At 68.6% G+C, this 56,706-nt stretch carries 54 protein-coding genes (1 of these 54 cut by a window edge); 31 read left to right on the top strand and 23 right to left on the bottom strand.

The window, feature by feature from the left end; all coding sequences use genetic code 11:
- Window positions 1–1,480 carry the 5' portion of an ATP-binding protein gene (locus KXD97_RS31630; protein ID WP_260754917.1) on the bottom strand. Its footprint begins 98 nt before the window's first position, so 1,480 of the gene's 1,578 nt are visible here — the first part of the coding sequence; the start codon lies at window positions 1,478–1,480; its stop codon lies beyond the left edge, outside the window.
- Between the two features lie 105 nt (window positions 1,481–1,585).
- On the opposite strand from KXD97_RS31630, the gene KXD97_RS31625 reads away from it, so the two are divergent.
- Window positions 1,586–2,971 (top strand): cation:dicarboxylate symporter family transporter, encoded by a 1,386-nt coding sequence (locus KXD97_RS31625; RefSeq protein ID WP_260754916.1) that lies wholly within the window; start codon window positions 1,586–1,588, stop codon window positions 2,969–2,971.
- A 132-nt stretch (window positions 2,972–3,103) separates the two neighbouring features.
- Here KXD97_RS31625 and KXD97_RS31620 read toward each other — a convergent pair whose 3' ends face one another.
- The 3 genes from KXD97_RS31620 to KXD97_RS31610 all read right to left on the bottom strand — a co-directional run bounded on the left by KXD97_RS31620 (window position 3,104) and on the right by KXD97_RS31610 (window position 6,465).
- Window positions 3,104–3,439 carry a hypothetical protein gene (locus KXD97_RS31620; RefSeq protein ID WP_260754915.1) on the bottom strand — a complete coding sequence of 112 codons (336 nt, stop codon included), beginning with the start codon at window positions 3,437–3,439 and terminating at the stop codon, window positions 3,104–3,106.
- Window positions 3,440–3,581: 142 nt separating this feature from the next.
- Window positions 3,582–4,769, bottom strand: a complete 1,188-nt coding sequence (locus tag KXD97_RS31615; protein ID WP_260754914.1) for a lipid-transfer protein — start codon at window positions 4,767–4,769, stop codon at window positions 3,582–3,584.
- A 49-nt stretch (window positions 4,770–4,818) separates the two neighbouring features.
- The gene (locus KXD97_RS31610) at window positions 4,819–6,465 is read right to left on the bottom strand and encodes a serine/threonine-protein kinase (RefSeq protein WP_260754913.1); all 1,647 of its coding nucleotides are present in this window, start codon (window positions 6,463–6,465) and stop codon (window positions 4,819–4,821) included.
- Window positions 6,466–6,635: 170 nt separating this feature from the next.
- On the opposite strand from KXD97_RS31610, the gene KXD97_RS31605 reads away from it, so the two are divergent.
- Both KXD97_RS31605 and KXD97_RS31600 read left to right on the top strand, forming a co-directional pair.
- A complete protein-coding gene (locus KXD97_RS31605) occupies window positions 6,636–7,685 on the top strand; it encodes a dihydrodipicolinate reductase (RefSeq protein WP_260754912.1) in 1,050 nt (349 codons plus the stop codon).
- Complete coding sequence (locus tag KXD97_RS31600; protein ID WP_260754911.1) at window positions 7,685–8,563, top strand: patatin-like phospholipase family protein; 879 nt, start codon at window positions 7,685–7,687, stop codon at window positions 8,561–8,563. Before KXD97_RS31605 ends, KXD97_RS31600 begins: the two co-directional genes overlap by 1 nt.
- Here KXD97_RS31600 and KXD97_RS31595 read toward each other — a convergent pair.
- Together KXD97_RS31595 and lpqV are read right to left on the bottom strand one after the other, a co-directional pair.
- Window positions 8,552–9,541 carry a patatin-like phospholipase family protein gene (locus KXD97_RS31595; RefSeq protein ID WP_260754910.1) on the bottom strand — a complete coding sequence of 330 codons (990 nt, stop codon included), beginning with the start codon at window positions 9,539–9,541 and terminating at the stop codon, window positions 8,552–8,554. The genes KXD97_RS31600 and KXD97_RS31595 overlap by 12 nt on opposite strands.
- 78 nt (window positions 9,542–9,619) lie before the next feature.
- A complete protein-coding gene (lpqV, locus tag KXD97_RS31590) occupies window positions 9,620–10,066 on the bottom strand; it encodes a lipoprotein LpqV (RefSeq protein ID WP_260754909.1) in 447 nt (148 codons plus the stop codon).
- Between the two features lie 263 nt (window positions 10,067–10,329).
- Here lpqV and KXD97_RS31585 point away from each other — a divergent pair, with 263 nt between their 5' ends.
- Together KXD97_RS31585 and KXD97_RS31580 are read left to right on the top strand one after the other, a co-directional pair.
- Window positions 10,330–10,851: a cysteine dioxygenase gene (locus KXD97_RS31585; RefSeq protein WP_260754908.1), complete on the top strand. Its 522-nt coding sequence runs from the start codon at window positions 10,330–10,332 to the stop codon at window positions 10,849–10,851.
- The gene (locus KXD97_RS31580; protein ID WP_260754907.1) at window positions 10,851–11,219 is read left to right on the top strand and encodes a rhodanese-like domain-containing protein; all 369 of its coding nucleotides are present in this window, start codon (window positions 10,851–10,853) and stop codon (window positions 11,217–11,219) included. The genes KXD97_RS31585 and KXD97_RS31580 overlap by 1 nt, the downstream gene beginning before the upstream one ends.
- Here the strand turns inward: KXD97_RS31580 and KXD97_RS31575 are convergent.
- From KXD97_RS31575 to KXD97_RS31565, 3 genes are read right to left on the bottom strand one after another with little or no spacing between them, the layout of a single operon-like run.
- Window positions 11,216–12,928, bottom strand: coding sequence for an alpha/beta-hydrolase family protein (locus tag KXD97_RS31575; protein ID WP_260754906.1), 1,713 nt, complete (start codon window positions 12,926–12,928; stop codon window positions 11,216–11,218). The genes KXD97_RS31580 and KXD97_RS31575 overlap by 4 nt on opposite strands.
- 9 nt (window positions 12,929–12,937) lie before the next feature.
- A complete protein-coding gene (locus tag KXD97_RS31570) occupies window positions 12,938–13,711 on the bottom strand; it encodes an enoyl-CoA hydratase (protein WP_260754905.1) in 774 nt (257 codons plus the stop codon).
- The gene (locus tag KXD97_RS31565; RefSeq protein WP_260754904.1) at window positions 13,708–14,751 is read right to left on the bottom strand and encodes an enoyl-CoA hydratase/isomerase family protein; all 1,044 of its coding nucleotides are present in this window, start codon (window positions 14,749–14,751) and stop codon (window positions 13,708–13,710) included. The genes KXD97_RS31570 and KXD97_RS31565 overlap by 4 nt, the downstream gene beginning before the upstream one ends.
- A 169-nt stretch (window positions 14,752–14,920) precedes the next feature.
- Between KXD97_RS31565 and KXD97_RS31560 the strand changes: the two genes are divergently transcribed.
- Entirely contained in the window at window positions 14,921–15,772 is an 852-nt protein-coding gene (locus KXD97_RS31560; protein ID WP_260754903.1) for a Bax inhibitor-1/YccA family protein, read from the top strand.
- 213 nt (window positions 15,773–15,985) lie between these two features.
- Entirely contained in the window at window positions 15,986–16,933 is a 948-nt protein-coding gene (locus KXD97_RS31555) for a hypothetical protein (protein ID WP_260754902.1), read from the top strand.
- Here the strand turns inward: KXD97_RS31555 and purT are convergent.
- From purT to KXD97_RS31540, 3 genes are read right to left on the bottom strand one after another with little or no spacing between them, the layout of a single operon-like run.
- On the bottom strand, window positions 16,914–18,116 hold the full coding sequence (gene purT / locus KXD97_RS31550; protein ID WP_260754901.1) for a formate-dependent phosphoribosylglycinamide formyltransferase: 1,203 nt from the start codon (window positions 18,114–18,116) through the stop codon (window positions 16,914–16,916). The two genes, KXD97_RS31555 and purT, sit on opposite strands and share 20 nt — an antisense overlap.
- Window positions 18,117–18,138: 22 nt before the next feature.
- Window positions 18,139–19,356, bottom strand: coding sequence for an acetyl-CoA C-acetyltransferase (locus KXD97_RS31545; protein ID WP_260754900.1), 1,218 nt, complete (start codon window positions 19,354–19,356; stop codon window positions 18,139–18,141).
- 46 nt (window positions 19,357–19,402) lie between these two features.
- Window positions 19,403–20,389: an SGNH/GDSL hydrolase family protein gene (locus KXD97_RS31540; RefSeq protein ID WP_260754899.1), complete on the bottom strand. Its 987-nt coding sequence runs from the start codon at window positions 20,387–20,389 to the stop codon at window positions 19,403–19,405.
- A 192-nt stretch (window positions 20,390–20,581) separates the two neighbouring features.
- On the opposite strand from KXD97_RS31540, the gene KXD97_RS31535 reads away from it, so the two are divergent.
- From KXD97_RS31535 to KXD97_RS31515, 5 genes are all read left to right on the top strand, one after another.
- Window positions 20,582–21,652: an alpha/beta hydrolase gene (locus KXD97_RS31535; protein ID WP_260754898.1), complete on the top strand. Its 1,071-nt coding sequence runs from the start codon at window positions 20,582–20,584 to the stop codon at window positions 21,650–21,652.
- A gap of 53 nt (window positions 21,653–21,705) precedes the next feature.
- Entirely contained in the window at window positions 21,706–23,100 is a 1,395-nt protein-coding gene (locus tag KXD97_RS31530; RefSeq protein ID WP_260754897.1) for a cystathionine beta-synthase, read from the top strand.
- Window positions 23,101–23,426: 326 nt separating this feature from the next.
- Window positions 23,427–24,371, top strand: a complete 945-nt coding sequence (locus tag KXD97_RS31525) for a hypothetical protein (protein WP_260754896.1) — start codon at window positions 23,427–23,429, stop codon at window positions 24,369–24,371.
- A gap of 90 nt (window positions 24,372–24,461) precedes the next feature.
- A complete protein-coding gene (locus KXD97_RS31520) occupies window positions 24,462–24,959 on the top strand; it encodes an RDD family protein (protein ID WP_260754895.1) in 498 nt (165 codons plus the stop codon).
- A gap of 268 nt (window positions 24,960–25,227) precedes the next feature.
- Window positions 25,228–26,409 carry a cystathionine gamma-synthase gene (locus tag KXD97_RS31515; RefSeq protein ID WP_260754894.1) on the top strand — a complete coding sequence of 394 codons (1,182 nt, stop codon included), beginning with the start codon at window positions 25,228–25,230 and terminating at the stop codon, window positions 26,407–26,409.
- Between the two features lie 27 nt (window positions 26,410–26,436).
- Here KXD97_RS31515 and KXD97_RS31510 read toward each other — a convergent pair whose 3' ends face one another.
- The 3 genes from KXD97_RS31510 to KXD97_RS31500 all read right to left on the bottom strand — a co-directional run bounded on the left by KXD97_RS31510 (window position 26,437) and on the right by KXD97_RS31500 (window position 28,310).
- Window positions 26,437–27,108 (bottom strand): GPP34 family phosphoprotein, encoded by a 672-nt coding sequence (locus tag KXD97_RS31510; RefSeq protein ID WP_260754893.1) that lies wholly within the window; start codon window positions 27,106–27,108, stop codon window positions 26,437–26,439.
- 61 nt (window positions 27,109–27,169) lie between these two features.
- A complete protein-coding gene (greA, locus tag KXD97_RS31505) occupies window positions 27,170–27,664 on the bottom strand; it encodes a transcription elongation factor GreA (protein ID WP_260754892.1) in 495 nt (164 codons plus the stop codon).
- Between the two features lie 223 nt (window positions 27,665–27,887).
- Window positions 27,888–28,310 carry a DUF4307 domain-containing protein gene (locus tag KXD97_RS31500; protein WP_260754891.1) on the bottom strand — a complete coding sequence of 141 codons (423 nt, stop codon included), beginning with the start codon at window positions 28,308–28,310 and terminating at the stop codon, window positions 27,888–27,890.
- 117 nt (window positions 28,311–28,427) lie between these two features.
- On the opposite strand from KXD97_RS31500, the gene mca reads away from it, so the two are divergent.
- The 5 genes from mca (at window position 28,428) to KXD97_RS31475 (ending at window position 33,596) form a co-directional block, all read left to right on the top strand.
- Window positions 28,428–29,297, top strand: coding sequence for a mycothiol conjugate amidase Mca (gene mca, locus KXD97_RS31495; protein ID WP_260754890.1), 870 nt, complete (start codon window positions 28,428–28,430; stop codon window positions 29,295–29,297).
- Window positions 29,297–29,602, top strand: a complete 306-nt coding sequence (locus KXD97_RS31490; protein ID WP_260754889.1) for a hypothetical protein — start codon at window positions 29,297–29,299, stop codon at window positions 29,600–29,602. The genes mca and KXD97_RS31490 overlap by 1 nt, the downstream gene beginning before the upstream one ends.
- Window positions 29,589–31,601: a thioredoxin domain-containing protein gene (locus tag KXD97_RS31485; protein WP_260754888.1), complete on the top strand. Its 2,013-nt coding sequence runs from the start codon at window positions 29,589–29,591 to the stop codon at window positions 31,599–31,601. The genes KXD97_RS31490 and KXD97_RS31485 overlap by 14 nt, the downstream gene beginning before the upstream one ends.
- Window positions 31,602–31,611: 10 nt before the next feature.
- A complete protein-coding gene (locus tag KXD97_RS31480) occupies window positions 31,612–31,983 on the top strand; it encodes a nuclear transport factor 2 family protein (protein ID WP_260754887.1) in 372 nt (123 codons plus the stop codon).
- Window positions 31,984–32,048: 65 nt separating this feature from the next.
- Window positions 32,049–33,596, top strand: a complete 1,548-nt coding sequence (locus KXD97_RS31475) for an IS1182 family transposase (RefSeq protein WP_260753369.1) — start codon at window positions 32,049–32,051, stop codon at window positions 33,594–33,596.
- A 562-nt stretch (window positions 33,597–34,158) separates the two neighbouring features.
- On the opposite strand, the gene KXD97_RS31470 is transcribed toward KXD97_RS31475, so the two are convergent.
- On the bottom strand, window positions 34,159–34,899 hold the full coding sequence (locus tag KXD97_RS31470) for a hemolysin III family protein (protein WP_260754886.1): 741 nt from the start codon (window positions 34,897–34,899) through the stop codon (window positions 34,159–34,161).
- Window positions 34,900–34,955: 56 nt separating this feature from the next.
- Here KXD97_RS31470 and KXD97_RS31465 point away from each other — a divergent pair, with 56 nt between their 5' ends.
- The 5 genes from KXD97_RS31465 (at window position 34,956) to KXD97_RS31445 (ending at window position 39,701) form a co-directional block, all read left to right on the top strand.
- The gene (locus KXD97_RS31465; RefSeq protein ID WP_260754885.1) at window positions 34,956–35,747 is read left to right on the top strand and encodes a (2Z,6E)-farnesyl diphosphate synthase; all 792 of its coding nucleotides are present in this window, start codon (window positions 34,956–34,958) and stop codon (window positions 35,745–35,747) included.
- A gap of 1 nt (window position 35,748) precedes the next feature.
- A complete protein-coding gene (locus KXD97_RS31460) occupies window positions 35,749–37,098 on the top strand; it encodes a hypothetical protein (protein ID WP_260754884.1) in 1,350 nt (449 codons plus the stop codon).
- A gap of 88 nt (window positions 37,099–37,186) precedes the next feature.
- Window positions 37,187–37,600: a hypothetical protein gene (locus KXD97_RS31455; RefSeq protein ID WP_260754883.1), complete on the top strand. Its 414-nt coding sequence runs from the start codon at window positions 37,187–37,189 to the stop codon at window positions 37,598–37,600.
- A gap of 110 nt (window positions 37,601–37,710) precedes the next feature.
- Window positions 37,711–38,121, top strand: a complete 411-nt coding sequence (locus KXD97_RS31450) for a hypothetical protein (RefSeq protein WP_260754882.1) — start codon at window positions 37,711–37,713, stop codon at window positions 38,119–38,121.
- 68 nt (window positions 38,122–38,189) lie between these two features.
- On the top strand, window positions 38,190–39,701 hold the full coding sequence (locus tag KXD97_RS31445) for an FAD-dependent oxidoreductase (protein WP_396884630.1): 1,512 nt from the start codon (window positions 38,190–38,192) through the stop codon (window positions 39,699–39,701).
- Here KXD97_RS31445 and coaA read toward each other — a convergent pair.
- The gene (coaA, locus tag KXD97_RS31440) at window positions 39,673–40,611 is read right to left on the bottom strand and encodes a type I pantothenate kinase (protein WP_260754881.1); all 939 of its coding nucleotides are present in this window, start codon (window positions 40,609–40,611) and stop codon (window positions 39,673–39,675) included. The two genes, KXD97_RS31445 and coaA, sit on opposite strands and share 29 nt — an antisense overlap.
- 31 nt (window positions 40,612–40,642) lie before the next feature.
- On the opposite strand from coaA, the gene KXD97_RS31435 reads away from it, so the two are divergent.
- The 6 genes from KXD97_RS31435 to KXD97_RS31410 all read left to right on the top strand — a co-directional run bounded on the left by KXD97_RS31435 (window position 40,643) and on the right by KXD97_RS31410 (window position 48,305).
- A complete protein-coding gene (locus KXD97_RS31435) occupies window positions 40,643–41,860 on the top strand; it encodes a DUF885 domain-containing protein (protein ID WP_260754880.1) in 1,218 nt (405 codons plus the stop codon).
- Between the two features lie 127 nt (window positions 41,861–41,987).
- Entirely contained in the window at window positions 41,988–43,391 is a 1,404-nt protein-coding gene (locus tag KXD97_RS31430; RefSeq protein WP_260752909.1) for an IS1380 family transposase, read from the top strand.
- Window positions 43,392–43,540: 149 nt separating this feature from the next.
- The gene (locus KXD97_RS31425) at window positions 43,541–45,004 is read left to right on the top strand and encodes a glycine hydroxymethyltransferase (RefSeq protein WP_260754879.1); all 1,464 of its coding nucleotides are present in this window, start codon (window positions 43,541–43,543) and stop codon (window positions 45,002–45,004) included.
- Between the two features lie 131 nt (window positions 45,005–45,135).
- A complete protein-coding gene (locus KXD97_RS31420) occupies window positions 45,136–45,963 on the top strand; it encodes an acyl-ACP desaturase (RefSeq protein ID WP_260754878.1) in 828 nt (275 codons plus the stop codon).
- Window positions 45,964–46,165: 202 nt separating this feature from the next.
- Window positions 46,166–47,503 (top strand): PhoH family protein, encoded by a 1,338-nt coding sequence (locus KXD97_RS31415; RefSeq protein WP_260754877.1) that lies wholly within the window; start codon window positions 46,166–46,168, stop codon window positions 47,501–47,503.
- A 16-nt stretch (window positions 47,504–47,519) separates the two neighbouring features.
- Window positions 47,520–48,305: a polysaccharide deacetylase family protein gene (locus KXD97_RS31410; protein WP_260754876.1), complete on the top strand. Its 786-nt coding sequence runs from the start codon at window positions 47,520–47,522 to the stop codon at window positions 48,303–48,305.
- A gap of 7 nt (window positions 48,306–48,312) precedes the next feature.
- Here KXD97_RS31410 and KXD97_RS31405 read toward each other — a convergent pair whose 3' ends face one another.
- The 3 genes from KXD97_RS31405 to glpX all read right to left on the bottom strand — a co-directional run bounded on the left by KXD97_RS31405 (window position 48,313) and on the right by glpX (window position 51,240).
- Window positions 48,313–48,537: a hypothetical protein gene (locus KXD97_RS31405; RefSeq protein ID WP_260754875.1), complete on the bottom strand. Its 225-nt coding sequence runs from the start codon at window positions 48,535–48,537 to the stop codon at window positions 48,313–48,315.
- A 171-nt stretch (window positions 48,538–48,708) separates the two neighbouring features.
- The gene (locus tag KXD97_RS31400; protein ID WP_260754874.1) at window positions 48,709–50,136 is read right to left on the bottom strand and encodes a class II fumarate hydratase; all 1,428 of its coding nucleotides are present in this window, start codon (window positions 50,134–50,136) and stop codon (window positions 48,709–48,711) included.
- 42 nt (window positions 50,137–50,178) lie between these two features.
- Window positions 50,179–51,240 carry a class II fructose-bisphosphatase gene (gene glpX / locus KXD97_RS31395; protein ID WP_260754873.1) on the bottom strand — a complete coding sequence of 354 codons (1,062 nt, stop codon included), beginning with the start codon at window positions 51,238–51,240 and terminating at the stop codon, window positions 50,179–50,181.
- A gap of 54 nt (window positions 51,241–51,294) precedes the next feature.
- Here glpX and KXD97_RS31390 point away from each other — a divergent pair, with 54 nt between their 5' ends.
- Together KXD97_RS31390 and KXD97_RS31385 are read left to right on the top strand one after the other, a co-directional pair.
- Window positions 51,295–52,008: a DUF4245 domain-containing protein gene (locus tag KXD97_RS31390; RefSeq protein WP_260754872.1), complete on the top strand. Its 714-nt coding sequence runs from the start codon at window positions 51,295–51,297 to the stop codon at window positions 52,006–52,008.
- Window positions 52,009–52,021: 13 nt separating this feature from the next.
- Entirely contained in the window at window positions 52,022–52,819 is a 798-nt protein-coding gene (locus KXD97_RS31385) for a dienelactone hydrolase family protein (protein ID WP_260754871.1), read from the top strand.
- On the opposite strand, the gene KXD97_RS31380 is transcribed toward KXD97_RS31385, so the two are convergent.
- The 3 genes from KXD97_RS31380 to KXD97_RS31370 are packed head-to-tail and all read right to left on the bottom strand — an operon-like array spanning window position 52,800 to window position 55,673.
- The gene (locus KXD97_RS31380) at window positions 52,800–53,984 is read right to left on the bottom strand and encodes an AI-2E family transporter (protein ID WP_260754870.1); all 1,185 of its coding nucleotides are present in this window, start codon (window positions 53,982–53,984) and stop codon (window positions 52,800–52,802) included. The genes KXD97_RS31385 and KXD97_RS31380 overlap by 20 nt on opposite strands.
- Before the next feature lie 43 nt (window positions 53,985–54,027).
- Window positions 54,028–54,870, bottom strand: coding sequence for an SDR family oxidoreductase (locus KXD97_RS31375; RefSeq protein ID WP_260758249.1), 843 nt, complete (start codon window positions 54,868–54,870; stop codon window positions 54,028–54,030).
- An 8-nt stretch (window positions 54,871–54,878) separates the two neighbouring features.
- On the bottom strand, window positions 54,879–55,673 hold the full coding sequence (locus KXD97_RS31370) for an SDR family NAD(P)-dependent oxidoreductase (protein ID WP_260754869.1): 795 nt from the start codon (window positions 55,671–55,673) through the stop codon (window positions 54,879–54,881).
- Window positions 55,674–55,769: 96 nt separating this feature from the next.
- Here KXD97_RS31370 and KXD97_RS31365 point away from each other — a divergent pair, with 96 nt between their 5' ends.
- Window positions 55,770–56,234 carry an SRPBCC family protein gene (locus KXD97_RS31365; protein WP_260754868.1) on the top strand — a complete coding sequence of 155 codons (465 nt, stop codon included), beginning with the start codon at window positions 55,770–55,772 and terminating at the stop codon, window positions 56,232–56,234.
- Window positions 56,235–56,706: the final 472 nt, after the last annotated feature.

Here is a 56,706-nt window from a genome sequence, read left to right as displayed (position 1 = left end):
GCCCCAGCCCGTGCCTGCCGTCGTCGTCACCGGACTTCGTCGAGTAACCCCTCTGCATCGCCTTCTCGAAGGTGCCGGCGTCCATGCCCTCCCCGCTGTCGGCCACCCGGATCAGCAGCCGTTCGTCGTTCTGCTGCACGGTGACCTCCACCCAAGGGTCGTCCGGATCGCAGGCATCCATCGCGTTGTCGATGAGGTTGCCCGCCACGGTCACCATCTCCTGGCCTGTCAAGAGCAGATCTTCGGTGTCCGAAGGCAATTCGGAATCCTCGGTCACGGTCAACTCGATACCGCGTTCGTCGGCCTGGGCTGTCTTGCCCAGCAACAGCGCCACCAGGGCCGGCTCGCCGACCGCATCCGAGAGCCTGTCGACGAGTTGCTGGGACAGCTCGAGTTCGGCGGTGGCGAACCGGACGGCTTCCTCGGTGCGTTCCATCTCCACCATGGTGACGACGGTGTGCAGTTTGTTGGCCGCCTCGTGGGCCTGAGACCGCAGCGAGTCGGTCAGCACCTTCAGCGAGTTGAGTTCGCCCAGCGCGCCCTGCAACTCGGTGCGGTCACGGATGGTGACCACTTCCGACGAACCGGCATCGGACCGCACCCGCGACCGATTGACCACCAGCACGCGGTCGTCGGTCACGTGAACCTCATCGCGGGCGCCGGGGTTGTAGGTGCGCAGGAACTCGGGCAGGTCGTCGGCGGCGACCTCCCCGGCCGGCAACGACAGCAGTCGGCGCGCCTCGTCGTTGACCACCGCCACGCCGGAGCGGTCGAGCACGATCAGTCCCTCGGACACCGAGTGCAGGATCGCGTCGTGGTGGTCGTACATGACGCGCAGTTCGTCGGGGCGCAGTCCGTGCGTCTGGCGCAGCAGCCGCCGGCGGATGCCCCACACGCCCAGCAGTGAAACCGCAAGCGCGGCAAGGCTGACGGCCGCGATGACGGGCAGCTGCGACTGCCAGCGCTCGGCGAGGCTCTGCTGCAGGATGCCTGCGGCGACCAGGCCGATGACGCGGCCGTCGCCGTCGTAGACCGGGGCCACCGCACGGATGGACGAACCCAGCGTGCCGGTGTACACCTCGGTGAACGTCTCGCCCTGCAGTGCGGGTTCGATGGTGCCCAGATAGGCGCCGCCGATCTGGGACGGATCGGTGTGGGTGAAGCGGGTGCGATCGGGCGCCATGATCGTGATGAACGCGATGTCGGTCTGTCTGCGCACCAGCTCGGTGACCGGTTGCAGCATCTCGGTGGCCCGCCCGGACTCGATGGCCTCGGCCGTCGACGGTGAGTCGGCCAGTGCGGTCGCGATCCCGACCACCTGCTCCTGCGCCGCGGCGTCGCCGTCGCGGCGGGCGTCCAGCGCGGCCAGTGCGCTGCCGGCCAGCACGATCACCGCGATGACCAGGATCTGCAACGCGATGGCCTGGCCCGCCAACGACCGCGGCCACGGGGGTCGGGATGGCGGCCGGATCCGTCCCATCGCCTGCCTCCCGTGAACGTAATGAACTAAAACGTGACCTGGCTCACGTCCTCGCAGAGCATCCTTGCAGACCTTTTGCACACAGCGACCCCGGAGGACAGTGCGATGACGACCACGATGGACCGGCCGACCCCACCCGACACCCCCCGACCCAGACGAGACCGCACGCACTGGCTCTACATCGCCGTGATCGTCGCGGTCCTCGCCGGTGTCGGGGTCGGCATCCTGGCCCCCGACGTCGGCAAGAGCGTCGGCGTCCTGGGCACCATGTTCGTGGCGCTGATCAAGATGATGATCGCGCCGGTCATCTTCTGCACGATCGTGCTGGGAATCGGGTCGGTCCGCAAGGCGGCCACCGTCGGCAAGGTCGGCGGCCTGGCGTTCGTCTACTTCCTGGCGATGTCGACGTTCGCACTGGCGATCGGCCTGGTGGTCGGCAACCTGCTGCACCCCGGCAGCGGATTGCATGTCACCGACACCACCGTGGGCAAGGGCGCCGAGCTGGCCGACAAGGCCCATGAGGCCGGTGGGCTGATGGACTTCGTTCAGGGCATCATCCCGACGTCGATGTTCTCGTCGCTGACCGAGGGCAGCGTGCTGCAGGCGTTGTTCGTCGCGCTGCTGGTGGGCTTCGCGCTGCAGGGCCTGGGGTCGGCCGGTGAGCCGATCCTGCGCGGCATCGAGCACCTGCAGAAGCTCGTATTCAAGGTGCTGGTGATGATCCTGTGGCTGGCGCCGATCGGCGCGTTCGGCGCCATCGCGAACGTGGTCGGTCAGACCGGCTGGGCGGCCGTCGGGCAGTTGATGGCGTTGATGCTCGGCTTCTATCTGACCTGCGCGATCTTCGTGTTCGGTGTGCTCGGGGCACTGCTGCGGGTGGTGTCCGGGGTGTCGATCTTCAAGCTGGTCCGCTACCTGGCCCGCGAGTACCTGCTGATCGTGTCGACGTCGTCGTCGGAGTCCGCGCTGCCGCGCCTGATCGCCAAGATGGAACACCTCGGTGTGGACCGCTCGACCGTGGGTGTGGTTGTGCCGACCGGCTATTCGTTCAACTTGGATGGCACCGCGATCTACCTGACGATGGCGTCGCTGTTCATCGCCGGGGCGCTGGGCGACCCGCTGTCTCTGCCGGAGCAGATCGGGCTGCTGGTCTTCATGATCGTCGCGTCCAAGGGGGCGGCCGGGGTGACCGGCGCCGGGCTGGCCACGCTGGCCGGTGGCCTGCAGGCGCACCGGCCGGACCTGCTCGACGGTGTCGGGCTCATCGTCGGCATCGACCGGTTCATGTCCGAGGCGCGGGCGCTGACCAACTTCTCCGGCAACGCGGTCGCCACCCTGCTGGTCGGTTCGTGGACGCACACGATCGACAAGGGCAAGGTGAATTCGGTATTGGCAGGCGAGGATCCGTTCGACGAGCTGACGATGCTGGATTCCGATCACGGCTCCCGTGTCGCGGAGCCGCCGCAGGAGAGAGTCCCTGCGACGGTGTAGGTCACGGGTAGGAAAGCCCGGTCGGTCCTGTTGCCGGCCGGGCTTTTCCGTGCACCCGGACCCGCGAGCAGACACAAACTCACACGAAATCACCGGAAATCGTGCGAGTTTGCGTCTGCTCGCCGACTGGCCTCAGCCCGTGCAGTCCAGGGACACCGAGATCGACCGGTGCACCACGACGTCGACCACATCGAGGCCGTCATCGTCGTCGCGGCCGCCGATGACGAGCACCGGTTGGGTGACCTGCTGAGGATTACGCACCCCGATCACCACGCAGTCGCCGATCGGCGCACTGCCGATCCGGTCGATGTTGACCTGGTAGCCCGCCGACTCCCACTGCTCGATCACGTCGAACGCGTTCTGTTGCTGCGCGGCCGCCGGCGCCACCGGCGCACCCAGCATCGCGGGCATTGCCGCCACGATCCACCACCAGCGCATGGCCGGACCTCCATCGGAGGCGCCCTGCATGGCCTCCCGATGGTGACACGAAGCGCGCACCCGAATGGTTCACCCCTGACCGCGACCAGACGCATACTCGCATGGACGCTGCCCGGAAGATGCGAGTTTGTGTCTTCTCGCCGTGGGGCCCCGCTCGCGGAAGGGGCCGGCCCTACCGCTCGGCCCGCTGGTAGGCCGTGACGACCGCTGCGCCGCCCAGCCCGATGTTGTGCTGCAGCGCGGCGGTGACGCCGTCGACCTGACGCTTGTCGGCGGTGCCGCGCAACTGCCAGGTCAGCTCGCTGCACTGGGCCAGGCCCGTCGCCCCGAGCGGGTGGCCCTTGGAGATCAACCCGCCCGACGGGTTGACCACCCAGCGGCCCCCGTAGGTGGTGTCCTCGTCGTCGATCAGCTTCGGCGCCTCACCGGGCCCGCACAGGCCCAGCGCCTCGTACAGCAGCAGTTCGTTGGCCGAGAAGCAGTCGTGCAACTCGATCACCTGGAAGTCCTCCGGCCCCAGTCCGGACTGCTGATAAACCTGTTGCGCGGCTTTGACATTCATGTCGTATCCGATGATGTTGGCCGCGCTGCCGTCGAACGTCGACGCGAAATCGGTGGTCATCGCCTGACCGACGATCTCGACGGCCTGCCCGGCCAGATCGTGCTCGGCGACATAGTCCTCGCCGGCAAGCACCACCGCCGCGGACCCGTCCGAGGTCGGTGAGCACTGCAGCTTGGTCAGCGGATCGGAGATCATCTTCGCGGCCAGGATGTCGTCGAGGGTGTACTCATCCTGGAACTGTGCGTACGGGTTGTTCACCGAATGCTTGTGGTTCTTGTAACCGATCTTGGCGAAATGCTCTGCGGTGGTGCCGTACTTCTTCATGTGCTCACGCCCCGCCGCACCGAACATCCACGGTGCGACGGGGAACTGCATGGCGTCGATCTCGTTGAGCGCCAGGATGTGTCGCTTCATCGGGGATTCCCGGTCCTCGGCACCGCCGCCCAGCGAGCCCGGCTGCATCTTCTCGAATCCGAGCGCCAGCACGCAGTCGGCCAGCCCGCCGCGGATCGCGGCGGCCGCCAGGTAGAGCGCGCTCGATCCGGTGGAGCAGTTGTTGTTGACGTTGACGATCGGGATGCCGGTCATCCCCAGCTCGTAGAGCGCCCGCTGGCCCGACGTGGAATCACCGGAGCAGTAGCCCACATAGCCCTGCTGGACTTCGCTGTACTCGATGCCGGCGTCCTGTAGCGCCTTGGTTCCGGACTCCCGCGCCATGTCGGGATAGTCCCAACCCTCGCGTCGCCCGGGTTTCTCGAACTTCGTCATTCCCACGCCGACGACAAAAACCCGGCTCATATCGATCCCTTCGCTGCGGTTGTGGTCTCCTGCAGCACGTTAGCCCGGGTTATCCGAACTCCAGCCACCAGTCGTGCAAATCCTCCAGATCCGGTCCCTGCGCATCGGCCAGCAGCAGATCCTCGTCCTTGGTCCACACGATGTCGGCGTTGTCGTTGTAGGTGCCGCAGGCGATCTGGCCCACCACCTGATCCGGGGTGTCGGTGTAGTGCCACGTGGTGGGGGACTCGACGCCGCTGCCCGGGCACTGCAGCAGCTCGGAGTTCACGTTGACCGCCTCCCGGAACGCGGCGTCGAGGGTGTTCTTGTCGCCGAACAGCGAATAGCGGGTGAACGCCGGACCGCCGGGAGTGATCGCCTGCGTGCAGTCCACCGTCGCCACCGTGCCCGCGGCGGGCGGAGTCACCGGTTGACAGTTGGAGCTGTCGTGGCCGCCGGAGAGCAGGCCCATCAACTGCTGGTCGTAGGAGGCCGACGCCGGGGGCGGGGTGGTGCTCGTCCTGGTCCGCCGGGTCGGTTCCCGCGACGACATCGTCGGTGCGGCCGACGAACTGGTCTGCGACGCCACCGAGTTCGTCGAATCGTTGGGCCGCACCGCCAGCCAGATGCCGAGTGCGGCCAGTGTCAGCAGGATCACCACTCCCGCGGCCACAAACGCGACCATCGGCCCCTTCGAACCGCCACCGGGCGACGACGGCGGCGACTGCTGTGCCCAACCGGGCGGCGGACCGGCAGGCGGCGGCGCAGTCGCGAAGCCGGACACCCCGGCCGGTGGCTGCGGGAGCGGTGGCGGGGGAGGCGTCGGCGCCCCGGGGTACGGCAGCGGCGCCATCATCGTCGCCGCCTGGTCCTCCGGCACACCGGCCGCCGCGTCGGCCGCGGCCCTGGCCATCTCGCCGGCCGAGGCGTAACGGTCCTCGGGCCGCTTGGCCATGCCGCGGGCGATGACGTGGTCCAGGCCGGCCGGAACCCCGGGCCGCAGCGCACTCGGCCGCGGCACCGGTTCGTTGAGGTGCGCGGCGATCACCACGCTGACGCTGTCCCCCTGGAACGGCTGTGCCCCCGTCAGGCATTCGTGCAGCACGCAGGTCAGCGCGTACACGTCGGCGCGGTGGTCGACGGCGCCGTTGGTGAATCGCTCGGGAGCCATGTAGGCGTACGTGCCCACCGCGGTACCCAGCTGGGTGAGCGCTTCGTCGGTGGCGGCGTTGGCGATGCCGAAATCGACCAGGTAGGCGAAATCGTCGCGGTTGAGCAGGATGTTCTCCGGCTTGACGTCGCGGTGCAGGATGCCGTTCTGGTGCGCCGCATCGAGCGCCGACGCGATCTGGCGCACGATCGCCGTGGCCCGCGCGGGCGCCATCGGCCCCTGCTCTTTGAGGATCTTGCGCAGATCGGTGCCATCGATCAGCCTCATGTCAACGAACAGCAGTCCGTCGATCTCGCCGTAATCGTGGATCGGCACCACGTGCGGTTCCTGCAACCGGCCCGCGGCGTGCGCCTCGCGCTGCAGCCGGGCCCGGAACACCGGATCGTGAGAGACCGCCTCCGGTAACAGCTTCAGCGCAACGACGCGGTCTCTGACCGTGTCCTCGGCCTCGTAGACCTCGCCCATGCCGCCCCTGCCCAGCAGCCGCCGCAACCGGTAGGGGCCAACCTGGGAGCCGACGCGGGAACCCTGCTGCGGATCGGTCATCACGGCTCCTTCGAGGTTGTTCGACCGGCGAACACAGATTAGTGCGGCCGGTCCCGCTGCACAGTGCCAACGGGGCGGGTTGCCGATTTCCAGCCACCTCCGTCGGCGATCTGGTGTAGTGGTGAATAGAACGCGTTCTAGTTTTTCCGAGGCTCCGGAGAGGAGACGAGATGGCGCTGCGGGTCGTGCAGTGGGCCACCGGCGGTGTCGGCGTCGCGGCAATCAGAGGCGTGCTGGAACATCCCGAGTTGGAGCTGGTCGGGTGCTGGGTGCACTCACCGGCGAAGGCGGGTCGCGACGCCGGCGAGATCGCCGGCGTCGACCCGATCGGGGTACTCGCGACCGACAGTGCCGAAGACATCCTGGCGGCGGAGGCCGACGCGGTCATCTACTCGCCGCTGATGGCCGACCCCGACGAGGTCGCCGCGCTGCTGCGGTCCGGCAAGAACGTCGTCACCCCGGTGGGCTGGCTGTATCCGAGCGCGCGCAGCGGCGCGGCGATACGGGAGGCCGCGCTGGCGGGTAACGCGACGCTGCACGGCACCGGGATCGCGCCCGGCGGCATCAGCGAGAAGTTCCCGTTGATGCTCTCGGCCATGTCCACCGGGGTGAGTTTCGTACGCGCGGAGGAGTTCTCGGATCTGCGCAGCTACGAGGCCCCGGATGTGCTGCGCCACGTGATGGGCTTCGGCGAGACCCCGGACAAGGCGCTGACCGGCCCGATGCAGAAGATGCTCGACACCGGGTTCATCCAGGCGGTGCGGATGTGCGTGGACCAACTGGGTTTCGCCGCCGATCCCAGAATCCGTGCGACGCAAGAGATCGCGGTCGCCACCGCGCCGATTGACTCGCCGATGGGTGCGATCGAGCCCGGCCAGGTGGCAGGCCGCCGATTTCACTGGGAGGCAGTCGTCGACGGCGAACCCGTGGTGCGTGTGACGGTCAACTGGCTGATGGGTGAGGAGAACCTGGATCCGGCATGGTTTTTCGGCCCCGAAGGGCAGCGCTACGAGATCGAGGTGCGGGGGAACCCGGATTTCACGGTGTCTGTCAAGGGCTTTCAGTCCGAGATCGGCGGTGAGGGGCCGGAATACGGCGTGGTCGGCACGGCCGCGCACTGCGTCAACTCGGTGCCGGCGGTGTGCGCGGCGCCGCCCGGGATCGCGACGTACCTGGATCTGCCGCTGGTCAGCGGGAAGGCGGCGAGAAACCTGCGATGATGAGTGACTCGGCGGCCGACTCCACACGTGCGCTGGTACTCGCCGGCGGCGGATTGGCCGGCATCGCCTGGGAAACCGGCGTGCTGCTCGGAATCTGCGAGGAGGCACCCGCCGCGGGCAAGAAGCTGCTCGACGCCGACGTCCTGGTCGGCACCTCGGCAGGCTCGACGGTCGTCGCCCAGCTCGGGAGCGGCCTGCCGCTGCAGGATCTGTTCGACCGTCAGCTCTCCGACGAGCACGGTGCCCGCGAGATCCACCCCGGCGTCTCGATCGACACGATCACCGACCTGTTCCTGACCGCGATGACGACCCCGGGTGCCACCAGAGAACAGAAACTGCGCAGGATCGGCGCCGTGGCCGCGGACACCGACACCGTCGCAGAAGCGGTGCGCCGCGCCGTGATCGAACACCGGCTGCCGACCCGGCGATGGCCGGCACGCGCGATGCGGGTCACCGCGATCGACATCGCCACCGGCGAGTTGGTGGTGTTCGACGCAGACTCCGGCGTCGGCCTGGTCGACGCCGTCGCGGCCAGTTGCGCGGTGCCGGGCGTCTGGCCACCGGTGACGATCGGGGACCGTCGCTACATGGACGGCGGGGTCGGAAGCACGGTCAACATGTCCGCCGCACAGGACTGCGGGGCCGCGGTGGTGTTGGTGCCCTCCCGCGCCGACAGTCCGTCGCCGTGGGGTACCGGCACCGTCGCCGAGATCGACGCGTTTCCCGGCGCGACACTGGCGGTGTTCGCCGACGAGCAGTCACTGGCCGCGTTCGGGGCCAACCCGCTTGACCCGGCCTGCCGTGCGCCCGCGGCGCGGGCCGGTCGCGCGCAGGGGCGGCGGGAAGCCGGCCGGGTTGCCGAATTCCTAGGTGCCTGAGCCTGAGGAACGCTGTTCGATCGTGTCGAGCGCCGTGGCCGCCAGCTCCTGCCCGATCTCGATGACCTCGGTGGCGCGGTGGAAATCCAGGCTGCGGCACACCGTGCGGGGCACCTCGATCAACAGGTCGGGCGGGTAGGCGGCCAGTGTGTGGCGGGCCAGGGCGGCCTGCGCGATGTCGATCACCCGGTTCATCACCTCGAAGCTGCCCAGCTTCGGGATCACCGGTGCGATCGGTTCGCCGAGGTCCTTCTCCCCGTCCACCGGTTCGTCGTCCCCGGCCACGAACCGGCCGAGCACCGCGCGCCCGGTCGGGGTCTCCAGCAGCGACCGCGCCGCCCTGGTGTCCAGCAGCGACGACGAGCTGCGCCACATCCGGTTCAACCAGTCACCCGACGGTGACCGGGCGTCGCGGTCGCGGCGACTGGCCTCGGGATCCTCGCCGGAGATGCTGACCGCGAGGGTGATGTCCGCGGCGATGGCGGCCACCGGCGCCATCGGGAGTGGGTCGAGGATGCCGCCGTCGGCCAGCAGCCGGCCGTCGAGCACGTGCGGGGTGATCAGGCCGGGGATGGCGATCGACGCGCGGATGGCGTCCTCGACCGAACCGCGCTGCATCCACACCGATTTCCCGGTGATCAGATCGGTGGCCACGGACGTGAACGGGATCGGCAGCTCCTCGATCGTGACGTCGCCGAGGATCTCGCGGACGGCGTCGAGGATCTTCTCCGCCCGCAGGACGCCCGCCGACGTGATCGACGGATCGAGCAGGCGCAGCACCGCGCGCTGGGTCAGCGAGCTCGCCCACGTCGTGAACTCGTCGAGCTTGCCCGCCGCCTGCAGACCACCGACCAGGGCGCCCATCGACGAGCCGGCGATGCCGACCACCTCGTGACCGCGTTCGTGCAACTCGTTGATGACGCCGATGTGGGCGTAGCCGCGTGCACCGCCGCTACCCAGAGCCAGTGCGACCCGCATCCGACAATTCTGCGCCGGATCGGGTCCGGCCGTGTCGCGGGGACTCGGTGACATCGCCGACCCGGATCGCGCCGGGCGTCAGCCGCAGAGCGCGTCGGCAGCCGCTTCGACCGCGACGATCACCGCCGACTGCTGGCCGGGTGTCAGTTCCGACCACTTCCGGTCGAACGTCCCGGGACCCACGGACTCCGCATCCTGCACGGTCTTCAGGTAGGGCTCGATCTGCGTGTGGGGGTCACCGCCCTGCCGATCCATCCACGTCCGGGCGGCCCGGCACGCCTGGAAGTAGTCGTCCTCGGTGGATTCCGCCGGGGCGGCGACAGCGGTCGTCACCCCGCCGGGGGACACACCGACTCCGCCGGCCGACGGCACAGGGGAGGCGGGAGGCCCCTCCGCGCGGGTCGACGAGGGCGGGGCCGAGGACAGCGCGGTGGTATCCGGTGGGGGTCCGGGTTCAGACGAGCAGCCGGACAGGATCACGGCCGCCGCGACGGCGCCTGTGCGCCACAGACGGTTCCTGCTCATCCCGCCAAATCTATGCAACGTGGCGCCCGGTGACAGCAAAGGGCCGAAAGCCGGCCGGAAGCCGCGCCGGGACAGCGGTTTCAGTCGGGGCGGTGACCTGCCGCTTCCTAGATTCACGGTGAAGTTAAACCCTGGCGCTGGCGGCCGGTGAGTGAGCTGTGCCAGACTGGCCGCCGTGATCGACGTGACGCGGATTCAGGAGTGTTGTCAGGCCTAGTCGCCGACCCCTCGCATCCGTCCGTCGTTCCTCCTGGAGTCCCCCCATGATCCTGGCCCCTACCCGTCTGCGTCCTGCCGACCTGCTGCACGTCACCGACCGCTTCGCCGACGACGTTCTCAGCGGCGACTACGATCGCCTGCTGCCCGAAGCCGGTCTGCCCGCCGGGGAGCGCTGGTTCACCCGGTTGCACGGCACCGACGAACTCGACGTGTGGCTGATCAGCTGGGTGCCGAACCGCTCCACCGAACTGCACGACCACGGCGGCTCGCTCGGCGCGCTGACCGTCGTGTCCGGCGTGCTGAGCGAAACCCGTTGGGACGGTGTGACTTTGCGTCAGCGACGGTTGCGGGCCGGTGATCAGGCGGCGTTCCCGCTGGGCTGGGTGCATGACGTGGTGTGGGCTCGCGAGACCGCGCCCGCCGGCGGTGCCGCGCCGGCCGGCCCGACGTTGAGCGTGCACGCGTACTCGCCGCCGTTGACCGCGATGTCCTACTACGAGGTCACTGAACAGAACACGTTGCGCCGCAACCGGACCGAGCTCACCGACCAGCCGGAGGGCGACTGATGGCCAGCCGAATCGATGCCGTCCTCGCCGACGCCAGGGCCAGACTCACCCGCATGCCGGCCGGTGAGGTGCCCACCGCTCTGGCCCGGGGCGCGGTCCTGGTCGACATCCGGCCGGCGGCCCAGCGTGCCGCCGAGGGTGAGGTGCCGCAGGCGCTGGTGATCGAACGCAACGTGCTGGAGTGGCGGTGTGACCCGACCAGTGACGCGCGGATTACCCAAGCCGTCGACGACGACGTCGAGTGGGTGGTGCTGTGCTCGGAGGGCTACACCTCCAGCCTGGCAGCAGCGTCGTTGCAGGAATTGGGACTGCATCGCGCCACCGACGTCATCGGCGGCTACCACGCACTCAAAAACGTTCTGCGCTAAGAATTCTCGTCGCTCCTGAGGAGTCCGCGCAGTTTCTCGGTCTTGGCCTGGGTCCATCCCGGCGGCAGCATGATCGACGCCCACGCGTCCGCGACATTGCGGACGTAGACGTGACCGTGCCCGTCCGGGACGTTCACCGCGACCGCCATGTCGGCGCTGACCTGGAGGAACGTCACGACCGGGATCCACTCCATCTCGGGGGAGACGTCGTAGCCGCGCCGCTCGTGCAACCAGTCCGGCCGGGCGAACAGCAGGTCGGGATTCCACCACGCGATCGGATCGGACGCATGCTGCAGATAGACCACTCTCGGCTGCTCCCACGGGTCGTGCGGTCGCTGCAGGTCCCGGGCCTCGGCGACGAACCGCACGTTGGCGCCCTTGTCGTACACGGGAAGCCACTGGGGTGAGCCGGGATCGCGATTGTGGGTCAGGTCGGTCCAGATGGTGTTGTTGAAGGTCGGCCCGCTGAACAGCGCCCCGTCGGTGCGGGCGATCAGGTTGTTCAACGCCAGGAACGGCGCTTCACCGCCGAACGAGCCCAGGCTCTCGCCGAACACCACCAGCTTCGGGCGCTGTGCCTCGGGCATCTCGCGGATCAGCGCGTCGACCGCCTCGAACAGAGCCTGACCGGCCTGGCGGGCGTTCTCCTTGTCCACCAGGAACGACAACCAACTGGGCAGAAACGAGTACTGCATCGACACGATCGCAGTGTCACCGTTGTACATGTACTCCAGCGCGGAGGCTTCGGCCTCGTTGATCCAGCCGGTGCCGGTCGTGGTGGCCACCGCGACCACCGCGCGGTCCAGGCCGCCGGTGCGCTGCAGTTCGCGGGCCGCCAGCGCCGCGGTCTCCTTGATGCCGTCGGCGGAGTTCAGTCCCGCGTAGGCGCGGATCGGTTCGGTCGCCGGGCTGCCGTTGAACTCGGTCAGCTCCTCGACCGACGGTCCGCCGGAGATGAAGATCCGGCCCTGATGTCCCAGCGACTCCCAACTCACCAGCGACTGCGGTCCGCCGGACCGCAGATCCGAGGTGGGCGCCGCGAAGTCGGGGTCGGTCTCGTCGTTGACCGCGGCGAAGGTTTTGTTGATCGTGCTCATCGCGAACCGGACCACCACCCCGTTGAGCAGCGCGACCGTCAATGCCAGCAGCAGCGCGACCGCGACGACGGCCGCCACCCGCGGCGGGGCGACGCGCGTGAGCTGACGGTACAGAAAGCGCACGAAACGGCCGATCAGCTGCCCGATCTCGACGAGTACGAACAGCGTCACGACCGAGATCACCGCGGCCAGAGGGTAATCCCAGAACGTCAGGCGCGGGACACCCATCAGGTCACGGACGTCGTCCTGCCAGTCGTGGAACTGGATGACCATGACGACCAAGCCGATCACGCCGATGACGACGAGCACCGGCCACGCCCGCCGGGGCGCCGGCGGGCTGGAGTCCTTGGAGCCCATGAACCGCACCAGCCACACCGCGAACACCCCGAGCCCGTAGCCGATCGCGCCCGCGCCGCCGCTGACCAGTCCCTGGAACAGCGGACCGCGCGGCAACAGCGACGGTGTCAGCGACAACCAGAGGAAGACGAAACCGACTGCGGTACCGGTCCAGGTGTAGCGGCGGACCCACCACCCGCGCCGTGTGGTCGACGGATGTTCGCGCGCCGGCGTCTCGTCGATCACCGCGGCGGCGGCTTCACCGGTATCGGTCACGCATGGACTTTACCGATGAGTGAAGTTCGGCGGCCGCTTCTCGGTGAACGCGTTCATGCCCTCGGTCTGATCCTCGGTGGCGAACGCCGAATGGAACAGCCTGCGCTCATAGAGCAGGCCCTCGCTCAGCGTGGTCTCGAACGCGCGGTTGACCGCCTCCTTGGCCATCCGCGACGCCGACAGCGACATGCCCGCGATGGTCTGGGCCACCGCCTTGGCCTCCTCGAGCAGCGTGTCGGCCGGAACCACCCGCGACACCAGCCCGGCGCGCTCGGCTTCTTCGGCGCCCATGTTGCGGCCGGTCAGGATCAGGTCCATCGCCTTGGCCTTGCCGATCGCCCGGGTCAGTCGCTGTGACCCGCCCATGCCGGGCAGCACGCCGAGCTTGATCTCGGGCTGCCCGAATTTCGCGGTGTCGGCGGCGATCAGGATGTCGCACATCATCGCCAGCTCGCAGCCGCCGCCGAGCGCGTATCCGGCCACCGCGGCGATGGTCGGGGTGCGCGTCGCGGCGAACCTGTCCCAGCCGGCGAAGAAGTCGGACGAGAAGACGTCGGCGAAGGACAGGCCGGCCATCTCCTTGATGTCCGCGCCGGCGGCGAAGGCCTTCTCGTTGCCGGTGAGGATGATGGCGCCGACACCCGGCTCCGCGTCGAGTTCGGCTGCGGCGGTGGTGACCTCGTACATCACCTGGGTGTTGAGGGCATTGAGTGCCTTGGGCCGGTTGAGCGTGATCGTCGCTACCCGGTCGTCACGGTCGACCAGGATGGTCTCAAAGGTCATGACTGCTCCTCGAAGTTGATGTCGGGATCGGCAGATGCGAAGTATGCCTCGATGTCGGCTGCCGTCACCTCGGACAGGGAGGCCGGCGACCACTTCGGGTTGCGGTCCTTGTCGATCAGCTGCGCGCGGATGCCCTCGACGAGGTCATGCGATCGCAAGGACGCCACCGAGGTCCGGAACTCCTGGCGCAGCACATCTTCGAGAGTGTCCAGCTTCGCGGCCCGACGGACCGCTTCCAGCGCGACCGACGCGGCGATCGGGGAGCGGGAGGCGATCAGGTCGGCGGCATCGGCCGCGGCACCGCCGTGCTCGCGCAGCGCGGCGACGATGTCGGCGACCGTCTCAGCGGCATAGCACCGGTCGATCCACTCGCGCTGGGTGAGCAGCTCGCTCGCGGGTGGCTCCTGGGCGAATGCGGCGACCGCCTCGTCGACACCGCCGGACGCGATCGCGTCGACGAACGCGGCGAGCCGGTCCTGCGGCACGAAGTGGTCGGCGAAACCCATTGCGATCGCGTCGGCGCCGGAGAACGACGCCCCGGTGAGCGCCGCATGGACGCCGAGCAGACCCGGGGTGCGGGACAGGATGTGGGTGCCGCCGACGTCAGGGATGAACCCGATGCCCACCTCGGGCATCGCCATCTTGGTGGTCTCGGTGACGACCCGGACGCTGCCGTGCGCGCTGATGCCGACTCCGCCGCCCATCGTGATGCCGTTCATGATCGCGACATAGGGCTTCGGGTAGCGCCCGATGTAGGCGTTGAGCAGGTATTCGTCCTGCCAGAACTCGCGCGACGCACGGCCGCCGGATCTGGCGTCGTGATAGATCGCCACGACGTCACCGCCGGCGCACAGGCCGCGGTCGCCGGCGCCGGTCACCACGACGGCGTCGATCGCGTCGTCGGTCTCCCAGCTCTTCAACGCCCGTGCGATGGCGCCGACCATCGGATGGGTCAGCGAGTTGATCGCCTTGGGCCGGTTGAGCGTGATTCGGCCGACCCCGCGGTCGGCAGTTACTAGGACATCCTCGTTTTCGTCCACGGAATGCAATCTAGATCGTCGCCCTGGTCACGCTCTGCCCGGGTAAGGTTCCTGTGAAGGCCCTGGGAAAAATCCGCCACCGCGGCGGGAACTGCCCGGGAACCTCACACGTTGAACCAGTGATCGTCACAGGTCTGATACACGACATCGAGACAGGAAGGACACGACGGTGCGCGAAAGCAGCAACCCGGTGTTCCGCACACTGCCCAAGGGGCAGCAGGGCGGCTATGCGCAATTCGGTACCGGAGCCGCCGGCTACGGTGCGCAGGCGGTACACGCCGATCCGTACGTCACGCAGTACCCGGAGCAGCAGCAGGCGGGTGTCTCGCGGGCGCTGACCATCGATGACGTCGTCATGAAGACCGGCATGACGCTGGGTGTGCTGACGGCCGTCGCGGTCGTGTCGTACTTCCTCGTCAGCGGCAACGTCGGCCTGGCCATGCCGTTCACCCTGGTGGGTGCGCTCGGTGGCCTCGCCCTCGTGCTGGTCGCGACCTTCGGCCGCAAGCAGGACAACCCGGCCATCGTGCTGAGCTACGCGGCGCTGGAGGGCCTGTTCCTCGGTGCGGTGTCCTTCGTCATCGCCAACATCGCCTCTGTCGGTGGCGCCGGAATGATCGCGCAGGCGATCGTCGGCACCCTCGGCGTGTTCTTCGGCATGCTTGTCGTCTACAAGACCGGCGCCATCCGCGTCACCCCGAAGTTCACCCGGATGATCGTGGCGGGTCTGTTCGGCGTCGTCGCGCTGATGCTGCTCAACCTGGTGCTGGCCGTGTTCGGCGTCGGTGGTGGCGCGGGCCTCGGCCTGCGCGACGGCGGCGCCCTGGCCATCGGCTTCTCGCTGCTGTGCATCGGCCTGGCCGCGTTCAGCTTCCTGATCGACTTCGACTCCGCCGACCAGATGGTTCGTGCCGGCGCGCCGGAGAAGGCGGCGTGGGGCATCGCCCTCGGCCTGACCGTCACCCTGGTCTGGCTGTACCTGGAGATCCTGCGTCTGCTCAGCTACTTCAATCAGGACTAGCAGTCCGACACGAGAAGGGCGTCCGCCGCGTGCGGGCGCCCTTTTTCGTGCCCGGGCCCCGCGGCACGGCTACCCGCCGCCAGAGTGCGCTCAGCGCGTCGAATCACCATATTTCGCGGTCTGAGCGCTCTCTCGCTGCCCGCAGGAGGCCGCCTTTCCACAGGACGCAGATTGGGGGTGTGCGACGCATCGCCGGTACGCGAGGCTCGACGCATGCAGGTGCCGTTCATCGGTAGCGAAGCGGTGGCCGCCGGGCTGGTCGGAAAGCATGTGCTGCGCAGCCGATACGTCGCGCTGTATCCCGACGTGTACACCCGGCCCGGTATCGAGTTGAGCGTCCACCACCGGGCGAAGGCTGCGTGGCTGTGGTCGCATCGCGGTGGCGTTCTCGCGGGTCTCACCGCCGCGGCATTACACGGGGCGCGCTACCTCGAGGACGGGCAGCCCATCGAGCTGGTCTGGTCGAACGGGCGGGCGCCGCGCGGCATCAGGACCCACAAGCACGACCTGCACCCTGACGAGAGCACCCGCCGTGGGGGACTGCCGGTGACGACGGTGCAGCGGACGGCATTCGACCTGGGCCGCCGGGGACCGCTCGATACTGCGGTGGCGAGGCTCGACGCATTGGGCAATGCAACCCCGTTCGACGCCGGTGAACTGTTGCGGTGGGCCAGGGAACGCCATGCCGGCAAGCGAGGCATGCGACAACTGGCGGCCGCGCTCGACCTCCACGATCCTGGGGCGCAGTCTCCCCGGGAGACCTGGTTACGTCTTCTGCTGATCCGCGGCGGATTCCCACGCCCGACCACGCAGATTCCGGTGATCAGCGCCGACGGCAGACGGCGCTACTACCTCGACATGGGTTGGGAGAACCTGAAGTTGGCTGTCGAGTACGACGGAGACCAACACCGCGTCGACCCGATGCAGTTCGCCCACGACATCCTGCGCGCCGAGGACCTCGACGAACTCGAGTGGACGCGGGTCCGGGTGGTCAAAGCCGCCCACGCAGACGACGTTCTTCGCCGGGTCCGGCGCGCCTACGACGCGAGAGTGCGCGCAGCGCGAGAACTTTCACGAGATTGCGATCTGAGCGCACTGTCGGGGCCGACGTGGGTGCGGGAGTCGGGGCAGAACTGGCGGTCTACGGGACCCGTGGCTTGACGCGGTCCGCCGCTTCGGCGGCGTTGCGCCGCGCGGTGTCGACGTCGTCGGCGTACGCCAAGGCGACACCCATCCGCCGGTTGGCGAAGCTCTCCGGCTTGCCGAACAGTCGAAGCTCGGTGTGCGGCACCTGCAGCGCCGCGTCCACGCCGTCGAAGACGACGCCCTCGGCGTCCACTCCGCCGTAAATGACCGCGCTGGCGCCCGCCGTCCTCAGCGCGGTGTCCACCGGCAGGCCCAGGATGGCCCGGGCGTGCAGCTCGAACTCGTTCTGCCACTGCGTCACCATCGTCACCATTCCGGTGTCGTGCGGGCGCGGGCTGACCTCGCTGAACCACACCTGGTCACCCTTGACGAACAACTCCACGCCGAAGATGCCCTGTCCGCCCAGATCCCCGGTCACCGCCCCGGCGATCTGCTGCGCGCGTTCCAGCGCGGTCGCCGACATCGGGTGCGGCTGCCAGCTCTCGACGTAGTCACCGCTGACCTGCCGGTGTCCGATCGGCTCGCAGAACCGGGTCTCGATCTCGCCGTCAGCACCGCGGGCGCGCACCGTCAACAGCGTGATCTCGTAGTCGAAATCGATGAAGCCCTCGACGATGATCCGGGTGTTGCTGACGCGGCTGCCGGACATCGCGTACTCCCAGGCCGCCGCGACGCCCTCGGGTCCGTCAATCTTGCTCTGCCCCTTGCCGGAACTGCTCATCACCGGCTTGACCACACATGGATACCCGATATGACCCTCGATGGCGGCGTGCAGTTCCTCCAGCGAATCGCAGAACCGATACGGGCTGGTCGGCACGCCGAGGGTTTCGGCGGCCAGCCGCCGGATTCCCTCGCGGTCCATGGTCAGCCGGGCCGCGCGCGCCGTCGGGATCACCGTCACCACGCCCTCGACCTCAAGCTCTTCGAGCACCGGCGTGGCAATCGCCTCGATCTCCGGCACCACCAGGTCGGGGCGCTCGTCCTCGATCAGCGCACGCAACTGACCAGGGTCGGTCATGGTGATGGTGCGGGCATGGTGAGCGACCTGGTGGCCGGGCGCGTTCGGGTAGCGGTCGACGGCGATGGTCTCGACGCCGAGCCGCTGCAACGCGATCAGGACCTCGCGGCCCAGCTCCCCCGAACCCAACAACATGACTCTGGTGGCGCGCGGTGACAGCGGCGTTCCGATGGTGGTCATCGGAACGGCATTCTATGGCGAGCTAGCTGAGCCGCTCCACGACCATCGCCATGCCCTGGCCGCCGCCGACGCACATCGTCTCGATGCCGAACGTCTTGTCGTGGGTGGCCAGGTTGTTCAGCAGCGTGGCGGTGATGCGGGCGCCGGTCATGCCGAACGGGTGGCCCAGCGCGATCGCACCGCCGGACACATTGAGCTTGTCCTCGTCCATGCCCAGTTCACGCGCCGACCCCAGCACCTGCACCGCGAACGCCTCGTTGATCTCGTACAGGTCGATGTCGGAGATGCTCATCTTCGCGTTGGCCAGCGCCTTCTTGACGGCCTCGATCGGACCCAGGCCCATGATCTCCGGCGACAGCCCCGACACGCCCGTCGACACGATCCGCGCCAGCGGGGTCAGGCCCAGCTCCTTGGCCTTGGTGTCGCTCATGATCACCACCGCCGCGGCGCCGTCGTTCAACGGACACGCGTTGCCCGCGGTGATCGTGCCGTTGGGCCGGAACACCGGCTTGAGCTGGCTGATCTTGTCGTAGGTGGTGCCGGCGCGGGGGCCGTCGTCCTTCGACACCACGGTGCCGTCGGGCAGCGTGACAGGCACGATCTCGCGCTCGAAGAAGCCGCTGTTGATGGCCTCCTCGGCGCGGTTCTGCGAACGCACGCCCCAGTGGTCCTGATCCTCGCGGCTGATGCCGGTGAACGCCGCGACGTTCTCGGCGGTCTGACCCATCGCGATGTAGACGTCGGGCAGCAGGCCGTCCTCGCGCGGGTCGCGCCACTCCGTCGCGCCGGCGGCCGCCTGCTCGGAGCGGGCCTGCGCATCGGCGAAGACCGGGTTCTTCGAATCCGGCGCACCGTCGGCGGCGCCCTTGCCGAACCGCGACACCGTCTCCACCCCGGCCGAGATGAACGCGTGCCCCTCGCCGGCCTTGATCGCGTGGAACGCCATGCGCGTGGTCTGCAGCGACGACGAGCAGTAGCGGTTGACGGTGGTGCCGGGCAGGAAGTCGTAGCCGAGTTCGACCGCCACCGCGCGGGCGATGTTGTAGCCGGCCTCACCGGCGGGCTGCGCGCAGCCCATCATCAGGTCGTCGATGTCGCGCGGGTCCAGCGCGGGCACCTTGTCGAGCACGGCCTTGACCATCTGCGCGGCGAGGTCGTCGGGCCGCATCGAGACCAGCGAACCCTTGTTGGCCCGGCCGATCGGGGAACGGGCGGTGGCGACGATGACGGCTTCGGGCATGACGGGCTCCTCAGGTTCGAACCGGGTGGAACGTGTTGCAAGAAACCTAGCCCGCGGGCGCGACGATCGGCGCGGGCACCCCGGTCGAGCGTCGCCACAGCCGGCTGAGCCCGCCGAGGCGCGCGAGCAGCGAGCCGTCGTCGCCCGCGCGCGATTCCAGCGCCGGCGCGGCGGGCATGCCGGTGACGAACTCTCCCAACGCGTTGCACAGCGCGGGCAGCAGTTGCATCGCGGCCAGCTCGTATCCCGCCGCGGACGGATGGAACATGTCCGGCGAGAACAGCAGCTCCGGAGTCCGGTAGAAGTCCGGGGCCAGCAGATCGCTGAACGGCACCGGCACCCCGCCGCAGGCACGTACCGCGGCCGCCTGGGCGCGCGCCAGACGCAACCCCTGGTTGCGGGCGACGAACCGCAACGGCTGCGGGATCGCGGTGATGACACCGAAGTCCGGGCAGGTGCCCACGACGACGACCGCGTCGCTGGCGCGCAGCCGCTGCACAGCCCGGCCCAGGCGGCGCGCCGACGGGCCGATGCCGTTGGGTTTGGTGATGTCGTTGGCGCCGATCATGATCACGGCCGCATCGGGTGGCGGCCCGGCGACGTACATCGCGTCGATTTGCCCCGACAGCCCTTTCGACGTCGCGCCGACGATGGCCTTGGTGCTCAGCCGGATGCGCTTGCCCGACTCGGCGGCCAGCCCCCGCGCCAGCAATACGCCCGGCACCTCGTCGGCGGCCTGGCAGCCGTACCCGGTGGCCGTCGAGTCGCCGAAGATCATCAGGTGCAGGTCGAACGGGACACCACGGTGCCAAGGTTCGACCGGGCCGCCGCCGGGGGAGTACACGCCGTCGGCGCGGGGCGGGATGTCCCACGCCTTCGGGATGACGCGGCGCGCCTGATCGGCCTGTCCGCTAAGGAGGTTGCGGGCCCCGACGTAGGCGGTGCCGGTGGACGCCAGCGTTGCTGCGGCCGCCAGCGCGACCGTGGAACGACGCGGTGTACGACCGCGCGGAGCACGACGGAGGATGCCCACTCCGCAAGTTTAGAGCGGAAATGCGCGGCTACCCGGCTCGTTAAGCGGAAGAGCCATCACAGTGCGGTATCGACTCCGACACCATCTGCGTTTAACCCATTGTGATAGTGGTTACAGGTGTCAAGCTAAGTTACGAGCTCGTCTGAATAACTTGGCTTATCCCGGACTACAACGTCGTAGGAAGTGGTGGCGATGACGGCACCGAGCAAGATTCCCAGCTCATCCCCGCTGGGCATCAGGGCAGCACGAGGGCAGAAGCCGCGCCGCTTCCCGGTCTCTGACGGAGCTCCCGTCGAGGTGGTCGAAGACGGTCCGAGCATCGCCGGACGGCTCATGGGGCTGGCCGCCATGGCCACCATCAGGCCGTTCCTGACGGTGGGCAGTTACGCGCCCAAGCTGCCGTGGCCCTGGGGCCTGGTCGATTTCGCCGCTCGCGTACTCAAGCCGGCGCCGGGCACCGTGCGCGCCACCATCGGCCTGCCGCACTGCAACGCCCAGCTGGTCCGCGCCGCCGGGGTGCTGCCCGCCGACGGTAATCGCTCGGTGATTCTCTACCTGCACGGCGGAGCGTTCCTGACCTGCGGGGTGAACACCCACGGGCGCCTGGTGACCGCGCTGTCGAGGTACGCCGATGCGCCCGTTCTGGTGGTCAACTACCGGATGATCCCGAAGCACTCGGTCGGCACGGCGCTCGACGACTGCTACGACGGTTACCGCTGGCTGCGCGACCTCGGCTACGAGCCCGACCAGATCGTGCTGGCCGGGGACTCGGCCGGGGGTTATCTCGCGCTGTCGCTGGCCGAGCGGCTGCAGGCCGAGGGCACCAACGGCTTCGTCGGCGAGACGCCGGCGGCCGTCGTGACGATGTCCCCGCTGTTCGAGATCGACAACGAGGCCCGCGCCGACCACCCGAACGCCCGCACGGACGCGATGTTCCCGCCGAAGGCGTTCCACGCGCTGGTCGAGCTCATCGAAGCGGCCGCCGAACGCCGGATCGTCGACGGCCGGCCGGAAGAGGTGTACGAGCCGCTCGACCACATCGAACCCGGCCTGCCGCGCACCTTGATCCACGTGTCGGGGTCCGAGGTCCTGCTCAGCGACGCGCGCAAGGCCGCCCGGCTGCTCGCCGCCTCCGGAGTGCCCGTCGAGGTACGCGTCTGGCCGGGGCAGATGCACGTGTTCCAGCTGGGCGCGCCCACGGTGCCCGAGGCCAAACGCTCGCTTCGGCAAATCGGTGAGTACATTCGCGAGGCCACCTGGTAGCACCGGCCGGAGGCCGCCTGGCTGCGCGGTGACGGGCCTGGGACGATGGACGCATGCGCATCGCCCGGCACATCAGTGACCTCGTCGGTAACACTCCTCTGGTAGAGCTAACCTCGGTCGTGCCGCCTGGCGCGGGCATGGTCGCGGCCAAGGTCGAGTACCTGAACCCGGGCGGCAGCTCCAAGGACCGCATCGCGGTCAAGATGATCGACGCCGCCGAGGCCAGCGGTGAGCTCAAACCGGGCGGCACCATCGTCGAACCGACCTCCGGCAACACCGGGGTGGGGCTGGCCCTGGTCGCCCAGCAGCGGGGGTACAAGTGCGTCTTCGTATGCCCCGACAAGGTCAGCGAGGACAAGCGCAACGTGTTGCGCGCCTACGGGGCGGAGGTCGTGGTGTGCCCGACCGCCGTCGCACCCGACGACCCGGCCAGCTACTACAGCGTCTCGGACCGGCTGGTCCGGGAGATCGACGGTGCGTGGAAGCCCGACCAGTACTCCAACCCGATGGGGCCGGAGAGCCACTACGAGACGACGGGCCCGGAGATCTGGGCCGACACCGAGGGCAAGATCACCCACTTCGTCGCCGGGGTCGGCACCGGAGGCACCATCACCGGAGCCGGCCGCTACCTCAAGGAGGTTTCCGGCGGACGGGTCAAGGTCGTCGGCGTGGACCCCGAGGGGTCGGTGTACTCCGGCGGCACCGGGCGGCCGTATCTGGTCGAGGGTGTCGGCGAGGATTTCTGGCCGTCGGCCTACGACCCGACGGTTCCCGACGAGATCATCGCCGTCTCCGATGCCGACTCGTTCGACATGACCAGGCGGCTGGCCCGCGAAGAGGCGCTGCTCGTCGGCGGGTCGTGCGGAATGGCGGCGGTGGCCGCGGTCAAGGTCGCCGAACGCGAGGGCCCTGACTCGCTCGTGGTGGTCCTGTTGCCCGACGGCGGCCGCGGCTACCTGTCCAAGATCTTCGACGACAACTGGATGTCCTCCTACGGATTCCTGCGCAGTCGGCTCGACGGGTCCGTCGAGGAGTCCACTGTCGGCGATGTCCTGCGCGGCAAGTCCGGGAACCTGCCCGATCTGGTGCACACCCACCCGTCCGAGACGGTGCGCGACGCCATCGGCATCCTGCGCGAGTATGGGGTGTCCCAGATGCCGGTGGTGGGCGCGGAACCTCCGGTGATGGCCGGCGAGGTCGCCGGCAGCGTGTCCGAACGCGAGTTGCTTTCCGCGGTGTTCGAGGGCCGCGCCAAACTCGCCGACGCGGTCGCCGAGCACATGAGCCCGCCGCTGCCGCTGATCGGCGCCGGCGAACTGGTCAGCACCGCGGCGAAGAACCTGCGCGAGTGCGACGCGGTGATGGTGGTGGAAGAGGGCAAGCCCGTCGGCGTGCTCACCCGTCACGACCTCCTCGGTTACCTGTCGGAGGGCAGCGCACGCGGCTGACGCACGGTCGCGCGAGAAACCGCTGTTCGGCCGCCCTGCTCAGGTAATGTGAGCACGCTTGTCCAGCCACGTGCGAGCGGAAGGGCGTCCATGATCGACCGACCATCGTTCGCCACGTGTTCACCGGGTCCGCCGCCGGTCCGCCTGGGGGACGCCCCCGGAGCAGGAAAGCTGTTGATCACGCCTGCCCCGTCGGCTACCTTCCAGCCGGAGTCGGCGAGAAGGCCTCAGGCTCATCGCGATTCGAACTTCGACAGTGATGTCGTGGCACACAAGATGAAGGGGACGGTTCGCGCTTCGTTCGCAACCGAGATCAGGAGAAATCGATGACAGAGAATCCGCCGCCCGGCGGCTATCCGCCACCGCCACCGGGCGGTTACCCGCCACCGCCGCCGCCCGGGGGCTACCAGTCGCCACCTCCGCCGCCGCCCGGCAGCGGTTTCGGGCCGCCGCCCGGCGGCGGTTTCCCGCCCCCGACGCACGCCCAGGGCAGCTACCCACCCCCTCCGCCACCGGGGATGCCCAGCGGCGGCTTCGGACCGGAGGGCGGATTCCCGCCGGCGGCTCGGCCGTCACTCACCGTCGGTGAGGCGTTCAACTGGGCGTGGAACAAGTTCAGCAAGAACGCCATCCCGCTGATCGTCGCGACGCTGGTCTTCGCCGTCGTGATCATCGCGCTGCAGAGCATCATCAGCATCGTGCAGATGCTGGTGTCGCCCGGAGACACCAGCTATGTCGCCGACGACAGCGGCCTGTCGTTCTCGTATGCCACCACCGGTGTCGCCGGCATCCTGGTGTCGATCGTCGGTTGGTTCCTGTCGTTGATCGTCGGAGCCGCCATCCAATCGGCGTTCCTGGGCGGTATCTTCGACATCGCCAACGGTCAGCAGGTCACGGTGGGGTCGTTCTTCCGGCCGCGCAATATCGGCAACGTGATCATCGCCGGACTGATCGTCGGCGTCATCACCACCATCGGGTTCTTCCTGTGCATCGTGCCGGGCGTGATCGCCAGCTTCCTGCTGATGTTCACCACCATCGCGGTGCTCGACCGCAACCTGTCACCGATGGACGCGATCAAGTCGAGCTTCGAGACCGCCAAGAACAACGTCGGTCCGGTGTTCTTGATCTGGCTCACCAGCATCGCGGTGGTCCTGGTCGGCGCGCTGCTGTGCGGTGTGGGCCTGCTCGTGGCGGCACCGCTGGCCGCCCTGCTGCTGGTGTACACCTACCGCACCCTCAACGGTGGCTACGTCGCGCCCGCCATCCCGTAACTCCTGACCTGGCCGATGTCGGCGTGTCCGCCTGACGCGGACACGCCGACATCTCGTTGTGCCGCAGTGCGGCCCGGGGATGATGGGGTCGTGAACCGAACTGCGCCGGGCCTTGGGCGCCGGGCCTACGCGACGTGGACGGCGCGGGTGGCGGCCACGGTCATCGACGTGATCCCGCTCTGCCTCGGGTGGGGAATCTGGGAGGCCGTCGCAATCAGCAGCACCGCGATGGACTGTGTCACCTTCGACAACGGTGGCGTCGCGTGCGCGTCGGTCACCACGACGGCGACCGGCGTACTGGCAGCGCTGATGTTCGTGCTGTCGGCGGCCTACCTGCTGTGGAACTACGGTGTCCGCCAGGGCTCCACCGGCACCAGCCTGGGCAAGTCGGTGCTGCGCTTCCGCGTGGTCGACGAGAAGACTTGGCAGCCAATCGGATTCAGCGCCTCGCTGTTACGGCAGCTGGTGCATGTGGTCGACGCGGCCGCCTGCTTTCTCGGCTTTCTGTTCCCGCTGTGGGATGCCAGGAGGCAGACCCTGGCCGACAAACTCGTCGGGACCGTATGCGTGGCCACCGGAAGGCGCTGACGCCGGTGAGGGGCTCCCGTTGGCCCCCAAAAGGGTTCGGCATTCGCGGGCGATCTTTGCCTGGCTCGGTTGATCACTCGAGTGCGGCCCGTCGAATACCGCGCGGGTGCCGACGTAGTCCAGTGTCGTCTGCAGACAGTGCCGTGCCGCGCCGACTGCGCCGGGCGAAGCATACCCCCGGGATTGGAGCCGAAATCCGGCGTGGCGGTCGTCGGCGATGACTGGTGGGCAGACATGCCCACGTTGTACACAGCTAGCCTTGGCAGTCATGAGTGAGCAGCGCAGCGCGGCCGATCATTACCGGGCTTACGGGCCGGCCACCAAGGCCATTCACGCCGGTTACCGGCCCGACCCGGCCACCGGCGTGGTCAACCCGCCGATCTACGCCAGCTCGACCTTCGCCCAGGATGGGGTCGGCGGGCTGCGCGGCGGCTTCGAATACGCCCGCACCGGCAACCCGACCCGCTCGGTGCTGGAAGGGGCGCTCGCGGCGATGGAGGGCGCGTCCTACGGACGCGCGTTCAGCTCTGGCATGGCCGCCACCGACTGCGTACTGCGCGCGGTGCTGCGTCCCGGCGACCACCTGGTGATCCCCGACGACGCCTACGGCGGCACCTTCCGGCTGATCGACAAGGTGTTCAGCCTGTGGGGCATCAGCTACACCGCGGTGGCTTTGTCGGATCTCGACCGGGTGCGCGCGGCCGTCACCGACCGCACCAAGCTGATCTGGGTCGAGACGCCGACCAACCCGCTGCTGTCGATCGCCGACATCGCCGGCATCGCCGAGGTGGGCGCGGCGACGGGGGCGAAGGTGCTGGTCGACAACACGTTCGCGTCGCCGGCGCTGCAGCAGCCGCTGTCGCTCGGCGCCGACATCGTGCTGCACTCGACGACCAAGTACATCGGCGGGCACTCCGACGTCGTCGGGGGAGCGCTGCTGACCAACGACGAGGCACTCGACGACGCGTTCGCGTTCCTGCAGAACGGCGCGGGTGCGGTGCCCGGACCGTTCGATGCCTACCTGACCATCCGCGGGCTCAAGACACTCCCGCTGCGGATGCAGAAGCACAGCGCGAACGCCGCCGCGATCGCCGAATTCCTCGACGGGCACCCCGCCATCACGACGGTGCTCTACCCGGGCCTGCCCAGCCACCACAATCACGATGTCGCCGCCCGCCAGATGAGCGGATTCGGCGGGATGGTGTCGGTGCGGCTGCGCGGCGGCCCCCAGGCCGCCCGTGACTTCTGCGCCCGCACCGAGATCTTCATCCTCGCCGAGTCGCTCGGCGGGGTGGAGTCGCTGATCGAGTATCCGGGCGCGATGACCCACGCGTCGACCGCCGGTTCTCAGCTGGAGGTGCCCGACGACCTGGTGCGCCTGTCCGTCGGAATTGAAGACACCGCCGACCTGCTCGGTGACGTCGAGCAGGCGCTCGGCTCCCTCGGTTAGCTTCCGCTACAGCTGGACGTCGTACGACTAGACGAGTTGGGTCAGCGCTTGGCGGACCGCGGACGCCGTGACGGCGAGGTTCACCTCGGGCAGCCCGGTCGGTGACTCGTCGACCCAGCTGCCAAGCGCGATCTCCCCGGCGCGGGCATGCACCCAGCGCCAACCGCGGTCGTTGAGGCTCAGCAGCGCGCCGAGCCCGTCGACGGTGTGCAGCACGGTGATGACCGCGGCCGTCGCCGGTGCCGGCGGCCGCCGTTCGAACAGCGCGGCCATCAGCGCCGCGCGGGCTGCGTCCGCGCGGCCGCGATGGGTCAGCGGGTACGCGTAGGTACGACCGAACAGCTTGCCCGAGTGAGGGATTCGACGGATCTGCCCGCCGCGTTCCAGCTGCCCGGCGACGAGGTTCTCGCTGTCTCTGCTCAGCTTCTTGACGGCCTGGCCCGGCGTCAGGGGTTTGGCGCGCAGCAGCTCGAACGCCGCGGCCGTCAGCGGGTCCAGCGGACCGGCGGCGTCGAGCGCCACCAGTCGGCCCGCCGGAACCGGTTCGCCGGCCACCGCCGGACGCGCCCGGCATGCGTGTGCCAGGTCGAGCAGCATCGCGGCCGCGAGCGCACGCTCACGGCGCGGGCTGTCCAGAGCCGGTTGCGCGGACGCGTTGTCGACAAGCAGCAGGAACAGGTCCTCTGCGATCTGCGCCATGCGTCGGAGACTAACGCGGCGCGGCGAGGCCGCGGATCAGCCGCAGGCCGCCCCGCTCCGGTCAGCCGTGATACGGCTCGGCGCTGACCAGCGTCACCTTGACGGTGTTGCCGCTGGGCACGGTGTAGGTGCGCGACTCGCCGACCTTGGCGTCGATCAGCGCGCCGCCGAGCGGGGAGTTGGGGGAGTACACCTCGAGCTTGCCGTCGCTGACGCCCTGCTCCCGGGTACCGATCAGGAACGTCTCGGTGTCGTTCTCGTCGTCGTCGTAGTACACCTTGACCACCGAGCCGGGCAGTGCGATGCCGGACTGCTTCGGGGCCTCGCCGACCTTGGCGTTGTTGAGCAGCTCCTGCAGCTGGCGGATGCGGGCCTCTTCCTGGCCCTGCTGCTCCCGGGCGGCGTGGTAGCCACCGTTCTCCCGGAGGTCTCCTTCTTCGCGGCGGTCGTTGATCTCGGCGGCGATGACGGGACGGTTGGCGATCAGCTGGTCCAGCTCCGCCTTGAGGCGGTCGTAGGACTCTTCGGTCAGCCAGGTGACCTGAGTGTCGGTCATGTCCTGCTCCTGTCGTTGTTGCTTCCGCGCTTGTCGCGTTCGATGTCTGGCACGGCGCCGGGTGACTCGTGCGTGTATCGCCGGCATCGGCAGCGTCGGATCTGAGCTCCCAAATGCAGCAATACACGGCCCCAGCAGGAACCGTGTATCGGCCCAGCATAGCACCGTCGGATCGGGCGAACTTCAGAATTTTGTCGACGACCGTTGGGCGTGCAGACGGTTCTCAGCCACCGACCAGATACCCGGGGACGTCGATTCCACACCCGTAGACGTCGCCGATGACGGCCGGCCTGCTCGCCTTCACCGTGGTGGTGACCTGCACCGTCACGTCCGCGGACGGCGGCACGAGCACCTCGCGCCGCCCCGTCTCGTCGCCGTCGTAGGATCGGGCGCGCACGATGCACACCACCGGGCGCGACGGGTCGTCGCGGGTGACGCTGACGGTGACGTCGACGGTGTGCGGGTCTACCACCCGGTAGCCGGCGAGTTCGCCCTTGACCTCGCTGGAACCGAAGCGGCTGAACGCCACCATGGCGATGACGATGCCGGTCAACACCACCAGGACGGTCAGTCCGATGGCGATCCGGCGGCGCGCGCGCCGGCTGAGCCGCTGTTGTCCGTAGCGCTCGGTAGGGCGGTCGATCATCTCGTTTTGCATGCCCGTCGGTCGGATGGGTCTACTAGACCTGGAACTATAGGGCCACTCCCGTGGTTGAACTGAAGCGTGAGTGGGCAAGCAGAAAAACAGCTGATAAGGACGAGGTTGAGCGAACTGCGGTTGATGGCCGTGCACGCGCACCCGGACGACGAGTCCAGCAAGGGTGCCGCGACGATGGCGCGTTACGTCGATGAGGGCGTTCGCGTGATGGTCGTGACGCTGACCGGCGGGGAGCGCGGCGACATCCTGAATCCGGCGATGGACCTACCCGAGGTCCACGGCCGGATGCCGGAGATCCGCCGCGACGAGATGGCCAGGGCCGCGCAGATCCTCGGGGTCGAGCATCACTGGCTCGGGTTCGTCGACTCGGGGCTGCCGGAGGGCGACCCGCTGCCGCCGTTGCCCGAGGGTTGTTTCGCGCTGGAGCCGCTGGAGATACCGACCCGGGAGTTGGTGAAGGTGATCCGGGAGTTCAAGCCGCACGTGATGACGACGTACGACGAGAACGGCGGCTACCCGCACCCCGATCACATCAAATGCCACCAGGTCTCCGTCGCGGCCTACGAGGCCGCCGCCGACCACCTGCTGTACCCGGATGCCGGCGAACCGTGGAGCGTGTCCAAGCTGTACTACAACCACGGCTTCCTGCGGCAGCGCATGCAGATCCTGCAGGACGAGTTCGCCAAGCACGGCAAGGAAGGTCCGTTCAGCAAGTGGCTGGAGAGCTGGGACCCGGAGGAGGACCTGCTCGCCAAGCGGGTGACCACGCGGATCGAGTGCTCGAAGTACTTCGCTCAGCGTGACGACGCGTTGCTGGCGCACGCGACGCAGATCGACCCCAACAGCTTCTTCTTCACCACGCCGATGGAATGGCAGCAGCGGCTGTGGCCGACGGAGGAATTCGAACTGGCCAGGTCGAGGGTGCCGGTGGTGCTGCCCGAGACCGACCTGTTCTCCGGGATCGAGGAACGCTGATGAACGACGTCCTGACTCTGGGCCTGGAGCTGTTGACGGTGGCCCAGGAAGACGGTCCCCGCCAGACCGGGCCTGATTTCGGCAAGGCTAGCCCGTTCGGGCTGATCATCGTGATCCTGTTGCTGATCGCGGTATTCGGGCTGGTGTGGTCGATGAACCGGCATCTGCGCAAACTGCCGAAATCCTTCGACACCGCCGAGTCCGACGGTGTCGAAGGCGGTGCCGCCCCGGTCGGCGAGATCGGCGCCGACCCCGACCTGGCCACCGAGAATCCGGCCGACGGGACGGAACGTGGCTCGAGCTGACGGCTCGAGAAATTCCCTATCGCGGGCCACGAGCCCGTATCTGAGGCAGCACGCCGACAACCCGGTGCACTGGCAGCAGTGGACGCCGGACGCGCTGGCATGGGCTGCCGAACGCGACGTGCCCGTCCTGCTGTCGATCGGATACGCGGCCTGCCACTGGTGCCATGTGATGGCTCACGAGTCCTTCGCCGACGCCGAAGTCGCAGCGGCCGCCAACGAGAACTTCGTCTGCATCAAGGTCGACCGCGAGGAGCGTCCCGACCTGGACGCGGTGTACATGAACGCCACCGTGGCCCTGACCGGTCAGGGCGGCTGGCCGATGACGTGCTTTCTGACCCCTGACGGCAGACCGTTCTTCTGCGGCACCTACTACCCGAAGGGCACCTTCCTGCAACTGCTGGCCGCGGTCACCGAGACCTGGCGCACCCGCCGCGCCGAGGTGGAGGAGACGTCGGACAGGATCGCCGCCGAGCTGCGGTCGATGGCCTCCGGCCTGCCGGGCGGCGGCCCGGCTGTCGCGGCCCAGGTGTGCGACGGCGCGGTGGAGGCGGTGCTGCGCGACGAGGACACCGTCGACGGTGGGTTCGCCAACGGTCCCGGGCGCGCCCCGAAGTTTCCTCCGTCGGCGTTGCTGGAAGCGCTGCTGCGTCACCACGAACGCACCGGATCGTCCCTGGCCCCGGTGGTGCGGACCTGTGAGGCGATGGCGCGCGGCGGCATCTATGACCAGCTGGGCGGGGGCTTCGCCCGGTACAGCGTCGACGCGGCGTGGGTGGTGCCGCACTTCGAGAAGATGCTCTACGACAACGCCCAGCTGCTGCGGGTGTACGCGCACTGGGCACGCCGGACCGCGAATCCTTTGGCGCACAAGGTTCTTCACGAGACAGCGCGGTTCCTGCTCGACGACCTGCGCGACGGTGAGATGTTCGTCTCCTCACTGGACGCCGACGCCGCCGGGGTCGAGGGGCTGACCTACGTGTGGACCTCGGACGAACTCACGGAAGTGCTCGGCGAGGGTGACGGGCGTTGGGCGGCAGCGCTTTTCGGGGTGACCGAGGAAGGGACCTTCGACGCGGGCACCTCGGTGCTGCAGCTGCACACCGACCCGGACGACCCGGATCGCTTCGAGCGGGTGCGCACGGCACTGCGCGCCGCGCGGCGCCTCAGGCCGCAACCGGCGCGCGACGACAAGGTGGTGACGGCCTGGAACGGGTTGGCGATCACCGCGCTGGCCGAGGCGTCGTTCGCCGGCGCCCGGCCCGAATACCTCGACGCCGCAGCCGAAAGCGCCCGGCGGCTACTCGCCCTGCATGTGGTCGAGGGCCGGTTGCGGCGCTCCAGCCTCGGCGGCGTCGTCGGCGACAGTGTGGCGGTGCTCGAGGATCACGCCGCGCTGGCCACCGGTCTGCTGACACTGCACCAGGCCACCGCGGAGCCGGAGTGGCTGCATCACGGGTGCCGACTGCTCGATCTCGCGCTGGAGCACTTCGCAGACCCGGAGGTCCCCGGCCGCTGGTTCGACGTCGCCGACGACGCCGAGCAATTGGTGCTGCGACCGTCGGACCCGCTCGACGGTGCCACGCCCTCAGGCGCATCGCTGATGGCCGAGGCTCTGCAGCTGGCCGGGCATCTGGCGGCCGAACCCGCCGCGCAGCGGTACTCGGCGGCGGCCGAGGCCACCCTGGCCGCCGCGACCGTGCTGCTGGAGCGCGCTCCGCGTTCGGCGGGGCACTGGCTGGCGGTGTCCGAGGCCGCCGTGCGCGGTCCGATCCAGGTCGCGGTGGCCGGCGGCGCGGATTCGGCGCTGCTGGCGGCGGCGCGCAGGCTGGCGCCGGGCGGAGCGGTCGTGATCGGCGGCGAGGTGGATTCATCCGAGCTGCTGCGCGCCCGGCCCCGGGTCGGCGACGCGGACGCCGCGTACGTGTGCCGCGGCCGGGTCTGCGATATGCCCGTCACCACGGTCGAGGATCTCGCCGCCGCGCTCGGGCCGTCCGTGTAGCCTGCCGCTCATGAGTTTCGAGCCGGATGTCTTACAGGGTTTCGTCCAGCGCTATCTCGACACCGTCGCCGGCGGCACCGCCACCGACGTCGCTGCGCTCTACGCCGAGGACGCCACCCTCGAAGACCCCGTGGGCGGTGGTGAGGTGCACATCGGCCGGCAGGCCATCGCCGGCTTCTACAAGTCCATCGAGGCCGGCGGCCAGATCACCACCGAACTGCTGAACTTCCGCGCCGGCGGGCACGAGGCGGCGTTCGTGTTCGCGATCACCGTGGGCGGCGCGATGCGGATCGAGCCCATCGAGGTGATGACGTTCAACGGCGACGGCCAGATCACGTCGATGAAGGCCTACTGGGGCCCGCAGGACGTCACGCAGCTCTAGGAGTCTGCTGAATTAATCCGGCGTGGTGGCGGGGTTTGTGGCTGGGTTCTCGAGATGATTAATGGATGCAGGGGCATTCTGAGGATCAGCGTGAGCTGTTGGATGCGGAGTCGGTTGCCGGGCATCTGCTGAAGTCCGACAGCATGTTTGTATTCCTGGCCGAACACCGCCACGAGTTGTTTCCCGAGGCGATGTTCGCTGATCTTTTCCCGTCGCGGCGGGGGCGTCCGAGCGTGCCGGCCGAGGTGATGGCCTCGGTGATCACCTTGCAGGCCCTGCACGGGCTCTCTGATAGCGAGACCGTGGACGCGGTCACCTTCGATCTGCGCTGGAAAGCCGCGTGCGGGTTGGCGGTGACCGCGCCGGCGTTTCACTCGACCACGCTGACCTATTGGCGGCGCCGGCTGGCGGCCTCGCAGGCGCCGGACCGGATCTTTGAGGCGGTCAAGGCCGTCGTGGCGCAGACCGGTGTGTTGGCCAAAAAGACGCGGCGAGCGTTGGACTCCACCGTGCTCGATGATGCGGTGTCCACCCAGGACACCGTAACCCAGCTGATCGCTGCGATCCGCCGGGTCGGGCGCGAAGTCCCAGGGGCCGGCGAGGTGATCACCACTTACTGCACCGCCCACGATTACAGCGATCCGGGTAAACCGGCGATCGCCTGGAACGACAGAACCGCCCGCGACCAGCTTGTCGACGCCTTGGTCGGCGATGCGCACCGGCTGCTGGGGCATCTGCCCGACCAGGAACTGGGCCCGCGCGCCGCTGAGGCGGTGTCGTTGTTGGCGCTGGTCGCCGGCCAGGACGTCGAACCGGTCGAGGGTTCTGATGGCACCGACGGGCAGTGGCGCATCGCGCAGAAGGTGGCCGGTGATCGGGTGATCTCTACCGTGGATCCCGAAGCCCGCCATGCCCATAAGACGGTGCATCGCCGCCAGGACGGATACAAGGCCCACATCGCGGTCGAACCTGATACCGGGATCATCACCGACTGCGCGCTGACCAAGGCAAGCGGACAAGACAATCACGAAGCCGTCATCGGACTGGCGCTGCTGGCACACGAGACGACGGCGGTGCGGGTGCTCGGCGATTCGGCCTACGGCACCGGTCAGGCACGGGCGACGCTGGCCGAGCTCAAGCATGTCGCCGTGATCAAACCGCTCCCGCTGAGAACCCCGGTCCCGGGTGGGTTCACCAGCGATGACTTCACCATCGATTTCGCGGCCCGTACCGTGACGTGTCCGGCCGAGCACACCATCCCCATCGGGCCTAGCGGTGGAGCCGCATTCGAAAAGCATTGCCGGTCATGCGCTTTGAGGCACCTGTGCACCACCGCAGTGCGTGGGCGAAAGCTCACCATCAGCGAACACGAACCGCACCTACGTGCCGCCCGGGCCATCGCGCGCACACCCGAATGGCAGGCCGAGTACCGCCAACACCGCCCCATGGTGGAACGCTCGATCGCCTGGTTGACCCGCGGCAACCGCAAAGTCCGCTACCGCGGCGTCAGCAAGAACAACCACTGGCTGCACCACCGCGCCGCCGCATTGAACCTGCGCCGCCTGATCAGCATGGGCCTGACCCACACCGGCACCACCTGGGCCATCGCCTAAGCCCAGACATCCCGGCGGCCTTGCGGCGCGAACATCGGATTGCCACGCCCCAAACGGCGGGGCAATCCCGAATCTGTCGGCCTGCCTGTGACTTCACACACGCGCCGACGAGCGCTTGAGACGCCCCGCCCCATCAACCCACTAATTCAGCAGACTCCTAGCGCGCCAGCCTTTTCAGCGCGAGCGTGCGTGTCTGAGGTGGACACGCCGGGCCAGAACCGGATTTTGCGCACGCTCGTCCGTCGTCCGGGAGTGCGATCGTCCGGGAGTGCCACATCCGGGAGTGCGATCGTCCGGGAGTGCCATGGTCCGGCCGTCCTTCGCCGGTCGCCGCTGTCCCGGAGTGCCGCCACGGCGTCGCCTCTCTGCGCGCAGCAGACGGCGGAGCTTTGCCTTCGACTGCGGCCGCGCTCGTCGGGACCCCCTGCTACGCAGTGGTGAGCGTGCGCAAAGTATAGGGTTGCCGCGGCGTGTCGCCCGCTGACACGCACGCTCGCGCCAGGTGACGCACGCTCGCCAGGTGACATGGTCGCGCCCATAGACGCACGCGCCCATAGGGAGATCAGAAGACGGCGAACCACATCGCGATGTAGTGGCAGATCGCCGCGACAGCGGTGCACGCGTGGAAGAACTCGTGGTGCCCGAACGTCGTGGGCCACGGGTTGGGCCACTTGAGCGCGTACAGCACACCACCGACGCTGTAGAGCGCGCCGCCGACGATCAGCAGCACCACCGCCGCCACCCCGGCGCCGTGCATGATCGGACCGATGAACCAGACCGCGACCCACCCCAGCAGGATGTACAGCGGTACCCCGAGCCAGCGCGGCGAGGACGGCCACAGCATCTTCAGCGCGACGCCGGCGAGCGCACCGCTCCACACGATCCACAACAGCACCAGACCGTCGTTCTCGGGCAGCGCCAGTAGCGCGAACGGCGTGTAGCTGCCGGCGATGAACAGGAAAATCATCGAATGGTCGGCGCGCTTCATCCACTTGCGCGCCGTCACCGACGTCCAGTTCACCCGGTGATAGACCCCGCTGACGGTGAACATCGCGACGATGGTCAGCGTGTAGATCAGCGTCGCGATGCCGGCGCGGGTGGACTGCAGCGACCACGACACGGCGACCAGTGTCGCGCCGCAGATCACCGCGATCGCCGCCGAGTACACGTGAATCCAGCCCCGCAGCCTGGGCTTGCCCAGGAACTGCGCGACGCCGCCGGCGACGGCTTCGGGAAAGTCCTCGGCTTCCCGAGGTTCCCGCGGCGATTCGGCGAAGTACCACGGTTCGAGCGATGTCGGCATCTCACCTCCGCTGAGTGGCTCAGGAGCTTCCTCGCGTCACAGTAGTCTGGTTGATCGTGGACCTCATTCCGCGGCGCCTCAAAGAACCGATGTACCGGCTCTACGAGATGCGCCTGCGCCAGGGGCTCACGGCATCACGCTCGGAACTGCCCCGCCATATCGCCGTGCTGTGTGACGGAAATCGCCGCTGGGCACGTGAGTTGGGCCACGACGACGTCAGTTTCGGCTATCGCGCGGGGGCGGGCAAGATCGCCGAGATGCTGCGCTGGTGCCAGGAGGCCGGCATCGAACTGGCGACGGTGTACCTGCTCTCGACCGAGAACCTGCAGCGCGACGACGACGAACTGGCGGCGCTGATCGAGATCATCACCGAGGTGGTCGAGGAGATCTGCGCCCCGGCCAACCGCTGGACCGTGCGCACCGTCGGGGATCTGGAGTTGATCGGGCAGGAGCCGGCGCGCCGGCTGCGCGAGGCGGTGGCCTCGACCGACGGGAACGGCGGTGACTTCCACGTCAACGTCGCCGTCGGTTACGGCGGCCGGCAGGAGATCGTCGACGCGGTCCGCGCACTGCTGAGCAAGGAACTGGCCAACGGCGCCACCGGCGAACAGCTGATCGAGGCGGTGACGGCCGAGGGCATCTCGGAGAACCTGTACACCTCGGGACAGCCCGACCCCGATCTGGTGATCCGCACCTCGGGGGAGCAGCGGCTGTCCGGATTCCTGTTGTGGCAGAGCGCCTATTCGGAGATGTGGTTCACCGAGGCGTACTGGCCGGAGTTCCGGCGGGTGGATTTCCTGCGCGCGCTGCGCGACTACACGGCACGCCACCGCAGATACGGACGCTGACATGCTCGCCCTGTCCGCGCTCGTGTTCGCACTGAGTTGGTGGCTGGGGCTGTATCTGCTCGCGCGCGACCCGCGCAAGACCGTGCTCGTGCTGGCGGCCGTCGGCCTGGCCAGCTTCGCGTCGGTGGTGGCGCTGGACGCCGTCCGGGTGGTGAGCGACTCCGCGGCGCTGAGCCGGGTCGAGATCTATCTGGTCGCGGTGCCCGGCATCGCGTGGTTCGCGGTGCTGCTGGAACTGTCCCGGCCCCGCGACACCTGGCGCAGCCGCGCCGGCGAGGTCGCCCTCGTCACGGGTGTGGCCGCCGTGGCGTTCCTGGGGGCGGCGATGGCCGGCGACGTGGAAGGCCCGCTGCGCCTCGGACACTGGGTGTTGTTCGCCGCGGTGTCGGTGCCGTCGGTCGCCGCGATGGTGCGCGCAGTGCTGCGTCGCGCCCAGCCCGGCCCCGTCGTGGGTTTCGTCGTCGTCGCGACGCTGTTCTTCGCGTTGGGCAATGCGATCCTGGTGATCCCGCTCGGGCTGGTGCCGAGCTGGCTGGCATTGGCGTCCACCGGGTTCGACGTCGCGCTGCTCGGCATCGCCGTCGCGATCGGTGACGCGTTCGACGAGGGCCACGCGCTGCGCCGGGACATGCTGCGCTCCTTCGTGGGCACCACGGCCGTCGCGGTGCTCTTCGGTGGTCAGGTGCTGATCGCGCTGGCGGTGGCCGGCCGGTCGACGACGCTGACGGTGCTGTTGTTCACCAGCCTGGGGGTGGCGATCGCGATCAACGTGCTGGCCGATCCGCTGGCCGGACTACTGGACCGGCTCGCGTTCTCGCGTTCGCCGGATCTGCGCGCCGACCGCGCGGCGTTGCGCAACACCGAATCGGCGCTGCCATTGCGCTCGGCCAGCCCGCTCGACGGCATGGATGAGGACACCTTCGTGCGGGTCACCCGCCGCGCGCTCGGCCACTACGGCGACCTGTCCAAGCTCGTCGCCAGTCCGCTGACCGCGCTGCCGGTCATCGACGAGCGGTTGGCCCGGCGCGGCGCACCCGATCAGCCGCTGGAACGGGCCAACGAGCTGCGGGCGCTGCTGGCCGAGCGGATCGCCGCGCTCAAGCCGCGCAACGGCGGGGATTTCGGCACCAGCGAGCAGTGGCGGCACTACAACTCGCTGTATTTCCCGTACGTGGTCGGCGTCCGTGCCTACGCGCAGAACGCGACGGCCGCCGGGCTCGATCCGCTCGCCCGGCAGGCCTGGCAGTGGTTCGTCACCGAGGTGCCCCAGCGCTCGCTGCACAACTGGCAGAACGCTGCCGCGCGCGTCATCGCCACCGACCTGCGCAGCAACCTCGTCGCCGCCCACTAGCGTCGGCGCAGGGCTGCGACCTGCGGTTGGCAGTAACTGGCAGCGTGTGGTGTCGACCTGGCAGCGGCCGCCACGGACGCTGTGAGCCATGACCGCCATCACCACCCGGCACCGCCCGGCACACCGTTCCGATGCGCAGCTGCTGCGCTTCGCGTTACGCGCCGACGCCACCCTGTGCGGCGGCGTCGGCCTGTTCGTCGCGGTGGCCGCCGACGCGCTGTCCCGGTTGTCCGGGCTGTCCCCGACAGCCGAGTGGGTGGCCGGCGCGGCCCTCGTCGGTTACGGCGTGCTGTTGTACGGCGCGGCCGGTCTACGCGACATCCGGCGCGTCGGGATGGGCGTGGTCGCCGGCAACGCTGCGTTCACCCTGGCGACCGTCGTGGTGCTGGCGGCGGGCTGGTTGCCGCTGACGGCCTTCGGCATGGCCTCGGCGGCCGCGTTCACCGCCGCCACCGTCGGCCTTGCCGTTCTGCAATACCTCGGGTTGCGCCGGCTGGCGTGACCCGGACCCGAACTCCGGGTCCGGAGTCGCCGTCACAAGAGGTCGTGGCGTCGGCTCCGGAACCGGTCCCCGCTGCAGCGACTCGCAGCACCTAGAGGAAGGACTGCACGATGACCGCACTGACCGCCTCCACCACCACCGCCCGGGACGGGCTGCTCCGTTTCGCGATGCGCCTGGACGCCGTACTCGTCGGCGTGACCGGTGTGCCGTTCGTCGCGGCCGCCGGCTGGCTGTCGGCGCTGACCGGCATACCGGTGGCCGTCGAATACGCACTCGGGATCTTCTTCCTCGTCTACGGCGTGGTCGTCTACCGGCTCGCGGGTGTGCGGCGCGTCCGTCCGGGCGCGATCGCGACGATCACCGCCAACGCGCTCTTCACGGTCGGGTTCACCGCGACGGCGTTCGCCGACCTATGGCCGGTGACCGGCTGGGGCATGGCGATGCTGCTCGGCGGCGCCGCCTACACAGCCGTGATAGGGGCCGTCCAATACGCCGGACTACGCCAGATCAAAGACAGGTAGTCGACCACCTACACCGTCGCCGCGCCGCGCGCTCACACTGAGAACACGTCGGTCAGAGGGAGGTCGCCGTGTCCGTCACCGCAGATCACACCACCTCGGCGGACACGTGCGACCTCTGCGTCGTCGGCGCCGGGATCGCCGGGCTCAATGCGATGTTCGCCGCGAGCCGCTATCTGGGCCGCGACCAGAAGATCGTCCTCATCGACCGCCGCCCCAGCGCCGGTGGCATGTGGGTCGACACCTACTCCTATGTGCGGCTGCACCAGCCCCATCCGATGTTCACCGCGGGCAACATCGCCTGGACGCTGGGCCGGGAGCCGTCGTACCTGCCCGCCAAGGACGAGGTCCTCGCTCACCTGAACCACTGTCTTGACGAGATCAGGAAACGGGTGACGGTCGACGAGCGCTACGGCTGGGAGTACCGGTCCGACGAACCGTTCGCCGGCGGAGTCCGGATCACCTGCCGTACCCCTGACGGAGGCACCCGGGTGATCCAGGCCGAGCGGCTGATCAAGGCCTACGGCATCCGGGTGACGCCCAACGACCCGCTGCCCGTGTCGAGCAGGCGGGTGCGGTCGGTGTCGCCGGACACCTGCGATGTGCGCACCGGTGACATCGGCTCCAGCAGCAGTCCGGTGTACATCATCGGCGGTGGCAAGACCGCGATGGACACCGCGCACACGCTCATCACGAATTGCCCCGGCCGGGAGATCAACCTGGTGGCCGGCTCCGGCACCTTTTTCGCCAGCCGGGACAAGTTCTTTCCGTCCGGACGGCGGCGGTGGGTCGGCAGCACGCTGCTGAGCAGCATGGCCGTGGACATGTGCCGGCGGTTCGACGGCACCAACGAGCAAGAGGTCGCCGACTGGTTCCGCACCACCTATGGCACGTGGATGACCCCGTACACGAACAACTTTCTGCTCGGGGTGCTGTCCGAGGCGGAGAACAAGACCATCGCCGGCGGCATCCACGAGGTGGTGATGGACCATTTCGACGACGTCGTCGACCGCAACGGCGCCGCGGAGTTGGTCCTGCGCAGCGGTGCGTCCAGGCCCGTCGACAACGGCAGCTGGATCGTCAACTGCACCGGCTATCTGGACAACGGGGACCACCCCTACGAGCCTTACACGTCCGCGGACGGTGCCGTGCTGTCGATCCAAACGCGTTCGGCCACAATGCATCTGTCGTCGTTCATGGGTTATTTCATGACCCACCTGATGTTCCTGGGCAAATTGCGCGACGTGCCGCTCTACGAATTCGACCTGCAGGAGATGACGAACCGGCACAAGGCGGTGCTGCCGTATGCGATGTTCGCGCTGGCGCAGTACAACCTGGGTCTGATGGCCGATGTGATGCCGTCGAAGGTCTTCGGCGAATGCGGCCTGGACTTCGACCGCTGGTATCCGTGGCCGCGCCGCACTGCCGGCGCGCTGCGCTTCGTGCTGACCCACCGACGCGAACGGGCCCACCTGCGTGAGGTCCTCGACACCGTGCGGGAGCGGTGCGGCGTGCGCTGCGGGCCTCTGGACGGCCTAGGACCCGCCGCGCGCGCTACAACTTCCGAAGCCGCAGCCGGTTGATGGAGTGATCGGAGTCCTTGCGTAGCACCAGGGTGGCGCGCGGGCGGGTCGGCAGGATGTTCTCGATCAGGTTGGGACGGTTGATCGAATGCCAGATGTCACGGGCGGCGAACACGGCCTGCTCGTCGGTCAGCGTGGAGTAGTGGTGGAAGTGTGAGGCCGGGTCGGCGAACGCGCCTTCCCGCATCGACAGGAACCGGGAGATGTACCAGTTCTCGATGTCCTCGATGCGCGCGTCGACATAGACGGAGAAGTCGAACAGGTCCGACACCATCAGCGCCGGCCCGGTCTGCAGGACGTTGAGGCCTTCCAGAATCAGGATGTCCGGATGTTCGATGATCTGCTTCTCGCCCGGCACGATGTCGTAGAGAAGATGTGAGTACACCGGCGCGCACGCCGCGTCGGAACCCGACTTGACCGCGGTGACGAACCTCATCAGCCCCCTGCGGTCGTAGCTTTCGGGGAAACCCTTGCGGTGCATCAGGTTCCGTCTGCTCAGCTCGGCGTTGGAGTACAGGAACCCGTCGGTGGTGACCAGGTCCACGCGCGGGTGGTGCTCCCAGCGTGCCAGGAGTGCCTGCAGCACACGGGCGGTGGTGGATTTGCCGACCGCCACGCTGCCGGCCACGCCGATCACGAACGGCACCGGCCGGTCCGGGTTCTGTTGCGGCTCCCCGAGGAACTCCGCCGTCGTCGCGAAGAGCGCTTGCCGGGCCGCCACCTGCAGGTGGATCAATCGCGCCAGGGGCAGATAGACCTCTTCGACCTCGAGCAGGTCGATCTTCTCGCCGAGACCCCGCAGCCGGACCAGTTCATCCTCGGTCAGCTTCAGCGGTGTCGACATACGCAGCGCCCGCCACTGGGTCCGGTCGAACTCCACGTAAGGGCTGGGTTCGCTCAGCCGCGCCATGGCCACAGTCTTGCAGTTAGGTTGGGGAGCCATGGACGTAGGTATCGATTCTGGGGCTTCAGCATCCTTGGTCACCGAATACCTGTTGCTCGGGCTGCGCTTCGACCGGGTCGAGGAAGGCTATGTCGACTCGTTCACCGGCGACCCCGCACTGAAGCGGATGGTGGAATCCGAGCCGCGGCCCGACCCTGCTGACCTGGCCCGTCAGGCCGAGCGGTTGCTGACCGAACTGCCCGCCGGCCTGGACGACGACCGGGCAGCGTTCGTCGGCTCCCACCTGCGCGCCCTGGCCTGCGCGGGACGCAAGTTCGCCGGCGAGCAGGTCGGGTTCGTCGACGAGGTGGAGGCGTACTTCGACGTCCGGATCAGCAAGGGCGATCCGGACAGGTACCGGCAGGCGCACGCCGCGCTCGACGAGGCGCTGGGCGGGAGCGGCCCGCTGGCTGAGCGCATCCAGGCCTACCGGGCGGCCGAGGAGATCCCGCCGGCCCGCCTGGAGGAGGCCATCCATGCGTTCTCCAGCGCCCTGCGGGACCGGGTGAGGGCCACGTTTCCGCTGCCGGCGCGCGAGACCATCACCTACGAGGTGGTGACCGACAAACCGTGGTCGGGGTTCAACTACTACAAAGGCGACTACCAGTCCACGGTGGCGGTCAACGCCGACCTCAAGCAGCAGATGTCGAACCTGCCGCGGCTGGTGGCCCACGAGTCCTACCCCGGTCACCACACCGAGCACTGCCGCAAAGAAGAACGGCTGGTGGCCGGTCGAAATCAAGCCGAGCAGACGATCTTCCTGGTCAACACCCCGCAGTGCCTGATGGCAGAGGGGCTGGCCGACCTGGCGCTGTACGCGGCGGTCGGACCGCAGTGGGGAAGCTGGGCGTCCGACATCTATGCCGACCTGGGTATGCGGTTCGACGGCGAGCGCGCGGCGGCGATCTCGGAGGCGACGGCCGCGCTGGCCGACGTGCGGCAGGACGCGGCGCTGATGCTGCACGACGAACACCGCGACGTCGACGACGTCGTCGACTTCCTGAAGCGGTGGCTGCTGGTCAACGACGAACGGGCCCGGCAGATGCTGCGGTTCCTGTCCTCGCCGCTGTGGCGGGCCTACACCAGCACCTACGTCGAGGGGTACCGGCTGCTGCGGGAATGGCTCGACGCGCGGCCCGACGGTGTCGGTCTGACCGAGCGGTTCCGCACGCTGCTGGACGAGCCGCTGATCCCGTCGTCGTTGCGCGCCGCCTGAACGTTTAGCCTCGATCCACCGATGAATCGCCTGTTCGGAGGGTGTTGATGTAAGGAAAGTGCCCTTTGAGCTGGGATGATTGGAGTTACCACACTTCGATCAGCCCACGTTCAGAAAGGCACTTCCGGTGCAAGTGTCCCATAGGTTCGCCGTGTCGTCGGCGGTCTTCGATGATGCACATCTCGTGTCGTGCGCCGGGCTGGTGCCGGTGATGACCCTGGCCGGCCAGACCGGTCTGTCGCAGCTATTGGCCGACAAGATCCGGTTCACCTGTGAGCGGATCCGTTCGGGTGCGGCCCATCCGTCACCGAAGCTGACCACGCTGATCGCCGGGATGTGCGCCGGCGCGGACAGCATTGATGACCTAGACGTTGTGCGCTCGGGTGGGATGAAGACCCTCTTCGGTGGTGTGTACGCCCCGTCGACGATCGGAACCTTATTGCGGGAGTTCACCTTCGGGCATGCCCGCCAGCTCGAATCTGTCCTGCGCGAACACCTGGCCGCGCTGTGCGGGCGTGTCGATCTGTTGCCCGGCGCCGACGGACGGGCGTTCATCGACATCGACTCACTACTACGCCCGGTCTACGGGCACGCCAAGCAGGGCGCCAGCTACGGACACACCAAGATCGCCGGCAGGCAGATCCTGCGCAAAGGCCTCTCACCGTTGATCACCACGATCAGCACCGACCACGGTGCGCCGGTGATCGCCGGGGCGAGGTTGCGGGCGGGCAAGGCCAACTCCGGCAAGGGCGCAGCCCGCATGATCGCTCAAGCGGCCGCTACCGCCCGTGCTGCCGGGGTCACCGGGCAGATCCTGGTGCGTGGCGATTCGGCCTACGGCAATAGCACCGTGGTCACCGCCTGCCACCGAGCAGGTGTCCGGTTCTCGCTGGTGCTGACCAAGACCGCCGCAGTTGCCGCCGCCATTGACGCAATTCCCGAGACCGCGTGGACCCCGGTGAACTATCCCGGTGCTGTGCGTGACCCCGACACCGGCGCCTGGATCTCCGATGCCGAAGTCGCCGAAACCACCTACACAGCCTTCGGTTCCACCAAGACTCCGGTGACCGCCCGGTTGGTCGTGCGCCGGGTCAAAGACGCGCGGTTCCTCGATGCGCTGTTTCCGGTGTGGCGGTACCACCCGTTCTTCACCAATTCCGACGAACCCGTCGACGCCGCTGACATCACTCATCGCCGCCACGCCATCATCGAAACCGTGTTCGCCGACCTCATCGACGGACCTTTGGCGCACATGCCCTCGGGGCGGTTCGGCGCGAACTCGGCCTGGATCCTGTGCGCCGCGATCGCCCACAACCTGCTGCGCGCCGTCGGCGTCCTGGCCGGAGGTGCCCACGCGGTCGCCCGCGGGGCGACACTGCGCCGCAAGATAATCACTATCCCGGCCCGCCTGGCCCGTCCGCAACGCCAACCTATCCTGCACCTACCAGCGCACTGGCCCTGGACAGAGCACTGGCTCACGTTGTGGCGCAACACCATCGGCTACAGCCCACCAGAAATCGCCACCACCTGACCATATGCCGAAAGGCCCGACCGGAGCGCACAGGAACAGCTGGACAGACCAGCAGATACCCCCTGCCCGCGACCAGGACCAGCCCTCAACAGCCCAGCGAGGCACACCTACCCCAATTCATCAGTGGATCGAGGTTTAGGCTTTCTGCCATGACTTCTTCGTCCCCGTCAGGTCTGGGTGCCGAGTACGCCGACACCGCCAGCGAGGCCTACCGCGCCGCGCTGCGGGTGATCGAGTCCGTCGAGCCGCGCATCGCCGACGCCACCCGTAAAGAGCTTGCCGATCAACGGGATTCGCTCAAACTCATCGCCAGCGAGAACTACGCGTCTCCGGCGGTCCTGCTGACCATGGGCACGTGGTTCTCCGACAAGTACGCCGAAGGCACCGTCGGGCACCGGTTCTATGCGGCCTGCCAGAACGTCGACACCGTCGAGGCGCTGGCCGCCGAGCACGCCCGCGAGCTGTTCGGCGCGCAGTATGCCTACGCCCAGCCGCACTCCGGCATCGACGCCAACCTGGTCGCGTACTGGGCGATCCTGGCCACCCGTGTCGAGGCCCCCGGCCTCGCCGAGCTGGGCGCCAAGCACGTCAACGACCTGTCCGAGGCGGACTGGGAGAAGCTGCGGGCCAAACTCGGCAACCAGCGCCTGCTGGGCATGTCGCTGGACACCGGCGGGCATCTCACGCACGGGTTCCGCCCCAACATCTCCGGCAAGATGTTCCATCAGCGCCAGTACGGGACGGACCCGACCACCGGCTTCATCGACTACGGCGCCGTCGCCGCTGCTGCCCGCGAGTTCAAGCCGCTGGTGCTGGTCGCGGGCTACTCGGCGTACCCGCGCCGGATCAACTTCGCGAAGATGCGCGAGATCGCCGACGAGGTCGGCGCCACGCTGCTGGTGGACATGGCGCACTTCGCCGGCCTGGTGGCGGGCAAGGTGTTCACCGGCGACGAGGACCCGGTTCCGCACGCGCACGTCGTGACCACCACCACGCACAAGTCGCTGCGCGGCCCGCGCGGCGGCCTGGTGCTGGCCACCGAGGAGTACGCGCCCGCCGTGGACAAGGGCTGCCCGATGGTGCTCGGCGGCCCGCTGTCGCACGTGATGGCGGCCAAGGCCGTCGCGCTGGCCGAGGCCCGGCGGCCGGAGTTCCGCGAGTACGCCCAGGCCGTCGCCGACAACGCCCAGGCGCTGGCCGACGGCCTGCTCAAGCGGGACGCCGGGCTCGTGACCGGCGGCACCGACAACCATCTGGTGCTGCTGGACGTGACGTCGTTCGGGCTGACCGGGCGGCAGGCCGAGTCGGCGCTGTTGGACGCCGGCATCGTCACCAACCGCAACGCGGTCCCGGCCGATCCGAACGGCGCCTGGTACACCAGCGGTATCCGGTTCGGCTCACCCGCGCTGACCACCCGTGGTTTCGGCGCCGACGACTTCGACCGCGTTGCCGAACTCGTGGTGGAGGTGCTGAGCAATACCCAGCCCGCCGCCGGGCCGAATGGTCCGTCGAAGGCCAAGTACACGCTGGCCGACGGCACCGCCGAGCGGGTGCGCGCCGCCTCGGCCGAGTTGCTCGACGCAAACCCGCTCTACCCGGGGCTCACCCTCTGACGCTCTGATGCACGCCGAAATCGCATTCCACGCGGCCCTCGGGCGCGACAGGCCGCGTGGAATGCGATTTCGGCGGAGTGTCGGGGGTCAAGAATTTTACGATCCCCACAGAATTGGGTTACTGTAACCGCATGGCACAGAAACCTGTCGCTAATGCGCTGACTCTCGAACTCGAGCCCGTGGTGCTGCAGGAGTTGCGGCGCCACCTCGACACCGAGGACGTCTGGTTCGCCCACGACTATGTGCCGTTCGACCAGGGGGAGAACTTCGCCTTCCTCGGCGGTCGGGATTGGGAACCGTCGGACGTGAGCTTGCCCAAGCACGTCACCGACGCCCTCGAAATTCTGCTGATCACCAAGGACAACCTCGCCGGCTACCACCGCGAGCTCGTCGAACACTTCATCCTCGAGGACAAATGGGGCCGCTGGATGGGCCGCTGGACCGCCGAGGAGCACCTGCACGCGGTCGCGCTGCGCAACTACCTGGTGGTCACCCGCGAGGTCGACCCGGCCGCCAACGAGGACGTCCGCGTCCAGCACGTGATGAAGGGCTACCGCGCCGACACCTACACCCAGGTCGAGACGCTGGCGTTCATGGCGCTGTGGGAGCGCGCGCACGCGGTGTTCTGCCGCAACCTGGAGCAGCGGATCGACGAGCCGGTGCTCAAGGCGCTCGTCGGCCGGATCGCCAAGGACGAAGAGCGGCACGAGGAGTTCTTCGCCAACCTCGTCGCCCACTGCCTGACCTACACGCGCGACGAGACCGTTGCGGCCATCGCGCGCCGCGCCGCCGGTCTCGACGTCGTCGGCGGCGACATCGACGCCTACCAGGACAAGGTGGCCACGGTCGCCGAGGCGGACATCTTCGATCGCGACGACCTGCGCAAGGTCATCTCCGACCGCATCACCGCGTGGGGCGTGGCCGACGATCCGCAACTCGCGCAGTTCATCAGCTCTTAACGCACGCGACGCGCAGTCCCGGCGCGCCTGCAAGGCGTGGTTGCTGCAGCGGGAGTAGCGTCGATTCCGATGGCTAGCGACATGCTCTGCTGTCCGGGCGGTCCCGATTGAGAGGGCCGGCCCCGGTCCTGAGACCGCTTGTGTGTCCACCGAGAAGTTCGTGTGGGGCCGCAGGAACTCGCGCAGCCTCGAGGAGCGCTACGTGACTGATTCGCTCACCCGTCCGGACCGGCCATCCGAACTCCGGACCTACGTGCTCGACACCTCCGTGTTGCTGTCCGATCCCTGGGCCTTCACAAGGTTCGCCGAACACGAAGTGGTGGTCCCGCTGGTCGTCATCAGCGAGCTGGAAGCCAAACGTCACCACCACGAGTTGGGTTGGTTCGCCCGACAGGCCTTGCGCATGTTCGACGACCTACGCCTGGAACACGGCCGCCTCGACGAGCCCATTCCCGTTGGGACAGAAGGCGGTACGTTGCACGTCGAGCTGAACCACAGCGATCCCACGGTGCTGCCGGCCGGCTTTCGCAACGACAGCAACGACGCCCGGATCCTCACCGTGGCCGCCAACCTCGCCGCCGAGGGCAAGCGCGTCACGCTGGTCAGCAAGGACATCCCGCTGCGCGTGAAGGCCGGCGCGGTCGGCCTGCTCGCCGACGAATACCACGCCCAGGACGTGGTGACCTCCGGGTGGACCGGCATGACCGAGGTGGAGGTGGCCGGCGAGGACATCGACGCGCTCTTCGCCGACGGCGAGGTCGATCTCGAAGTCACCCGAGACCTGCCGTGCCACACCGGAATCCGCCTGCTGGGCAGCAACTCTCACGCACTCGGGCGCGTCAACGCCGACAAGTTGGTGCAGTTGGTACGAGGTGATCGCGAGGTGTTCGGCCTCCGGGGAAGGTCCGCCGAGCAGCGCGTCGCCCTCGATCTTCTGCTCGACGAATCGGTCGGCATCGTCTCGCTCGGCGGAAAAGCCGGCACCGGCAAGTCGGCCCTGGCGCTGTGCGCGGGCCTGGAAGCCGTGTTGGAGCGGCGCACCCAGCGCAAGGTCGTGGTGTTCCGCCCGCTCTACGCCGTCGGCGGACAGGACCTGGGGTATCTGCCCGGCAGCGAGAGCGAGAAGATGGGTCCCTGGGCCCAGGCCGTCTTCGACACCCTCGAAGGCCTCGCCAGCCCGGCCGTGCTGGAGGAAGTGCTGTCCCGCGGCATGCTCGAGGTACTGCCGCTGACCCACATCCGCGGGCGCTCGCTGCACGACTCCTTCGTGATCGTCGACGAAGCCCAGTCGCTGGAGCGCAACGTGCTGCTGACCGTGCTCTCACGGCTCGGCGCCGGGTCGCGGGTCGTCCTGACCCACGATGTGGCGCAACGGGACAACCTGCGCGTCGGCCGGCACGACGGGGTCGCCGCGGTGATCGAGAAGCTCAAAGGTCATCCGCTGTTCGCCCACATCACCCTGCTGCGCAGCGAGCGGTCGCCGATCGCGGCCCTGGTGACCGAGATGCTGGAGGAGATCAGCCCGGGCGCCCTGCCGTGACCCGACCGTTCCGACCGTGACGAGTGGATCCGGCGCGCAACGCGGCACCCAGCGTGCCTTCGCGCGCCGGTTCCGCTTCGTCGCGGTGGTGGCGGCGCTGGTGACGGGTGGTCTGGCCGGCCCCGTCGCTGCTCCCGCCGCCGCGTCCACGGCGGACTGCGCACGCGTCAAGTGCGTGGCACTGACGTTCGACGACGGCCCGGGCCCCTTCACCGACCGCCTTCTTCAGATACTGCGGGACAACGACGCTCGCGCGACGTTCTTCCTGATCGGCGACAAGGTGGCCGCCGACCCGGCCGCGGCCCGCCGCATCGCCGAAGCCGGAATGGAGATCGGCAATCACACGTGGCAGCACCCGGACATGACGACGCTGCCCCCGGAGGAGATCGCCGCGCAGCTGCGCTGGGCCACCGCGGCGATCCAGGCCGCGACGGGTCAGACCCCGACACTCGCGCGGACCGGTTTCGGCGCGATCGACGACACGGTGCTCGCCGAGGCGCGACGGCAGGGCCTGGCCGCGGTCAACTGGGACGTCGTGCCCCACGACTGGCAGCACGCCGCCGACACCGGGGCCACCCGCCGACTCCTGATGAGCCACATCCGCCCGGGATCGGTGGTGCTGCTGCACGATACGTTCGCGTCGACGGTCGAGCTGATGGCCGAGTTCCTGCCGGTGCTCACCGCCAACGGCTACCACCTGGTGACGGTCTCGCAGCTGCTCGGCCCACGGGCGCCCGGGAGCCTGTACGGCGGGCGCGCGAACGGTCCGCCGGCCTTCGATCTGACCGAGCCCGGGCGCTGAGCCCGCGTCAGCGCTGCTTGCACCCCTCGACCAGGAACCAGCCCGCCGCGGCCGCCCCCGACATCGCCAGCACGCGATCCGCGCCACCCCGGCTGCGTTTGGCCCTCGACAGGTCGACCAGCGAGGCCAGACCCAGCACGACGGCGCCGGTGCGCAGCGCGGGCTGGCTGGTGGCCGTCGTGACCAGAGTGCTTGGGGACGATGCGATTGCGGGGTCGGGATAAGCGGACACCGCACCTCCTGATTCCTGCCTGGGGGAGCGACCCGCCGCCACGTCCAGGCGCCGGCAGCGAGTCCGATGCCCCCTAATCTTGTGCCGGTCTTGACGATTCGTCAGGCGATTGGCAGATCTCGGGGGCAGGAATCAGTACTGGCGCCCGACCTCTGCTGTTGGCTCCTCGCGCTAGCGCTCGTCGCGCACCTTGGCCATTGCCAGCACGTCCAGCCGTCGGTCGAGCTCCTCTTCGGAGAGCTTCTCACCGATCAGGCCGCGGTCGATGACCGTCTGCCGGATCGTCTTCTTCTCCGCCAGCGCCTGCTTGGCGACCTTGGCCGCCTCCTCGTAGCCGATCGCGGAATTCAGCGGCGTCACGATCGACGGCGACGATTCCGCCAGCTCACGCAGGCGGTCCTCGTTGGCCACCAGGCCGTCGATGCACTTGGTGGCGAACAGCTTCGACACGTTCGACAGCAGCGTGAACGACTCCAGCACATTGCGGGCCATCATCGGGATGTAGACGTTGAGCTCGAAGGCGCCCGACAGCCCGCCGACGGTGACAGCCGCGTCGTTGCCGATGACCTGCGCGGCCACCTGGGTGACGGCCTCGGGGATGACGGGGTTGACCTTGCCCGGCATGATCGAGCTGCCCGGCTGCAGATCGGGCAGCTGCAGCTCGCCCAGGCCGGTCAGCGGGCCGGAACCCATCCACCGGATGTCGTTGGCGATCTTGGTCAGCGACACCGCGATTGTCTTCAGCGCGCCCGACGCCTCGACGAGTCCGTCGCGCGCGGCCTGGGCCTCGAAATTGTCGACCGCCGGACGCAATTCGGCGATGCCGGTCTGGTCGACGAGCACCTCGACCACCCTGGCCCCGAAGTCGTCCGGCGCGTTCAGCCCGGTGCCGACGGCCGTGCCGCCGATCGCCAGCTCGCCGAGTCGCGGCAGGGTCGCCTTGACCCTCTCGATGCCGGCCTGGATCTGGCGGGCGTAGCCGCCGAACTCCTGGCCCAGGGTCACCGGCACCGCGTCCATCAGGTGGGTGCGACCGGACTTCACCGTGGTGCGCCACTGCCGGGCCTTGGCCTCCAGCGACTCGTGCAGCACCTCCAGAGCCGGGATCAGATGGCGCACAGCGGCTTCGGTGGCTGCGATGTGAGTGGCGGTGGGGAAGGTGTCATTGGAGCTCTGCGACATGTTGACGTCGTCGTTCGGGTGCACCGTGACAGGAGGATCGAAGCCCGCGGCGATACTTGCGATCACCTCGTTGGTGTTCATGTTCGAGCTGGTGCCCGACCCGGTCTGGAACACGTCGATCGGGAATTGGTCGTCGTGGCGGCCGTCGGCGATCTCGGCCGCGGCGGCGATGATCGCGTCGGCCTTCTCCGCGGCCAGCAGGCCGAGGTCCTTGTTCACCTGAGCGCAGGCGCCCTTGAGCAGACCCAGCGCGCGGATCTGGGTGCGCTCCAGCGGCCGGAACGAGATCGGGAAGTTCTCCACCGCACGCTGGGTCTGGGCGCGCCACAGCGCGTTCTTGGGCACCCGGACCTCGCCCATGGTGTCGTGCTCGATGCGGTACTCGGCCTGGTTGTCAACGGCGCTGTTGTCGGCCATGCGGCTCCCTGTTCGTCTTGTGATAGGCGGGATGGTTACGGGTTACGGCAACGGATAGGCGGCGGTCTTGTCGCCGGTGAAGTTCACTGCGGAGTACTCGTTGAGTTTGGAGAGCCGGTGATAGGCCTCGATCATGCGGACGGTGCCCGACTTCGACCGCATCACGATCGACTGGGTGGTGCAGCCGCCCCCGAAGAACCGCACACCCTTGAGCAGATCACCGTCGGTGACGCCGGTGGCGCAGAAGAACACGTTCTCACCGGACACCAGGTCGGTGGTCGTCAGCACCCGGTCCAGGTCGTAGCCCCGGTCGACGGCCTTCTGGCGCTCCGCGTCGTCGGTGGGCGCCAGCGTGGCCTGGATCTCGCCGCCCATACACCGGATGGCCGCGGCGGTGATGATGCCCTCGGGGGTGCCGCCGATACCGACCAGCAGGTCGGTGCCCGAGTCGGGCCGGCACGCCGAGATGGCGCCGGCGACATCACCGTCGGAGATCAGCCGAATGCGGGCGCCTGCCTCACGCACCTCGGCCATCAGCTTGGTGTGGCGGGGGCGGTCCAGGATGCACACGGTGATGTCGGAGACCGATGCCTTGCGGACCTTGGCGATGCGCTGGATGTTCGCCGCGATCGGGGACGTGATGTCGATGAAGTCGGCGACGTCGGGCCCGGCGGCGATCTTGTTCATGTAGAACACCGCCGACGGGTCGAACATCGCGCCGCGTTCAGCGACCGCGAGGACCGAGATGGCGTTGGGCATCCCCTTGCTCATCAGCGTGGTGCCGTCGACCGGGTCGACGGCGAAGTCGCAGTCGGGCCCGTCGCCGTTGCCGACTTCCTCGCCGTTGTAGAGCATCGGCGCGTTGTCTTTCTCTCCCTCGCCGATGACGACCACGCCGCGCATCGACACGGAGTTCACCAACTGACGCATCGCGTCGACGGCCGCGCCGTCGCCGCCTTCCTTGTCGCCGCGGCCGACCCAGCGGCCCGCCGCCATCGCGCCGGCCTCGGTCACCCGCACGAGCTCAAGGGCGAGATTTCGGTCCGGGGCTTCACGCCGAGAGGTCGATGAGCCGCTTGCGCGATGAGCATCCGGTGAAGTCATGGGCAGATTGTCCCATTAGCGGGTTCACAATTGGGAGCTGGGATACTGGCAGCCATGACGATGCCGCCCGAGCCGGGCCACGAGGTCACCGGTGAACCCGGCACCGCAGGCCAGCGCCCTGTCGACTATGTCGTCACGCCGGTGGCGCCGCCCGCCAAGTCGCGGCTGCTGCAGGACGGCCGCGACATGTTCTGGTCGATGGCCCCGCTGGTGGTCGCCTGCCTGGTACTGGCCGGCCTGCTGGGCATGTGCTCGTTCGCCCCGACCGGTCCCGGCCCGGGGCCGGCGCCCGACTACGACGCGGCCGCCGCCCTGCGGGCCGACGCCGACGCGCTCGGCATCCCGATCCGGGTGCCGCAGCTGCCCGACGGTTGGCAGGCCAATTCGGGCAGCCGCAAGGGAATCGAGGGCGGCCGCACCGACCCGGTCACCGGTCAGTCCGTCCGCGCGGTCGGCGCTGTCGTCGGCTACCTGACCCCGAGCGGGATGTACCTCGGTGTCACCCAGAGCAACGCCGACGAGGACAAGCTCGTCGCGTCGTTCAGCCCCGAGCTGGTGCCGACCGGCGTTCAGGACGTCGACGGAGTCCGGTGGGTGGTCTACGAGGGCGGGGAGAGCGACGGCAAACCCAACGAGCCGGTGTGGACCGCGCAGGTCCGCGGACCGACCGGGCCCGCGCAACTCGCCGTGAGCGGCGCCGCGGGTACCGACGAGTACCGTACGCTGGCCGCGGCGACGCAATCCCAGGCGCCGCTGCCGGTCGCGTAACCCAGGAGAAGCCATGAGCGGACCAGAGGCAGATCTGCGCGGATGGACCGCCGAGCCGTTCACCGCGGCCGGCCTCAGCTATGACGTGTACCGCAAGGGAGAGGGCCCCGGCGTCGTGCTCATCCCGGAGATGCCCGGACTGCACCCGGGGGTGCTCGCCCTAGGGAATCATCTGGTGGACAACGGCTTCACGGTGTGGGCGCCGTCGCTGTTCGGCACGCCGGGCAAGCCGGCACTGAGTCCGGGGGCGCTGCCCGTGCTGGTGAAGGGGTGCATCGCCAAGGAGTTCGCGGCGTTCGCCACCAACGCCGACCGTCCGGTGGCGCACTACCTGCGCGCGCTCGCGCGGGAACTGAACGCACAGACGCCGGGGAAAGGCGTCGGGGTGATCGGTCAGTGCTTCACGGGCGGATTCGCCCTGGCCGCCGCGGTCGACGACGCCGTGCTCGCGCCGGTGATGAGCCAGCCGTCGCTACCGCTGCCGCTGACCCCGAGCCGGCGCCGCGACCCCGGTGTGTCGGAGGCCGAACTCAAGGTCATCGAGCGTCGCGCCGCCGACGAGGGATTGTGCGCGCTGGGCTTGCGCTTCAGCGAGGACCCGATGGCGCCGGCGGCGCGCTTGCGCACTCTCAAGTCCCGGCTCGGGGACGCGTTCGAGGTCATCGAGATCAGCTCCAAGCGGGGCAACCCCGACGGCATCGGCCGTGCGGCGCACTCGGTGCTCACCGATCAGGTGGTGGAACGCGACGGTCATCCCGCCTACGAGGCGCGCAAGCGCGTCGTCCAATTCCTCAAGGAGCGGCTGACTTAACCGGAGCCGATTTCGGTTTCCCCGGCAGCAGCCTGCGCCACCACGGGGTCTGCCGGGCCGCGTCGTCATCGGACCGGTCTGCGTCGGTGCCGGTGATGGACTCCATCGGCGCGCCCTTGTACACCACCCGGTGCACGCTGATCGTCGTCACGATGGCGATCATCAGCACCGGTCCCAGCACGATGCCGATGAAGCCGAACATCTGCAGGCCGGCGAACACCGAGAGCAGCATCAGCGCCGGATGCAGATGCGCGCTCCTGGGCACCAGGAACGGACGCAGCACGTTGTCGATGTTCGTGGTCACGACGATGTGGAAGATGATGACGAACAGGCCGCCCGCCGGATTGCCGAAGATGGCCATGCCGATGCCCAGCGGGATCGTCACGATGCCGCTGCCCAGTGGGATGAACGACAGCACGGTCAGGAAGATCACGAACATGAAGAAGCCGTCGTGGAGGCCCGCGACGTACACCGAGATCGCTCCGGCGACACCCTGACAGACGGCGATGATGAACTGCCCCTTGACCGTTGCCGACACCATCGCCCCGATCTTGTCCAGGTAGATGTCGGAGACCTGCTCTCCCAACGGGTTGAGGTCGCGGAACAGATCGAGCACCTTGGTGCCGTTGGTCAGCAGTGCCAGGAACACATAGATGAAGATGATCAGCCCGGTGACCGTGGCGACGATCCCGCCGACCGACTCGCGGGCGATATCCAGTGCGAACTCGCCGCCCTTCTGACCGACAGTGGCAAGCGCGTCACGCACCGAGTCCGGTGTCAGCCTGGTGTTCACGAAGGGGACACGGGCCAGCAGTTCGTTGGCCGAATCCAGCAGTCGCTGGGCCAGCGCGGTGAAGTCGGTCTGCTCGACCCAGTGCCCGATGCTCGTCACCATCTGGCTGATCTGCAGGAAGGCCAGGAAGGCGACACCCGCCAGCGGCAGCGCCACGGTCGCGATCGCGGCCAGCAGAGTCAGCGTCGCCGCAGCGGCCGGTCTCATCCGGCCACGCAGCCAGTTGAACAGCGGCGTGAACAGGTAGGCCAACACCGCCGATACCGCGATGAGCAGCACATAGCTGCGCAGGAAGTACACGCCGAACGCCACCGCCACCACCGTCAGCACCGCCAGCGCGCGCTTCTGGGTGAGGGTGAACTCGTTTCTCATGCACGCCCTCCCGACCCCGCCCGTTCGGATGCCGAACGCAACCCTATCCGCTGTCGGTGGTACGGGACGGGTATCTCCCCACCTGCCGGGAGCGCTGCCGGCTGACGAATTTCATCGCGAACCGGTTCATCACGGCTGGGGCCAGCCGGGCGAACCACCATTGAGCTTGTGCGGCAGCTGGTTTGACGAGGATGGCCTTGTTGCGGTCGATCGCGCGCAGCGTGTCGCACGCCAACCGGTCGGCGTCGTAGGCTTTGCCTCCCTGGGCCTGCAGGAAGTAGTCGCGGCCCACGAACCCGCCCACGGCGCCCTTGTCCAGGATCGGGGTCTCCACGGCGGCGGGGCAGACCACCAGCACACCCACCCCGCGCGGCACCGCCTCTGATCGCAGCGCCATCGAGAGGCCGACGACGGCGTGTTTGGTCGCCACATAGCTGGTCACCTGGCCGGCAGCGGCCAGGCCGGCCATCGACGCGGTGTTGATGATGTGTCCGTGGCCCTGACGAAGCATCTGCGGGTACGCCCCCGCCACCCCGTGCACGACGCCGCGCAGGTTCACGTCGATGATCGCGTTCCACTGGTCCAGGGTCAGCAGCTCGGTGTCGCCGCCCCACACGATGCCGGCGTTGTTGAACATCAGGTCCAGTCGGCCCTCCCGCGCCACCACCTCGTCGACGACGGCCTGCACCGCGGCGGCGCCGGTGACGTCCAGGCCTACCGCCCGGGCCCGCGGGCTCAGTGTCGACACCACCGCCTCGGCCGCCGCGAGATCGATGTCGGTGCACACGACGTGGTCCCCGGCCCGATCGAGGGCCCGGCACAGCGCGGCACCGATCCCGGACCCGCCGCCCGTGACTACTGCGTGTCTTGCTCCTCGCGTCCGCACTGCCTGTCTCACGAGGACTGTTCCACCAGCTTCATCACGTGGCCCATGACGTCGGGGTAGCGCTTCAGGTGAGCGCCACCGTTGATGTCGAGCACCTCGCCGGTCAACCAGGCCGAGCCCGGGTCACACAGGTAGACAACGGCATTCGCGATGTCCTCGGGCGTGCCGGCGCGGCCGAGCGCGGTGTTGTCGACATAGTCCTCGACCACACCGGGCACCGATGCGGCGGCGGCGGTCAGCGGTGTGTGCACGAAACCGGGCGCGACCGCGTTGACGCGGATGCCGCGCGGCCCCATCTCCAGGGCGGCGACCTGGGTGAGCATCGACAGCCCAGCCTTGGCCGCGCAGTAGGCGCTCATCCCGGCCGCCGGCTGGCGGCCGTTGAGCGAGCTGATCTGCACCAGCGAGCCACCTTCGCGCAGATGCCTGCCGGCGTGTTTGGTCACGATGAACGCCCCGTTGAGGCAGACGTCGATGACCGCACGGAAGTCCGCCGCGGGCATGTCGGTGATCAGTCCGACGTTGCTGAACCCCGCGCAGTTCACCGCGATGTCGAGTGGCCCGACGCAGTCGAACAGCCGCTCCACCGAGTCCTCGTCGGTCACGTCGACGTACGCCGCGTCGTGCGGATCGCCAAGCTCGGCGGCGCGCTCGCGGGCCGCCTCGTGGTTGCGGTCCGCGACCGTCACCTGGCATCCCCGGCCTGCAAGCGCCGTCGCGGTCGCCCAGCCGATACCGGACGCGCCGCCGACGACGACCGCCCTGCGGTCCCCACCGGCGGTCCGCACGCTGCCGTTGCTCATCCGGTTGGCCTTTCGACGACGGAATTGACGCGTTCTAAAGTCACACCCCGAACCCGAAAGCGCAATAGCCATGGTGTGACTGGCAGACTCTGGCGGGTGACCGAGTTGAAGATGTCCGAGTCGATCTTCGTGGCCGCCTCACCCGATGAGGTTTACGCGCTGGTGTCCGACATCACCCGAATGGGTGACTGGGCTCCGATCTGCAAGGCCTGTTGGTGGGACGAGGGGGCCGGACCGTCGGTCGGGTCATGGTTCACCGGGCGCAACGAGACCCCGGAGCGGACGTGGGAGACGAGGTCTGCGGTCGTCGCCGCCGACCCCGGCCGCAAGTTCGCCTGGGAGGTCAACAACGGCTGGGTGTACTGGGGCTACGAGATGGCCGACGAGAACGGCGGCACCCTCCTCACCGAGTCGTGGGAACTCTTGCCCAAAGGGGTGAGCGGATTCCACGAACGTTTCGGTGACACCACCGAGGCAGAGATCCGCACGCGCAGCGAGGCGGCCCGCAGCGGGATCCCTGCCACGCTCGCGGCGATCAAGCAGACCGCCGAGAATGCCTGACGGCGCTCACCGCCGCAGGTCCGTCCTCGCGCCGTCGTAGTCAGCGGCACCGGTCGGCCCTCGGACCGGAACGGATCTCCAGCAAATTTGCGTTCGGAACGAGTTTTTGCGTTAGCGTCTGGTGACACACCGGCGTAGGCGTGCCGGAACGAAGCGGGGCAACGAGCAGTGGTAAGGCGGGTGAACGCTGCGGGGGCGGGCCGTGTCCGGCCTTCGGCGTGGGCGGCATGGCGGCTCCGATCGGTATGACGGTCGGGCTGGCAATCCTGATCGTGGTCGACGGAGGCGGTGCGGTGCCGCCGCTGATCGACGACCTCGTCATCCTGGGGCTGTCGACCTACACCACCGGGTGCGCCATCCTCGCGGCTCGATCGCTGCAGGGGCGGATGCGTGCCGCGTGGTTGATGATGGCGGCGGCGCTGGCCGCGTGGGCGCTCGCGGACATGATCTGGTTCGCCTCCGAGTTTGTGTT

It is taken from the genome of Mycobacterium sp. SMC-8, from assembly GCF_025263565.1.
In the GTDB taxonomy this organism is placed as follows: Bacteria; Actinomycetota; Actinomycetes; order Mycobacteriales; family Mycobacteriaceae; genus Mycobacterium.
Note: the sequence above shows the minus strand (reverse complement) of the source record. Positions and strands in the feature narration are given on the sequence as shown.

Bases quoted from the DNA above. Each gene is read 5' to 3' on its own strand.
- KXD97_RS31420 (WP_260754878.1), top strand. From the start codon at position 45,136: ATGGCACAGAAACCTGTCGCTAATGCGCTGACTCTCGAACTCGAGCCC.
- KXD97_RS31435 (WP_260754880.1), top strand. From the start codon at position 40,643: ATGGACGTAGGTATCGATTCTGGGGCTTCAGCATCCTTGGTCACCGAA.
- KXD97_RS31600 (WP_260754911.1), top strand. From the start codon at position 7,685: ATGAGTGACTCGGCGGCCGACTCCACACGTGCGCTGGTACTCGCCGGC.
- KXD97_RS31380 (WP_260754870.1), bottom strand. From the start codon at position 53,984: ATGAGAAACGAGTTCACCCTCACCCAGAAGCGCGCGCTGGCGGTGCTG.
- KXD97_RS31385 (WP_260754871.1), top strand. From the start codon at position 52,022: ATGAGCGGACCAGAGGCAGATCTGCGCGGATGGACCGCCGAGCCGTTC.
- KXD97_RS31515 (WP_260754894.1), top strand. From the start codon at position 25,228: ATGAGTGAGCAGCGCAGCGCGGCCGATCATTACCGGGCTTACGGGCCG.
- KXD97_RS31620 (WP_260754915.1), bottom strand. From the start codon at position 3,439: ATGCAGGGCGCCTCCGATGGAGGTCCGGCCATGCGCTGGTGGTGGATC.
- KXD97_RS31460 (WP_260754884.1), top strand. From the start codon at position 35,749: ATGCTCGCCCTGTCCGCGCTCGTGTTCGCACTGAGTTGGTGGCTGGGG.
- KXD97_RS31530 (WP_260754897.1), top strand. From the start codon at position 21,706: ATGCGCATCGCCCGGCACATCAGTGACCTCGTCGGTAACACTCCTCTG.
- coaA (WP_260754881.1), bottom strand. From the start codon at position 40,611: ATGGCGCGGCTGAGCGAACCCAGCCCTTACGTGGAGTTCGACCGGACC.
- KXD97_RS31470 (WP_260754886.1), bottom strand. From the start codon at position 34,899: ATGCCGACATCGCTCGAACCGTGGTACTTCGCCGAATCGCCGCGGGAA.
- KXD97_RS31615 (WP_260754914.1), bottom strand. From the start codon at position 4,769: ATGAGCCGGGTTTTTGTCGTCGGCGTGGGAATGACGAAGTTCGAGAAA.
- KXD97_RS31545 (WP_260754900.1), bottom strand. From the start codon at position 19,356: ATGCCCGAAGCCGTCATCGTCGCCACCGCCCGTTCCCCGATCGGCCGG.
- KXD97_RS31625 (WP_260754916.1), top strand. From the start codon at position 1,586: ATGACGACCACGATGGACCGGCCGACCCCACCCGACACCCCCCGACCC.
- glpX (WP_260754873.1), bottom strand. From the start codon at position 51,240: ATGACTTCACCGGATGCTCATCGCGCAAGCGGCTCATCGACCTCTCGG.
- KXD97_RS31580 (WP_260754907.1), top strand. From the start codon at position 10,851: ATGGCCAGCCGAATCGATGCCGTCCTCGCCGACGCCAGGGCCAGACTC.
- KXD97_RS31455 (WP_260754883.1), top strand. From the start codon at position 37,187: ATGACCGCCATCACCACCCGGCACCGCCCGGCACACCGTTCCGATGCG.
- greA (WP_260754892.1), bottom strand. From the start codon at position 27,664: ATGACCGACACTCAGGTCACCTGGCTGACCGAAGAGTCCTACGACCGC.
- KXD97_RS31585 (WP_260754908.1), top strand. From the start codon at position 10,330: ATGATCCTGGCCCCTACCCGTCTGCGTCCTGCCGACCTGCTGCACGTC.
- KXD97_RS31595 (WP_260754910.1), bottom strand. From the start codon at position 9,541: ATGCGGGTCGCACTGGCTCTGGGTAGCGGCGGTGCACGCGGCTACGCC.
- lpqV (WP_260754909.1), bottom strand. From the start codon at position 10,066: ATGAGCAGGAACCGTCTGTGGCGCACAGGCGCCGTCGCGGCGGCCGTG.
- KXD97_RS31610 (WP_260754913.1), bottom strand. From the start codon at position 6,465: ATGACCGATCCGCAGCAGGGTTCCCGCGTCGGCTCCCAGGTTGGCCCC.
- KXD97_RS31425 (WP_260754879.1), top strand. From the start codon at position 43,541: ATGACTTCTTCGTCCCCGTCAGGTCTGGGTGCCGAGTACGCCGACACC.
- KXD97_RS31370 (WP_260754869.1), bottom strand. From the start codon at position 55,673: ATGAGCAACGGCAGCGTGCGGACCGCCGGTGGGGACCGCAGGGCGGTC.
- KXD97_RS31480 (WP_260754887.1), top strand. From the start codon at position 31,612: ATGAGTTTCGAGCCGGATGTCTTACAGGGTTTCGTCCAGCGCTATCTC.
- KXD97_RS31490 (WP_260754889.1), top strand. From the start codon at position 29,297: ATGAACGACGTCCTGACTCTGGGCCTGGAGCTGTTGACGGTGGCCCAG.
- KXD97_RS31450 (WP_260754882.1), top strand. From the start codon at position 37,711: ATGACCGCACTGACCGCCTCCACCACCACCGCCCGGGACGGGCTGCTC.
- KXD97_RS31555 (WP_260754902.1), top strand. From the start codon at position 15,986: ATGCAGGTGCCGTTCATCGGTAGCGAAGCGGTGGCCGCCGGGCTGGTC.
- KXD97_RS31400 (WP_260754874.1), bottom strand. From the start codon at position 50,136: ATGGCCGACAACAGCGCCGTTGACAACCAGGCCGAGTACCGCATCGAG.
- KXD97_RS31390 (WP_260754872.1), top strand. From the start codon at position 51,295: ATGACGATGCCGCCCGAGCCGGGCCACGAGGTCACCGGTGAACCCGGC.
- KXD97_RS31605 (WP_260754912.1), top strand. From the start codon at position 6,636: ATGGCGCTGCGGGTCGTGCAGTGGGCCACCGGCGGTGTCGGCGTCGCG.
- KXD97_RS31510 (WP_260754893.1), bottom strand. From the start codon at position 27,108: ATGGCGCAGATCGCAGAGGACCTGTTCCTGCTGCTTGTCGACAACGCG.
- KXD97_RS31475 (WP_260753369.1), top strand. From the start codon at position 32,049: ATGCAGGGGCATTCTGAGGATCAGCGTGAGCTGTTGGATGCGGAGTCG.
- purT (WP_260754901.1), bottom strand. From the start codon at position 18,116: ATGACCACCATCGGAACGCCGCTGTCACCGCGCGCCACCAGAGTCATG.
- KXD97_RS31570 (WP_260754905.1), bottom strand. From the start codon at position 13,711: ATGACCTTTGAGACCATCCTGGTCGACCGTGACGACCGGGTAGCGACG.
- KXD97_RS31525 (WP_260754896.1), top strand. From the start codon at position 23,427: ATGACAGAGAATCCGCCGCCCGGCGGCTATCCGCCACCGCCACCGGGC.
- KXD97_RS31535 (WP_260754898.1), top strand. From the start codon at position 20,582: ATGACGGCACCGAGCAAGATTCCCAGCTCATCCCCGCTGGGCATCAGG.
- KXD97_RS31500 (WP_260754891.1), bottom strand. From the start codon at position 28,310: ATGATCGACCGCCCTACCGAGCGCTACGGACAACAGCGGCTCAGCCGG.